Raw genomic sequence first — 50,680 nt, 5'->3', positions numbered from 1 at the left:
GATTCTACCCATACCCATTCATACTGACCTGTCGCTTCATTTAGGACACGATCTCTTTCACGTTTTACTTTTGTTCTCATACACTTTTGTTTTAGGCATCCAAAAGTGTCAAGTTTTTTTAGGGTAAGTCACCTACTTCAGGAGAGGCAAACACGGAACGATTTGCTTCAGTTGCCAAGGATGATCGCATAGCGCACATGCTCGGCATCTGAAGCAAGTCCATCCGTTTAGATGTCTGCCATTTATATGGCTTTATACATTTCATCTTGACCTCTTATATTCCAAGACAACCTAGATGTTCCATCTCATCTAAACTTCTACATTGTGTCTTAATGCTTCGCCCACCCCGGCATGAAGCTAAGTTCTGTCCCTTTAACAGAGACTTTATTTTCAGTCAGCAGAGCATGACATGAAAGAAAAGACACTGTTATAGGGAGTGGCAATCACGAAAAGGCGGCCAGTCTTCTTCAAACAGGGTCGGTGAGATCGCAAGGCGAAACTACACTGACGCTGTTCTTGCTGGCTGTTCGTCACTTCGTCGAGAAGATTGCCCTTGCAGAACTTTTGCTTCATTCCCAACCCATACCAGTTTTAATCTGACGAAATTCTTTATCCTACCCTAACGTACAGTCCACTTATAATCTACGCCCTCACCATTGCCTAAACAGCATTCTCAGTTTGTCATAGAGGGAAAACTCTTGTGGTCAAGCGAGTTGATCATAAGAGTTTCCTCACTCTGCCAAAGGTATGTCAAGGAGACTCTATCAAGCCTTGCCAGAAGGTATTTGGCAAAACTAAACACTTTGCCAGATACGTTCTGTCTTTTCGGCTGTGATGGAGACTCCTCTTATTGACATACTGGCTGAGGATGCCTGTTTGGACAAGCCCGCCCCACCTTTTATTGTTATACATGACATTTTCTGTCATATCCTTTATAGCCCGTGAAAAAGAATTCTTCTGCAAAGGTAGTTTCGCCATTCAAACCGTCAAGAATAGCAGGGCTTCGCTTTCAACAATCTTCCTTTTCGCTGAAAAGAGTATTCTTGAAACTTTTCTTGCCTTATTGTCTTGCTATCACCTTGAAAAGCAGAAAAATTCCCGATCACAGGCTGAAATGCTTGAAAGAAAGGGAAAATAAAAATTCAAGAGTATGGCAACAACAAATTTCAACAACCGACTGATAACGCCAGAGCTGACCGAGGCACTGAGCAGTTATCCCCTGTATTCTCAGGACGCGAAGAAGAAGGATGCACTTTGCATCGCAGTGTTTTACCTTGGCAATATCCGCTGGTACATCATGGAAGGACAGCAGGAAGGCAATGACTTCACACTCTATGGCATTGTTACTGGACTGCAAGAAACGGAGTACGGCTACCAGTCCGCAACCGAAATGGCAGGTATCACCTATGATGCAAGTGAGTATGGACTTGGCACATTGAGGATTGAGCAAGACAAGGATTTCAAGCCTTGCACCCTTGCAGAGATTGAGGACGCAGAACTGCAAGCGTTTCTCTCACGGCTCTATGACAAAGACTAATGCATAACCCTATAAACGCATCAGATTATGAAGATTATCGTTATGGACAGCGCAAACGTGCGCATCGAGGTTTTGAATGTTCCCGACCACATGATTGAAGAGGACATCGAGCAGTTCTTGGCAGAGCATGACTATTCGCTCAACAACATTTCTTGGATGGCAGCACCCATCGACTTCGTGCCGGTGCAGTTCCATGAATACGGCATTTGTCATTCGGATGGCGAAGAGTTGCACTTTGAACGTCAAGGGAAACTCAAAGACTTTTCCATCTATGACAGTGTGCAGGAGGTCAAGCACCGTGAGCAGGAGGAACTTGCCGCAAAGCTCAGACTTCGTGGCGAAAAGGTGGATGATGGCTATGAATGGCACTTCGAGGGTGAATGTCCTATCGTAGCAGCATACGACTATGACGAGCCTTGCGATGTGGTCATCCTTTCGGTCAGAGTGGACAAAGACGGTTATTTCACCATCATTGGTGATGAGAAGAACGACCGAGGCAACGAGCATGAGATTGAGGTGGATGATGTCTTCGCTGGACATCTTGACTACATAATCAGTGAGATAGGAAAATAATCAATAAACATGGGATAGGTGGCAACTCCGCTGCCTATCCCTACAACTCCAGAGTATTATGAGACAGATATTTGTCGTGTACGAAACTGACGCATGGCACAGCACAAACCATCGGGATTGTGCCGGAGTATTCACCAGCAAATGGGCTGCCGTGAATGCCATCGTGAAGAACCACCGCATAGAACTGGACGAGTTCTTCAGCGAGGAAGAGATAGAAAAGACCTCAAAGCGTGTACTGGAAGCCGAGGCAAGGCGCAGACTCCGCAAGGAGTTGGAGTTTGCTTACCAGACGCAAGGCTATGAGACCAACTATGACATCGAGGTCTGGAATATCAATGAATGGTATCTAACTAAATATTGAGCGATATGACCAACAAGCAGAGAAAAACCATGATTGAGCAATGGGTCACTCAGATGAACCCTAAAGCCATCCTCCGTGCTGCCGATGCCCGTTGTGGGGCAAGGTATGCTGTCTATGTAGTTCCGTCTCCTGGAGAGTTCGGGACAAGATGCACTGACTATCTGCCTTTGGAGCAGCTGGAGCAATACCTTTTGGGAGTGTTCTATGCCAATGAGTTCAACGAACGGATAGGAAGAAAGGCATGATGCCTTCTCTGGCGGCTTCGCCCTTCGGGTTCACGGATCCGAAGGGCGAAACGGCTTCTTTTAATCTCCTTGACAGGTCAATACCCTTGTATTATACATGAACCGAAGTTCATCAGATGGTTTCACCTATCTCCATGTCGGACAAGTGACAGCGGAAAGTTTTTTCTGCGAAGTTAATGCGTCCACGTCAAATAGCAAGTCGTGCTTCGTGAACAATCTTCCTTTTTGCTGAAAAGAGTATTCTTCACGGCAGACTTGCCTCATTGCCGCTCCCGCACTTCTGGGTGCAGAAAAAATCTTCCCTGGTCACAGTCCGAAAGGATTTAATGAAAGGGAAATAAAAAATTCGAGCGACAATGAACATGGTCAAGGTTTTCATCAAGGGTCAAGAGGACAAGGAACTCAGCAGTTTCCTCCGTTACTATCCAACTCGCATCAAGAATGTGGGCATAGATGCTTTGTTCGACAGGCAGACCATCTTTGATTTCAAGGACGGATGCAACCAGCCCCAAGTAGCTCAGTTCGTGGCAAAGGAACTTGTAAGGAAGTTCGGGCGCAAGATTGGAAAGGTGGTTTTCTCATGCGTCCCTGCCAGCAGCCAAGAGCGTAACGAGGAACGGAACAAGGCATTTTCCGCACTTGTATGTAAGTTGTCGGGTGCCATCGATGGCTTTTCTCATGTCAAGGTGTCTGGAGAGCGGTCTGCCGTTCATGGAACCAAGATGAAGAAAGAGGTCAGAGCCAAGCGACTTGAAGAAAGCAACACCATTGAGGTTGATGCAAGTTTCTTTCGCAACAAGATAGTGTGTGTATGGGATGATGTGGTTACTACAGGAACATCTTTCTGTGCCTATACAGCGCAGTTGGAGAGAGTCGGAGCACATGTGACCAATGGCATCTTCCTCGGAAAGACTTCATATAGATATGTACCAACTTATTGATGATTATATGGAACAGAGAAAATTTAGCCGGGCGGCAACAGCCGCCTTTACGGGGCATCGCTTCGTCGATGCTTCATTGAGAGAGCACGTCAAGAAGAGGTTGACAAGAGCTGTTCTTGATGCTTATGGGAATGGCATCCGAAACTTCATATCCGGCTTTGCCATTGGATTTGACATGATGGCGGCTGAGGTGGTAGTGTCATTGAAGCAGATCTATCCAGACATCATATTGACAGCTGCTGTCCCCTTCAAGGGACAAGCCGCTCGTTTCGGCTTCTATGACCGAAAACGATATGACAGGTTGCTGGAGGTGGCTGATGAGGTGATTGTGCTCAGTGAGAGATATTATCCAAGGTGTTTCCTGGACAGGGATGAGTTCATGGTGAACAATTCCTCACTGCTCATAGGCTATTATGATGGCCGTGAGAAAGGAGGAACATTCTACACCATCCGTAAGGCAATGGCTCAGAACATCCCTATAGTGAATGTGTTTTGATAACTAAATGTATGATTTATGAGTGATATTGGAAGCATTATCATCATCGTCATAGTCTTCCGCATCATCTTCCTCGTGCTTGGCGCATGGTGGAGAGGTGATAGCCGGAATGACTTTAGACGTGACAGATAGCAGTCTGGCTAAGAGCCACACTACTCTTCTTTGATGTCATCAGGCCACCAGAACTGTTGCAGTTCGTGGGTGATGTCATCCCAATCCTTCATGGTGAACGTACCTTCGCCCATCATCATAATGGTCATGGTGATGTCGTCGTAGGTACGATAGACATTTGTGTCCCTAAACCCGTTACGCAGGTAGAAAGCATGGCGACGTTTACGCTGCTCTATGTTCTCACAGACTTGCATAGGACTTTCCATATCCAAGAAACAAGTCAGATTTTTTTCAATCAGTATTCTTCTAACTTTATTACATTAAAATAATCCCAAATGCACGGAATGTCTTTTGAAAGAAAGTTTAAAAACGATTCTATTTCATCAGGATCTTTACAGGGTATGTTAAAACCTTGTTGATGGATAAAATCACATAGTTTTCCATTTATATATCTAGTCTGCATTTGATGGTGACCTGCCAAGTTGTAATCGAGCATTAGATCTTTCATGGCAACTTCCAACATTATACTACTGACATTGAAAGCTGTCACATGTTTTCCTGTCTTTGGATGCTTAGTATATTCCTCCTCCAACACGACAAAAAATTTAATACGTCTTTCCGCAAGGTCTTCGTCATTGACTTTTTGACGCATTATCTCTCTGAAAGGATGACCATCGCCCCATAGAGCTTTGGTTAGTAGTGAAGAGGTTTCATTAATGGCTTCTTCCATTGACGGAGCCTGCCAATTGTCAAACACAGATTTTGTCATTACTATTCTTTTTATCATAGCTCTTTTAACTTTTATTTTTCTTGATGTAAATGGCCTGATAGCTTGTCTTATAACTTGCAATCTTCATGAAACCTATGCCATGAATGGTTTTACACTGATGTCAAGTAATTTCCAATGATCCCAACAGAACCGGGGAGTGCTAGTTCAAGATAGTATCTACAAATGTTAAATTATCAATTTCCTCAACTTCGTCAGCTATGTAAAAACATGATGGGCAGAAGGAATTCGGTACATAAAGAAGTTTCTTCCAGTCTTTGCTATAACGCACATGATGTTCATCTTCAAAAAGTTCATCCTCATCCTTGTCTGTCTCTTGGGTCCCATCATAACGAGTTTCCCACACCTTGTACTTTAAAGGATAGTTGTATGTATTAAGAAGATCATGATGATTAATCATGCTACAAGGTATATCTAAATATCTAAGTCGGTAGCAGTTTTTGAAAGCGCCAGGTGCAATCCACAAAGTATCTTCTTTTATTTAATATCGAGGAACATCAGGGATTTGTATGATCGTACTACCTGATGGGGTATATATGGCATCTTTAGAGGTTAATTTCGCATCAATAGCACACATTATGCTTTCTAAACTAACAGACATAATATCAAGAGCATGAATTAGAGATGCCATTTCAAACATATCGGTGGCAAAATAATATACATGTGGATCTTTCTGGTCAAGAGCATCGACAATGAAATGATTCAGGGCAAAGAAATTATCGCAATGTTCCCGAAACCATTCAAGTCTAATAGAAGTCGGATTGTCAATTGTGTAATCAAGTACTATTTGGGTAATTTCGCCAGCAATTACATTATATGAAAGGTTGAATGATGTATGAACAGCTTCTCCATAATTTTGAAAAAAAGAATGCTCCAAGCGGTTATTGATACGCTCTGATATCGCGATACTCAAAGATTTTTCGCGAAATTCGCCATAAGTGAGCCCTTGTGTACTTACAATTTTCTTCATCTTAAACAGTTATAATATGACTAAGCCGATTCTTTATTTATAGAATTAGGATTCAGTATAAATATTTTCTTCCATTACTATATAGTATTCATGAACAAGACTTCTATAACCTAAGTCCTTTATCATATCATATTTAAAACTGTATCTTTTGTTTGTTCTTTTCTCTGTCGCAATGTACCTTATGCATTCTTGCATATAATGGTCAAGCATACTAATTGTTTCGGTCGTATTTATTATTGGGAAAAACCATCGTGTCCAAGTTAGTTCAGAGGTTATGGGGTTATCATACAATTTTTTATTAAATGCTTTAACAAAAGCTTTTGCAGCATAAATATTTTCTATATGTTTCCGGTTCTTCCATCTTAGTAATGCCCTGCTTTTGCGCCACATCTTTTTCTTCAGCTTCTTGGCTGAGATAGGAGAAATGTCAAATATCCCATCATGATATGATACACCAAGGAAGTCCCACTGCTCATGAGGATTTGAAAAAGACTCTTTTTCACAGTTAACAGACAAATGCATATCCGCAAGGTAGGAATGAATATATGTAACGTAATTTTGCCTTTCTAAATCACTATTTGCAAAAACAATCATATCATCTGAATAACGTGCATACCGATTCCCATTATTATAGAAATACCAGTCTAACTGACATAAATAGACATTGGCCAGAAATGAGGAGAGTGGAACTCCAGCCATAATGCCTTTTTTTTCATATATGATATCGCCATTAGGCGTCACTGCTCGCGAATCTGTTAATAATCTTTCAATAAAAGAATAAGCATCAATATCATCTTTCATAATCTCCTTCAGATTAGGCAGCAAGATATTTATGTCTACAGAATTAAAGTAGTCGTGAATATCTACTTTATAGACATATTTATTAGAGAGATGACGATCTCTTCTTAAATAATCAATTGCTTTCTTGACTCCATGTTTAGCACGAAAAGAATAAAGATTCTTTGCAAAAATGTAGTCATATTGCCTTATCAATAGGTATGTTAATAGCTTTAGTACATAGTTCTCTTCTCTAGAAAAAGAATAAACAATTCTCTTTTTTGAACTATATTGCTTACTGACCATCTTTTTTACCGGTGGCTGAAAATTTTCTTTATTTTTAATTATATCAATTACTCCAAGATATTCCCTATTATGGATAAAGGAAGACAAATCCTCAATTTGTCCTTTATCCATATTCTTCGTTGACATCTTCTCATCGAGAAAAGATATCCATATTTCATGACTAGATAACTTATCAATAACACTCATATCTGAAGAAAAACCCGGCACCTCAAAGTGAGAGGCACATGAGGTGCCGGGAAACTCAAGGAATTATTAAATCCCGATCGTTCGGGATACGAGACCGTACATGAAGAGTTCACCTGCAAGAACATTCTTTTCTACATGCTGGGCCCATCGCAGGTACCATAGGTATCCTTAAGCTTTTATTATAAGTATTCACTTATTCTATCAACCAACCAACCTTTGCAGAAATCAATAGTTTCTTGAGATACTGGTTCCTTGACAAACCAAGGCGACTTGGATAAAGACTTCAATTTCCATCCTTGAATCCAATCAGCGTAATAGCCGTCAGCAAACACTCTCACGTATCCTATTCCATTTTTTTTACATGCATCAGCAGTTTCTATAACATGAGTAGCGTTGTATCCATTTGACGTAACCGCTACAACTGCTACAACGGGAGTTCCATCTTTCTTAAAAAGGAAATGAATAGGCAATGCTTCTTTATTGACGCTGGAGTCAAACTCTGATGGATGAACCATATAAGACACATCTGCATTTGGAAGTCTCTCTTCAATTACTTCTGCAATCTTCAGTGTCGCAACAGCAAGAGACTTCAATGACTCTTTCGGATATGATGCATTTGCCGCTTTTTTAATTTCATTCAAGGGAAGTTTGGCTATTTCACTTTGTTCTCTTTTTTGGGGGGGAGTAGTTGTAACTATAGAAAATGTCTTCTTGGGAACTGTCACCAACCTTTTTTTTGACTTCGGACTAAGTAACGTAAAATCCCACTCATTGGAACGGAACGTATGTGTAGTGCATGAGATAGAAAATGGAATTTCTTCACACGCGAGCAACTCAGGTTTCTTATTAGTTTGATCCCACGCTATTAAGACCAATGTCTCTTCCCATTTGGCCTTATGGTTTAATATGTCAGCGTAAGGAATAAAGAATTTATAATCAGCCCATACTGTTGAAGATAAGCGAGGCTTACAGATTTCAGAATAGAGACAATTTTGTGGAGACCTAGTCACTTCTTTTGTAGCAGGATTCATATATTTCCTACCTCCAGGTGTTTTTAAACAACTGGTATCTCCATTTTTAGGAATACAATACGCAGAAAGGTTCAGTTTACGTCCTATCATTCTACTTGCCACCATTTTTAATACTACTTCAAAGCCTAAGACACTTTTTTCTTTTACGTTCTTATTAATTTGAATATTAGATAATTCAACAGAAGGAACTGTCATCAATGCCAAATGATTAACTTCTTCCGGATCAGCTCCCAATGACAAAGCTTTACTAAGGCATTCTTTTGCTTTTTCGGCATCATATTGGAGGCTTTTGCCCCTATAGTCCCATCCAAGATATGCTTCTGCCAATCGCAAACACGCCCATTCATTATCTTGATTGGCGGATTTTTCAAGCCAGACAATTCCTTCTTTTAGATTTTGTTTTACACCCCATGCATTTAATAAACAATTACCATAATTGCCTTGAGCGCGTGCATTACCTTTTTTTGCAAGTTCTTTATATATTGCGACCGCTTCTTTCTGTTTTCCTTCGTCAAGAAGAGAATTTGCCATGTTTATATCTTCGTCTTCTTGAGAAGAAATCATGTCTTCTTTTATGTCAATTGCATCCTCAATGCCAAGTTCTGAAGCTTTTGAAAATAGTTCCTCCGCTTTCTTTAAGTTTTTCTTAACTCCATTTCCTTCGCGATAGCAAATTCCAAGATTTCGATATGCCCATGGATTATCCTGCTCCATGGCTTTCTTATACCATTTGATTGCCTCTTTGTAGTCATTCTCTATATCGGCATAAAGTACTCCTAATTTGTTTTGTGCTTCAGCATTACCTAATTCAGCAGCTTTAAGATACCACATTTTTGCCTTGTTAAAATCAACTAGGTTTTCTTGGTAATATTCGCCCAAATCGCACATGGCATCTACATAGCCCTGTTCTGCAGCTTTTTTGAACCATTCAGCAGCTTGCTCTATATCGGTCTCTGTCCCGTAACCATTCTTGTAGCAATAGCCCAGGTTATACATACCAACAGCAGAATTCTTCTTAGATGCCTCATTGAACCAATAGAATGACTGTTCTGGGTTCTCATCAATTCCCTCATTGCCCATGTAGATAATACCGATTTGATTCATGGCCGTTTCATCTCCGAGAGCAGCTGCCATTTTATAGTTTTCAAGTGCTTTGTTGACATCCTTTTCAATTCCCCACCCATTTAAATATAATGATCCTAAAACAAGGTAGCCACCACATTCATCATCTTCAGCCGCTATAGTTGCATAATCAAAAGCTTTCTTGTAATCACATTTCTCTGTGCTAAATGCATACAGCTCCGCAAGTAGTTGTGCTGCGTCACCATTTTCATATTCTTTGTAATACTCTAGCATACGCTTCTCTGCTTCGCTATGGTCCTGTTCAAGTAGAGGTTCTGCACCCATATAATAAAAATATCCTATTAGATAGTAGGCAAATTTATCTCCTGCTTCTTCGGCTTCTTTTAATAAATTGAATGCTTTGAAAGCAGTATCCTCATTCTTGGCATTACTCATGAGGATATATCCCAAAAGCATCTTTGCTTCTGCAATATCCTGATTGGCAAATAACGTTAGTTCCTCTATTGTCACATTACGTTCTTCTTGTGGAATAGTACGAGGGAAACCTTTCTTGTCGTAATATTTAGCAAAACGAGGATCTTTTTCATTAAAAGTGTGTTCTACTGATTTCGGATTTGATGTTTCCTCCACTGTAGCTATTTGTTCTGTAAGTTTAGTCCCGCATTCTGGACAAAACTTACCAGATTTTGCTTTGTATCCACAAGACGGACACACTAGTTCCGGAGTAACTTCTTTAAGTTTACCTCCACACTCTAGGCAAAATTTGCCAGATTCATACTGTCTTCCGCAGTCTGGACATACTAATTTCATAATTATATCTGATTATAATTTGTTTATTTAAACTTCTTTAATTTCGATTTCCATACATCAGCCAACATGGCATTGCCTTTTTGGACATATAAATCAACCATCATCTGCACAAAAATTGGATTCTTTTTGAAATCGTCATCAATTTTAATGCGACGTTCTGCCTCGTCTAAGTCCTGGGGGACAACTTTACCATAGAGGTAAAAGTAAGCCATAAATGCTCCTGCTTCGTAGATACCATGCTCTGAGGCTGATTTTATTGCATCATATGCCAACCTGAGATTTGAAGCGCTTGTATTTTCCTGTATATAGAGTTGTCCTAGAAGAAATTTCGCTTGATAGTTGTTTTTGGGTACGGTTAATAAGACAGATTTCAATTCGGCTAATCCTGAAGCGTCAAGTTTACGCAAATATCCAAATTCGTCGATATAAGGCAGCATTAACTGTGTGTCAAATTTCGTTACAGCAGAAGCTTTTTTAGTGCTTTCTTCTGCAATACGTTCTGCTTCTGCCTTCCGATTCTTCTCTTCAGCAACACGTAGGGCTTCTGCTTCTTCTTGCTTTTTCTTTTCCTTAGCTAATCGTTCAGTTTCTTCTTGTAACTTTTTCTCTTTTGCAACACGTTTGGCTTCGGCTTCTGCCTCTAAACGTTTCTTCTCAGAGTGATATTCGTTAATTTCAGCAAATAGATTTTTTGTATAGAATACGCTGTCTTTTTTCATTTGCTTCAATTCCTCAGGAGATAACATGTCCCCATATATTAATGTATACAAGCATGTTGCAAGATTCGAAAGATATGGTGAATGTTCACCGCCAATGTTGTCAAAAAGAGATTTTGCAGTATCCATATCCTTGTCTATGAGAGCATTTACGGTCGCAAGTACAAAGACATTCTCTTGGGGAATTGTATCCGTCCATTTGTCACCGACATCAGCAACTAAAAGTTCTGACTTTTCTATGTTACCCAATCGGCGATAAGCTATGGAAGACCAGAATGTCTGCCAGTATTTGTCTTCATAATGGCTTTCATATTCTTCTGTGCATTCCTTCGGATGAAGGACAGCCTGGAGCATATAATACGTAAACTGTATCTCCTCTGCGGAATAGCGTTGAACCATTGCTTTCAGTTGAGCCATCAAACGATCAACCAAATCAAGACGGTTTGCAATGATGGCAGTCTTAATATTGTAATAAGTAATCTGATGAACAGGTGACAAAGAGGAAGACTTGCGCTCTGACCGTTTTGTAACCTCGGACAGAATCTTATTGGCAGTGTTCTCGTCTAGACCTAATCGGTATCGCAAGTCATCCAACTTGCGCTTTCCCTCGGAGGTCATTATGCCATTGCTATATACTTTGAGACATTCTTCACGGAAAGCAAGCTCTTTTTCATGTTTCAATTCTTCAGCAGTCTTTTCACGCTCAACCTGTGTGATGTTATTCGTAATAACATTATGTGAGTCAACATTACTTGTGGTAGTATTGACTGTGTTATTACTTACTGAGTGGTTATCAGACATGTTGACACCACCAGAGATGGCGTTGGCATCACCCAGATTTAGACTAAAACCTGCAGGTTGCTGTGGTTTAGTAATCAAGGCTGTTCCATCTAATGGACAAGCCATGAACTCATCAGGCCACTCTTTGTTACATTTAGGACATATTTTCATTGTTGACTAATAATTCTATGTTATCTTCTGATAAAATGTTCAAATGGGCAGGATGTCCCTCGTAAGAGCCAAAATATCCTTCATATGTGCCGAGAGTATCCTTGATTTTACAATCACCAATTATGTATTCTTTACCACTTGAGTCCATGACTTTAAAGCATAAAGAATCGCCTTCTATTCCTTTGTTAATGATTTTTACTTTCATTGAAATATATGATTTACCTAGATTCTAATACTTCTATAATATTACCATTTTTATCCGTCTGAACAATATAGAACTCAGGATACATTTGATTCTTTTTTGAATATGTCAAGTTGTACGATTGCTGACCATTATACTCAACGGATTCTATTCGAGTAAGATTATCTTCATCAAGCCCAAGCTTGTCATAAAGCAGAGTGCGAACCTTTTCATCTAACAACTTTAAATTATTATCTACGAGTAATCTTGCTCGATTGAGCACGCCATCAATTCCCTGCTCAAATCTATCAAACTCCGTTTTATAGTTCACATCAGGAAGTTCTTTAGGTTCTACTGAGAATGACTTAAACGACTCCTTTAATTGACGAGTAACATCCTGAGGGGAAAGGAAAAGTGTCGGACATCCAAATAGATTGAACTGGTTAAGTGTAAGAAACACTAAATCCTTGTTCTCGTATTTAGCACGATAATTCAGGTAATCAATCTTAGCATGCAAAAGAGCATAACCAGCTGGCTCTCCTTGAATAAGATAGCAAGCATAAAGTTTTAACATTGCTTCAGCATATCCCGCTGGCATCAAGAGGTCAACGGCACTAACACTTTCGTTGATATGATCTGTTGCAGAGCCACTTCCTATTACATTGCTGCACATGCTGCAAGTGCATGAGCCTGTAAATAGAAGAACATTACTTTCGTAGAAAGCAGTAAGGAGCATAGAATCTTCGCGGTCATACACTTCATAATCAGATACGGAACCATCATTGTTGTCAAAATAATATTGGCCATATCGAGCACCATAGCATGGGAATGCATTTATTATGGGAACTTGTAATAGTTTCATAAGTTCTGTTGTCATTCCCCAGTATGCAGTTTGATTCTCCGCTCCAAGATAACCAGACATGCTCTTGTTAGGTGAACCATGCAAGTTTATAAAGAGCATATCTGTTTTTTCGAGATGATGTTTGTATTGCTCTACATTTTCATTGCTGAGATATTCTTCACCCAGCACATCTAATGTGGGACAAAGAAACATATTGTCCTTAGTGAGTACACCATCATTCTCTAATTGCTGTTGTGGCAACTTAGCCATTACATCAGCGGATGTCCAGGTCCAGTCATTTCTATCCGTTTTCCCTGAATTAGAGGTCATCATGGCATAGGTAAACGGGATTCCGTATTCTAATGAATCAAGTGCACGTTGGAAATATGCGCCCAGATCTTGCTCAATTGTAGAATCAAGAGTTCCTTTACCAACATAATCAAGTGGAAGACGTGCGACATTGAAAATGGCATCTTTTATTGATACCCTCTTCCATGCGTAATCTATAGGGAAACAATATAGCAAATCGGAGTCTTCAATGGTTTTAATATCATGTCCGATAGAAGCATAAAAGTCAGGCATCGGAATGACATCACTACCTCCAATTATAAATAGAGGTGTGTTTGCAGATTTTTCCATGCCAACTCCATCTGCATAGTCTGAAAGTAATTGGGCATAATCTATCCACGACGCATCTTGCTCTAATGCTCCATCCATGTCCTTTGCTCCCAAGTCGATTAATTCCCATTGAAAGCCTTGAATGTCAAAAGACTTAGCTGCAAACTCTTGAATTAAACCGAGTACATCTTGGGACGTGGTATTCTTGTATTTGTTGGCAATTAGGCGGGTATTAGTCAAGATGATACCATCAGCTACTTTGTTTGAAGAACGGTGCGGAGAAAACTCATCGTGATTAACTAGGACTCCTATTGATGCTTTTTCTTCTGTAGGGCTTATTGGTGTTTGTTTCTGACCACGGGCACGCAAAAGATACTCGTCAAGTTTGCTGGTAGGACGAGAATTATCAACATCAGAACGAATTCCATGTTGTAAATGTAGCCAGCCTGTTTGACACTGGCTACATTTACTACCACCCATGTTATAACCATTGCCAGGCCCAGAATGACTGCCAAAGCAATTCATACAGATACGATATCCACATGTATCACAGACATACCAGGTCCAATCCTCGACGTATTGATGCCCACATTTCTGGCATGGAATAAACATTGACATAATTATCTCTTTTTATGAACCACCATATTTTTTCTCCAAGAATGGAAGGAGTTCGTCAACTTCTGCAACTGTTAGTGACTCTCCGTTAACTTCCAATTCTGTTTCTGGATCAATAGTGCCATTAAGTATAAGGTTTCCTATTTCCTTTAAAGTGTAATCTGCCCCAAAGTCTGGTAAATAGTAAGGAGCTTTTTCTTTGGATTCTTTTTCCACCTTCCCCGTTTTTGCAGCTGCTTTTATTTCTTCTTGGGTTATCTTGGTGGTGTAGTTAAGCGCCTTGTCCTGAGCAGTATCTGTACGCTTTTGCTCATGTTCCATTTGCTTGTGATACTCATCCTTCATAGCTTCTGTTTGAGCAAGACGTGCTCCTGCAACATTCTGAAGTGCATCAAGACTTGCTTGCTGCTGGGCTGCTTGACCTGCTGCCATGTTAGTTGCCATAGTTGCATTGGTCTGCATAGCTCCTTGCATCATTTCCATCATCTGCTTCATCATTGCAGCTTGCTGAGCCTGATTAGAAGAACTGCTTTCTGCTTGCATCTGAAGCATACGCTCATACATCTCGCGTTCTTTTTCAGTACCTTTACCTGCAGCTAAGGATTCTGCAAATGCCTTTTGAGCTGCAGCGTCCATGCCAGATATACCAGTAGCCATCAGTTGTTCTGCAGTCATATTTTGCTGAGCTGCAATACGAGCCATCTCCTCTTGGTGCTTTTTCTCAGCCATTTCTTGCTCATGCTGTTGCATTGATTGCATATTTTGACGAGCAATCTCTGCTTTTTGGCGTAAGATATCCATCTCGATCTGGCTTCGCTCCTTCTCTATACCAAGACCATCTTTTGCCGCTCTATGTGTACGTTCATATTCTGCATCCTTCTGACGCTGTTCGAAGTCAAAATCTTTTTCGCGACGAGTGTCTGAAAAATCTGCATCTTTCTCACGACGAACATCTTGGTATTCGTCCTGTCGACGTGCCGATGCCAAATCATGTTCTTGTTCTGCGTCTTCAAGTTGGAATTGACGAGCTTGGTCTTTACGTAGTTCGTCAAACCGAACGTCATTCAACTCTGCTTCTGCAAGAAGTTTACTCTTGTGTAACTGTAAATCAAGTTGAACACGAGACATTTCTGTTCGATTAGCAGCTCTTAACTGGAACTCAGCAGACACTTGGTCTCGATCGAACTTTTTGTCACGAATGCTTGTTTCAAGAGCGTCTAATTCATCTTCACTAATAAGCCGATTGCCTTTAAGTTTCAGAAGTGCAGCAAGTTCTTCATTTTCGGTCTGAGCTTCACGAATGCGTTTCTGGCTTTGAAGAAGTTCAACAAAGGCTTCCATCTCATCCTCATGGATAAGTTGATCATTATTGATCTTATCAAGCTCTTTGCGAAGATCAAGTTCATTCTTTGCTTCTGTGATTCTCTGTTGATTTTCGACTGATTGCAGGCGATTCTTAAATTCATTGGTTCGGCTCAGATAGTCTATTTCCTTATCAGTGCAAAACAGTTTCTCCTCAATAGCGCGAAAACGTTCAAATGCTTCGTTCTGAGTAGTTATATCCAGGACATTACTAATTGCAATGCCGTGAAGCAAATCCTTACTTTGTGCAATCAACTCATAGCTAATGGATGCCATCAACTCCTGAGGAAGCAAATCTCCATCTGCGTTATAATTCTGCATTAAACGCTGGAGAGTTGTTCGCATAAACGTATTGAGGGCAATCCTCAAGTCGTTTACTGAATACGAATTACGATCCATCAGGTAGGTTGTACGGAACTCATGGAAATCATAAATACGAGCTTCCATAGCCACTGCCACATCAACAGTCAACGATTGCGTACGAATTTTAAAAGGAGCAAACTCCATGGTGTTGCTTCCATCTTCAGCGGCTACGGGGCGTATGCCCATGGTGAAATTAACAACACCATCTCGCTTAAGTACTACAGAAACTACAGAAGTTGAAGTGATACGGCGAATATGTTCCCGCATTCGTTCTTTGTCTTTCTTCCGCTCCTCTCGAATCGCGTCATGACTATGATAGAAGAAATGAGCTACGCTTCTGCCGATGCGGCCAAGTTTCTGAACAAGTCCTTCTTTCGCACGGATATCTGCATCTTCTTCAATTTTTTCTTTATGAGCACTATTATGTACTTTTTCTGTTGCAAACGTATAAACGCCACCTTCCATTTCGGCAGCTTGAACGCCATCAATGAACAAGACAGCTGTTACGCCTTCCTGTACGTATACACCGTCCGCATCAGACATCTCAATAAATTCTTGAGCTGGGATGTTACGGGCAATCTGACCGGGAGCAATAGTCCATGAAACATAGTGTTTCTTATGATCCTTACCAACTGACAAAACATTCACATCTGCTTTTCCTTTTGTCGAAACAGATGCTTGAGTCGAGGTTGCAGAAGGCGTTGTTGCTTGTGAAGGCTTTTCTTGTTGGTGTGAAGAAGTTGGAATAGCAACGTGCGATGAAGTATTCATAGGATGAGCATCGGCTAATATACTGACATCGTTCCCTTGCTCTCTCCACTTGTTAATCAAACGAGCACTATCATTCGGATTCTTTTTGGCGTATTCTTTAAACTTTTCCGGGTCTTTCATCGCTTTAGGATAAGACCAGAAAATACCCGTAAACAACTTGGTGTCTGGAGTCTGCTGTGGTTCATCACTTTTTGATGTTTCTGCGGTGGAAACATTCAATGGTTGTTTGCACTTCGGACAAACTTTGTACATTGGAAGGATTCTGTCGAATCCGCACTTCGGACATTTCATATTATAGATAATTTAATATTATTTTTGATTAGTAGGTAATAGAAGATCTTGAATATTCATTTCTAAAGCATTGGCAATATCCAACAATGTATCCATACTAGGTTGAATAGTGTTAGTACACCATTTGGACACTGTTGCAGGATTTTTGCCAATTTGTTCTGCCAACCATTTTGAAGTACGTTTTTTCTCTGCCAATACTACTTTTATTCGATTAACTTCTTTCATTCTTAAGTAAATTTAATTGCTTTTTGTGCAAAGATACAACATCTATTTGAATAAACAAAATATTGGGCTGGAAAATAATAAATTTTTATATTTATCTTTAAAACGAGATGTGTTTTAATTAATCACTTTCAAACAAGATCAATAATCACGTAAACATTACTATGCAAATCTGTTTTGGGATTTGTCATTTCACTTGCTTATCGAATATACTTATCGAATATAGTTGTATAAGCGTAGTCGGGTATATCTCCATTTGCCAAACAGCTTTTTTCATTGTTCAGGTTCCATAACTCAGTAGCATATTGGTAATTGTTTTCGAAACGAGGACTTCTGCATGGTTCTGCCATAAAACATGCCAACTGCTGTAGCTCCGTATCAGATAAAACCTTACAGTCCTTATGAGAATGGAGACAATAATGGTTCGACTGTAACAGAATCGGGGTGTCCGTCTCTGTATAAATGTTCCTTATATGGAAATGGGGAACTTGGCATTCGTCATCAGTCCTGATATATGCTTCGTACATCCTTCCCTTTCCGAAGAATCCAATGCGAGCCATATCACGGCGTTCACATAGTGGCAAATATGTAGCTTGTTCTTGTGACATGTTCTTCCCTTATCCTTTTTTACCGAAATATTTCTCAATCATATTGAAGTTGATGTCTTTCTCGTCAGGGAAAGTGTCTTGTATTTTCTCATGTGTGTAACGACTGATTTGGAAAAACAAGTCGCTGATACGCTTTTTCAGCGGTGTCAGTTGCCGCTGGTATGAGACGTTGTCTATGCGCCCACGCTTCAAGTTTGCCTTCAGTTCTTTTTTTTGCGCTTTCAGTGCGTCAATTTTCTTGGTGACATTGGCTTCAAAAGCCTCGCAGTCGGCATACACTTGACGCATTTCCTCCTCATTGTACCTTGTCAGTGCGTCTTCGTACTTGTCGTGCCACCTGTTGCATTCTTCTTTTATCGCCTCTATACGTTGGTTGAGGCGTTCAATCTCGTGTTTCATGAACTGCACGTCAATCATGACCGAGAAGTCAGCCTTGCTGTTGTCGTCTTCTTGATGCAAGATGTCGAGCACTTCCTGAAGCGTGTAGGCTTGATAGAGTTGTTTGGCCTCGGTATAACGTTGGTTGAGTTGCATAAACGGGCCCCAATGGCGGCCGAACGACGACAGACTTACGGTTTCAGTCTTTCCGTCCTCACGCACGGCACTGCAACAGTTGCGCCCGCTCAGCGGACTTCCTGCCAATTGATAGACAAGGCTTCGACAACCTTTCTTGTCTGTGCGCATGGCTTCTTTTACCAGTCCCCACCATTCAAGATATACGCCTAAAGTGGGTTTGCGGAATCCCGATGTGCCCGTATAGGCAATGCCGTTCTGAATGGCCACGGGACAAAGGAACATACGGCTGTCGCTCAGGATGCGCTCTTTGTGTGCCAACAGATAGAAGGCATTGCTGACGAAGAGTTGCCTTTGCTCCACGACAGTCGCCGAGGGTTTCGGTACAGGGGTAGGCTTATGTCTGCCAATGATGAGATATTGCCCCGTTCGGTCCAACTCAAGAGAGTCGGATTCTATCTTCTCAGGTTTCTGTTCCGCAAGCGGATAACAGTCGAGCACGCGACCGTCGGTAAGGATGATTTTGCCTTCAGGGAATAGTCCCTTAACTTCTTTGAAAGGTTCTGCTACTATACTCATAACTATTATATATTTCTCTGCTTCAACAGCAGACTTAAAAGTTTCTCCATCAGTTCATTCACACTCCTTTTATGTCTTTTGTCACGACTCAGCTGTAGGGTGCCTGCTTTCATATAAGCCTTCTTGTTGACCTCCAGCATCATCGACTGATACAGGAACGGGCTCGCTGGCGTCTCAGAGTTGCTATACGGCTCATTGATGCCTACTCGATAGCCACTGTCCTCGAATAGGTTGACAGCCAATTCTATCGTAGTCTTGTCGGCCTTAGACCAGTCTTCGTTAAAACCGATGCATATATCCACATCGCTCATTTCGTGGGGAAATGAATGGCAATCCAATAATAAGGCTCCCTCGCAGAGATGCCCACTTAGGCGTTGCTGGTGCCAATGCCATAAGTCAAGAAGCTGGGCTTCGGCTTCTTCGGGAACAAGGCGGGTGTAACCGCCAAAACATTTATATACGATGCCTTGACCACTCTGCTCCAATGGGTCATTCCATAGTCGCTCGGCATCCACGATGAACCTGGAATACGGAAACCTGACGGTTCTGACATTCTCGTCCCTAAAACCATGAAAGAGATAATCGGTGTGCCAGTCAGTCCACTTCAGCACAATGTCATTGATAAAACGGTCGTCAATATTCCAGAAACTCAGTCGTTCGTCGTAAAGCCCCTCGACAGAGGCGTGGGGCTCGTTAAGTACAATTCGTTCGTATTGCATGTCGTTTGCGTTTTTATTGTTTGAATCCTTTTTTATGCTGATGGCTGTGCTATCATTGCAAGAGCGTCAGCCTGTTCCCCCTTTGCTATAAGGGGAGGGCTCTTATCGTTATTCTTCGACTAATTTCAGATTGTCCAACCTGTTGTTTTGCTTGTCGCCGTCGATATGGCACACTCGATGGCCCTGTGGGATTTCGCCCTGAAAAGCCTCCCACACCAATTCGCATACTCGACGCTCGGTGTTGTAGACAATGGTGTACACCTCACCGTCAGCCTTTACATAGAGCTCTCCTTCCTCGTGTCTGTTCTGTTGTTTGTTACGTTTCTTGGGACTCATTACTTTATAGTGAGGTATATGACTGTTGTCAAGTGTCTCGTCCAACGCCAATATGCCGTTATCAAATACCGGGTTCTTGTCGAGCCAAGGAGTCAGCCATGCATAGGTCTTTTCTATCAAGTGATGAATCTGTACAATGCGTTCTATGCCGCATAATGATTTCTTTATCTCAAGATAGTCTCCATTGTCTTCTCCTTGGATATGAACTCGTCTGATGTCCATGATGTCGTTTTTCAAGAGGTTCTTTAACTCGCTGAATCGCTCTTCGCGTGGACGTTCCATATAGTCGCAGTCATAGATGTCAATGACTAAATCATAGCAATTCTTCCTTTTGTAGAAAATCCAATAATCGTTTGTCATATTTGCTGTTTGAATATATTTAAAAAGTTAATCGTTCACCAAGCAGGTAGATATTCGACCGATTCAGCAGGTCGTAGTCGATAGGAGGTTTGTTACCCCCTATAAGGCAATCACGGCAAATCATAAGAATCTTACCCATATTGTTCTGCCCCCTCCACTCGCCGACATTTTTCAGCAGCTCACGTTCACGCTTCAGTTTTTGCCTCCATTCTTTCGGGTCTTGCCCTTCACGACGGCGGATAAAGTCTTCCCGAAGTTTCTTTTCTCGGTTACATCGCTCTACATTTAGACACCCCCAAAAAGTGGCATTTTGGTAATCGTCTCCTGTCTTGTCCCGGACCAGTGTAACACATTGTGGAACGCTGCACAGCATACGGCGGAAGTCGGCGTTACACATGCATTTCTGCCACGTCACAAACAACATCCACTGAAGCTGGAAAGCTGGGAAGTCGTTCCGTATTTTTCTGCAATTCAATGCGGTGACGAACCTATAACAAGCCCAACTGCTTCGCTCTTGCAGAATGGAGTTTTGAATGCGAAGGTGATCTTCAGTGTTGTTTGACCATTCGCCACACATAAAAAGACGTATGCTTTCGGTAAAGGTATGCCCGTTGAAGTCGAAAGGGAATCCCTCTGCAGTGTTGCAGAAATTAAGATGAATGCCATTTACAATGGTTCGCAGGATATCATACGTCCAAATTTGTGGAGAGATTCCATACTTCTCCTCACGACCTAATACAATATTATTCATGCTGCTATAATGTATTGGTTAAAAGAAAGTTCCTTACCTAAGACGTTGATGTGCTTACTGTTCAACAAGGCATAGTCGATGCTTGGTTCACGGCCATATTCAAAAGCCTCCTTGCAAGCCATGAGTTTTTTCCACATGAAATCCAGCATAGAAACATTGTAAGTCTCTACGCCACTAAAAGCCGAAATGTAATTTTGAATGTTCATATTCTATTTTAATTAAGTATAAATAACCATGTTAATTCACATCATTTTCCCACCGTGGCGAATATGTTGCTCGGTTGGGGCAGCTCAAAGGCTGTCTCTTGATGCTGTCAAATTCTCAAAGAGCTAATGCTAATCTCCCGAAAAGCGTTGCAAAGGTATATAAAATATTTGAGATATCAAAATAATCGGCGTTAACAATTGTTTATTCGGCAAAAGTTTTTAGATACAGCCCTATATCTCAAATTGGTTATTTTTGAACATAATGGCTACATCATATAGTATAATTTGAAGAACTTATCTAAGTGTCCATGTTGGTAAACATCTATCCGTATAATATTCCCTTTGTTTTCGTCTTTATCTGAGTTACCACGTTTGTTGTCATAAATATAACTAAATGTATAATATCTCTTTTCTACTAAATGTTTTGAGTGACAACTGACCCATTCCGTCAACAATACGAAGTCATTGATGTCTCTTAAACTTTCATCAATAAGGGCCAAATTAAGGTTTGTGTCGTTCAAAAGTTCATCGTAATACTTAAACGCATTCCATTCTATCGGCAAATTGCTTTCTTTTTGACCTCTTTTCCATTGGTATGAATCTAAATTTGATTTGAACATATTATCATTGGAGTCCCAACCATAATAAGTCTTATCACGGTCGGATAACTCTACAAATTTTCCATTCCGCTCCTTGAAAAAAGTTCGTTCATAAATCATGGACAACTTAGTGCCTTTTGCATCATAGTGGTATTCATATAAGTGTCTTAGAACACTTCCATCTATGCCTAAATCATCTATGGTTTTGGTATGGATATATCCATCAGGAGTGAGGGCGTAGGTGTACTTGGAGGGCTTGTATATAGTTTGATAGTCCCATACTACCTTTTGTGTTAAGGCATTCCCTTGTTTCTTCCAATATACAGTCTGTTTGCTTGCAGGTGCTTGTTGAACGACTTCTTGTAACTCAAGGTTTGAATTATATTTAAAGTCAATGATAATATAAGGTTTGTCTCCCCTTTGTGAATATGCTTCAATCTTGCTTATTATCTTTTGGCCCTTACTATTTCTTTGCTGACCAATTGCAGGAAAAGTTAAAAGGGAAAAGAAAAATATGCAACAGATTTTTTTCATGTATTTATTTTTTCTCATTATAGTCAATAATAATATGTAAAAATTGTTTTATTTATTGTAAGAGAGCATAATTATGTCGTTTTATATCTCAAATTGCCTTATCCAATTTTTGGCGTAAATATGTTTGTTCGCTTTGCTTGGAAAGCAATACCTATCATCTTTCCACAGTAGTATATTCTATCTTTGCGTCCTCATCCGTTGCCTCCAACTTCATAATAACTGGTCGGAGACCATCATTGCAACTGACGATGGTCACCCCAGGTTCCTTGATCCAGTCACCATAATAGAAAAGTCCTTTGTCTGCACCGTGTGCCAGGGCAAACACATACTGGTAGAGGGCTTTCCACGCCTCGTCACAAAAGCCTTTCGGCTTAGCGTAGTCAGCGTAAAACACATCGCTTTCTTTCATCATGGAACAGGCTTTTAGCCCACAGATACCATATTCTTTAGCCAAGCCCTCATACAGCATCGTTTTGAGGATGGTAATCTTTACTTTCTTCATAGATATATGTTTCTTTTTATTTTTCTTTAGTGAATTTGTAAACAGCCCATGTAGGCAGAATGACCAATAACAGCAGTGACACCTCCACCAATGCGTAGGAGCCGAAATAGTCAACCAATGTATGGATTTTCAAAACTCCATCTACGAGGAATACCAGGAGGGCCAACCAGCAGAGAAAGAAGATGGTTGCGTACTTGATTTTACGTTTCTTAATTTTCATTTTCCACATCTAAATCAATCACATTCAGACAAATACTTTAAGCGAATTGCCTTTGGAAGTTTCGATGCAATGAGTTGGTGTGACTCTTTAATCACCCCCTTTACTATTGCTTCGTCCATTTCTTCGTAATATACATCGCTCCAGTGCGTCTTGTTCCAATGATAGGCTGGTGTCACGGCTGAGAATCGTTCTCTAAGCTCGATATTCCTGTCTGGTGACAGTTTCAAAGCAATTCTTGAAACTCCGTCCTTCATATCATATCTGCCACCGCCTAACCATAGGCAGACGAATATCTTTCCTTCCAAGCGGAAATTAAGGATGTCTTCACCAAACGCCTGGTCTTCGGTCACTCCTGGAAGTGACAACGTGTACTCTCTGACCTCTTCTATATTCATACCCAATCAAAGTTGACTTCTCCAGCACCAATCTCAAAGTGGTATCTGGCAATCCCTAAATCCATCTTGGTATAACCAATCATGGAAAAACCCTTCTTTGCTCTTATTTGATGGCGATTGTTTTTCACTCCAACGTGTTCAAACGAAAATTTCTGTTGGTTTACGGCTGTAGGAGCAAGCAATGCTGCTTCAACGCCTTTCTTAAACCATGATGGAGTGATGTCACTGGCATTGCTGACTTGCTCGACGGTTTTGATTTTGTGAGGGACACCCTGTGTCTCTCCATAGCCAAGGGCAATCATGCAGACGAGCTTTTCGTCTTTGCCGACATTGTAAGCCTCTGGAACCTTGCGGTACGAGAGTCCTACCCAGCAGGTGTTGAGTCCCAATGTCTGGGCAAGAAGGACGATTTGCTCTCCATAGTAGCCCACTCGCTCATCAAGGTCTTTGGCCTTCTTACCAACCATCACAAGATAGTTCTTTACTCCGCTGAAAGAACCATACGACAGCATTCCTGTGAATGCCTTCGTCTCGTTCTGTACCAGCTGAATGCTTAGATTGCCAACCTTGTTGCACTCCGCGATTTTATCTTGGAGAGCAGCAATGATGTCGGCAGGGATTTCCTTGTCAAGATACTTCCGTACACTATGACGGGCAGATATAGCTTCAAGTAGGGTCATTTCTTCTTTTACTGATTGTCTTCAACTTTTTTGTCTTGGCTATTCTTTCTTTCACCTTTCTTTTTGATCGGGCCGGAATGTTTGCCACGGTTCAACTTGATACCATATTTGTTCAATATGCGGAATACCGAGCTTCGGCTATGGAAACCGCTGGCTTTCCAGATGTCATCAATAGGATGCCCGGCTGCATAAAGGTTGATAACCGTCTTTTCCCTGTCCATGCGTCTCTCCTTGGCCGTAGAGACAGGAGGTAGCTGAACAATCATACGTTCCTGAAGTTTGGAAACGTGTTCGGATGCCTTGCGAAGGACAAGTGCTTCGTCCGGCAGGGAGCCTATCATCAGCAGCACATCCGACGGCTTTGTCTCTGGGAACAGCTCATTATTGGAATCTATACGGTCATGAATGCTGATAACCCTTATGACCTTTACTCGGCAAAATTCCAGAAACATTGCCAGTTCCCGTGCGCCACGAAGGGCATTGCTGAATTTGCTGATGACAAGCTCATCGCCGCGTTCAAGGGCAATCATCAGCTGTTTCCACAGCGGACGGCTCTTCTCGTCAGCATCATTCTCTTCGACGATCTTTACACAGCCGTATTCTTGCATCCACTGACGGTCTTCCTCCAGTTTGTCATAGTGGGCGGCTGCCATGATGTAACCTATCTTTGCCATAATCAATATGTTGTTGGTTCTTAGATGTATGGTCAGACGACCATTATTTCTATCTTTCAACTGCAAAGGTATGAAAATTTCTTGGATTGCAAATCATACTAATCATACTATTATACTTTTTTATAAAACCAATGATTACAGGCTAAATCATATAATTAATAAATAATCATACTTTTTTGAGTATGATGTATAAAATACCATAAAGTTTAAATCAGACTGGCACAACTTATGATTTTTATTCGTATCTTTGCACCGCAATTTAATCATATACGCCCATGAAAGAAAGACCGAAAACGGGGTTTACCCTACATTCAACATCAATTTCTGCACAGCACAAGAACGGCTCGAAAATGCAGATGAAAAAAAGTCAAACAAGTGAAAGAAAAAATACTCAAATGAGTTTAATCTTTCACTTGTTTTTTTTGTGTCTTATTCTAAGCATGACCTCATGCACTGGAAAGTCTGATTATCAATTCAAGGATTCTGCTGATGCCCTAAAGCAATACAGAGATTTTCATCACAGTATTGCTGAAGAACATCAGGCTAATGCCGAGAAGCTTTCTGATTTCATCTGCCGTTGGCAGGAACTTTCAGACACCGTTTACAACTACATCAAGAAAGATCCTGCCTTCAACGCCCATGCTTCTCTGTCCATGTCCTTCTTTGGCACATCGGACTCTGTCCGCATAGAACTGCTCCGTCTGGCTTCAGACTGTAGCCTGTCAGATGTAGCCTATATCAAGATGCACACATCTCCCTACAGGAGTGATACTGAACTTGACCCCACCAAGAAGAAGGCAATCACCTTCTTTGCCGCATTAGACAAGCAGCCTCTATCTAATAAAGGTAATGCGCGTGAGAAGATTGCCCTTTATCGAGACTTCCTCGCCACAACCAAAGAACATGGCATCAAGAATCAAAAAGAACTCCTTTCTTTTCTTGAAACGGAAGACCGTCATTTCCGCACCTTCCTCTCAAATATCGGTGACTACACTGATGTTGGACTGCAAGATGTCACGAAAATGACGGAGCAAATCTGCACCAACATATTCCGTGCAGCCTCGGAGAAGCGGTTGACAAGTGAAGATGCGATGGTTTACATGGGTATGCGCACTTGCCGCCGACTGCTTCTCAACGCAAAAGTCTGTGAGGATCTGATAAAGGCAGGGAAAATAAAATCCGAGAGCCAAGCCAATGCTTACCTCTGGATGACGCTGCAGCCCTTCCTCTCAATGGATGCCTTTGCCATCAGTATGCTGACAGAGGCACAGCAAAAGCAAATGACGGAACTTGCCGCTGCATACCCAGTGATTTCAGAACGGCTTGCTGCCAAGGGATATGCAGCCCAAGAGGAGCTTGCACTCATCCCGACACAACTCATGCGGCTCTACATAGCCACACTCTGATAATGGAATCTAAACAATCAAACTTTGCAAACGATGCAAGATACTATGTTAGAAGAAGCAATCTACAAGTTTAAGGTCAGTGGCCCGACCATCATGCCGTCGCTGTTCGACAACTTCTTCCTGAAGGAAACCGAAGCGTATAACGGCTACGCCATACTGACCTACGAGGTTCACCAGCCTTTGCCCATCGACGAGGTGCTGAACATCATGGACAGCGATGCCTACATGCGCATCCTTTACTACACCCACCCCAACCCGAAGGCTATCAAGACAAAATTCGGTCAGCGGGCATGTACCTACTTCATGCCGGAAGAGCAGCGTAATATCAAGATGAACTTCTCTACCGACGAGAAGGGCCTGGTGAACACGATACTCGTCACGGTCTATGGCTCCATCGACATCATGTACCCCGACCTGCTGAATGACCTGCGCCTCAATACCAACGGCTCCATGCTGGTCAAGGAACGCCGTAGCGAAGCTGAGGTGATGAACGATTTCAACAACAATCCATAGACTCGTATTCCTATGCATGGACAAGGCTTTATTCTACCACATTGCAGATGTAATCCAGGAAAACCGCAGTTGGATTGAGGTCATTGACACCCACGACACCATCCAGTGGAACTACTATCTCGATGGGGAGTTCCACCACATCGACTACCAGGTGATAACGCTACGCAATTACAGAAGCCGATACTGCTGGCAGAAGCCGCACATCTGGAAAGTAAACGAGCATGACCTGGCTGATGGTGTGAGAAGGCTCATAGAGCGAGACCCGACTGCGAAGACCCGTGCCGACACGCTCTCGCTGACAACCAGAGACGTGGAATATATCATCCAAAAAGCAACATTTGACATCTTAAAACTCGAACTATATGATTTTGAATACTGACAAACAAAAGACCTCCCTAAAGAGTGTGTACGCATTCTACAGCGTCATCATCGCGCTCAGCATCCTTGCGCTGTTCGTGTTTAACCTCAATATCTACGCCAAGGCGGTGCTTTGCACGTTGGTATTGCTCTGCGTATTGGTCATGCGCAGTCTCAAACATGCGGTGCCGATGCCTCCCGACATCGACACTGAAACGATGACAGAAACCGAGGAAACAGCCTCGGAGGAAACCGTCTCTACCGTAGAACACGGTGGAGCCATTGACACGTATCTTACACTTCTCATTGAGACGGATGAGGAACTGAAAAACGACCCAAGCGTTGACACTTCCTCACCCAGCTACACTAATCTGCTTAACGAGCGCATCGGCAGGAAACTCGATGCCATATCGAAGCGCAATAACCATCCAGATAACGACTGACGTATGATACAGACCATCCAATTAATCAAGTTCTTCTATCCCTTCATTATTCTGGCAGTATTCTTCTGCCTGTATAAGAAGGAATACAGCATCAATAGACGTTTCTGCTGGTGCATGACGATGTACTTCAATGCACGAAGGCTGTTCGCATTCCTTACGGTCGGCCTGCTCATCTTCATGAACTGGTGCTGCTACGTGACAAATCCCAACTATGCGGTCTTATTATCCGCTGTTATCACTTGCTGCCTTTTCTCTTACCGAGTGGCAGATGCCGTTCTTCACCGGCTGCATGAGAGAACGCGCCTTTGGGCTCTAACACTCATGCTCGCCCTGATATGCTACTCCATACCTTACATGTACAGCATATTCCTTGTGCTATACACAGTCGGTGTGGCATCGGTATTCTATCCGTCTGAACGTGTGCTTCGCATCAGAAACGAGGCAAACAGTATCTGCAATCCGCCCGGACTGCTTCAGCGAATCATCCGCAACTACTATTAAGCTGCCACTTGTTTGTGGCATACTGTCTGAACACACTTGCTCGAAAAATTCAGAACGTTAAACTTAAAATCATTCAAATGACTCAGGAATTAAACAACCAGATTACAGGCAGCACGGACACCCAGTCTGCTGACCGCTCCTTGCTGGAGTATCTTAAACCGAAATCGGAAGACCGTTTCAGTAAGCTCGAAGCCTACTGCGACCTGCTCAGCCGTGCGTCATCGGGTGCCTTCGTCGCTGCCAACGGCGAACGTCGTGAGGAACTTGTTCCCGGACAGTTCGTTGCCAGTATCTCTGAACTGGCTCGCAAGTGGAAATGGCAGCGTGCCACGATACGCTCCTTTGTGGAGGGTCTTGTGGCACTCGGACAACTCTCGAACAAGCCTTTCGTGAAGAGCTACATCTTCACTGTCAACCTTCAGCAGCGTCTGTCTCTCTATGTCGATTCGGCAGACGACGTACTTGACTTCTGCTGTATGCAGTTTGCCAGATTCGTCCGTGGACGCAGCTCTGCCAGCGAAGTGGCAGATTCCTACACACGCTACTACACCATGCGAATGGAGGTAGCACGACAGCAGGAACAAGGCGGTGCCCCTGTCCGTCATGTACTGTCTCATCAGGCGTACATGTTCAACGAACTGGCAGCATCCGTCTATCCTCTCCTTAACAGAGAAGATAACGTACCCGAAGAACTATCCGATTCTGTGACTCTGCTCTTTGGCAAAGACCACCTCTGGAACTGGAAGCGAGTCATCGATGTACTTGGCATTCTCACCATGGCACTACGTGACAACGTAAAGCCAAGCTACATGAACTCTGTCAACAAGGATTTCTCCAAGGCAGAGGTCACTCTCCTTGACTGCATCTACGAGCACTATGCGCCCTCCGATGGATCCAACTACTTCGTCAATCCTCCTAAGCCTTCCAGGTACGCTCCTAAGAGCCTTAGAAGCACTGCACCTGATACAGGTGCCGAGAAAGCCCCAGAAACGCCACAGGACGCTTCTGAAACGTCTGAAGGTGCTCTCGCATTCTCCGAAAGTGAAACGCTCCGTGAGGACTCCGCTGAAGGGAACGAGTAAACTGTAGGCGACGTGCTTGCACGTGCCACATTTTTCAAGTATCGGGAAGCCCACTACCCGTTTCGATTTTCATCGAACGGTGGGCTGACCAGATAAACTGCAAGCAGGGTCAGATTTCCTTGGACTGAAATAAGGTATTCTACTATGCTCCCGATACTTGAAAATGGATGTAAAACCATAAAAAGAAAATGTATGGCTAATACAAATTTGAACCGACAGGTAATCGATATCAGGACAAGTTCGGGTGTCGGTGACATTAGCAACGAAGTCTTACGACGATGGACTGACAAGGGCTATGACATGGCGGTCAAGGAAGGGAACTACGACCGAAGCCGCGAACACCTCAATTTCGAAATTGTGAACGGTGGCAAGGTAGTTCCTGTGGATAAGTCAAGACCGCTCGATCAACGTATGGCAGAAATGCTTGCCTCACGTGGCATCAAAGACCCGAACATCGGGCGTAAGAACCCCAATGTCCGTACTGCCGTGCAGTTTGTCTTCAGCGGCTCCCATGACCGCATGACGGAGCTGGCATTTGGCAATCAAGAGGTGGACTTCGAGGCAAAATGTGGCAACGAGGATGTCCAGCGAAAGCCTGAGATAGAGCAATGGGCTAAGGATATCTACAACTTTGTCGCACGTAAGTTCGGTGAGGAGAATATCATCAGCTTTGTAGTGCATCTCGATGAGACCACTGCCCATGCACATTGCGACATCGTGCCAGTCAATGACCAAGGCCGAATCAGCTATAAAGATGTCTTTCACGGACACACCAAACCTGAATACAAAGAGTTCATCTTGCAGCTACATAACGAGCTTGCGGAAGTGAACAGGAAGTGGGGTTTGGCGCGTGGAACAAGTAAAATGCTGACTGGTGCCAGAGGTCACACAAACGAATCGTACCGCCGATGGCTCAACCAGGAGTGTGATTCACTTGAAGAACGCCGTGACAACCTTCAAAAAGCCATCAGTGATCTGAACAAGGAACTGACTACTGCTATGACAAAGCAGAAGAGTTTCACCACCATGATTGAGAACCTGACCGCACAGAAGGAAAGTCTCGAAAAGGAACTGCAACCGCTCCGTGAACTCCAGAAGAATGGCGATGCCATCAGTCAGGAGATTGCCCAGAAGATTCAGGATCTGGAGAACCGCAAGGCTCTTGTGGAAGAAAAACTGGCAGAGAAAGAAGCCAAGCTGTCTTCCACTGCTCAGGAGATTGACAGTCTTCGTCAAGACAAGGAGGCTCTGGAACAAGAGGCTTCAGAGTTGGCAGCAAAGGCTTCAGCATCTGAACAGGACTGGGCACACAGCAAGGGAGCCGTTATGAACGAGCTGCTTGCCGGAACGATGATGCATGAGTTCACATCATGCTACCAGCGTCTGCCAGATGAAGCAAAAGAGGTCTTCAGTGACACACTTCTCGAACAACTGGCAACGGACGGGAACCATGTGGCTACGGTCGCTCTTGCCCTAATGTGCGAGTATGTGGAACAGGCGACTTCCATTGCCCAGACACATGGAGGTGGTGGCGGTGGCCCTGGAGGTGGCTGGCGTAAGAAGGATGACGAGGATGAACGTATGTTTGCACGTCGTTCTCTTGCTATGGCCAGACGCATGTGCCGGACTTCTGGAAGGCGCAAGAAGATGTAGTATTGTATTCACAAACATCCAATTCAGTAATTCAAAAACATCAAAATTATGACAGGAAAAATTCTATTACTTTCCGCTATATGCCTTTCTGCCTTGACAGTTAAGGCAAGCGATGTCATCACGACATCTGACAGTATCAGTAAGCAGGTAAGTGTCACGTCGGAGCATTATCTCCAGACACTGAAACCCACATATCTCACGAATGTAAGCGAAGCAGCCAACTGGGGTAGAAATTGGTTCATTGAAGTAAAGGGCGGGGCTTCTGCTTTTCTGGGATCGCCTATCGGCTGCGGTGATGTGTTCGACCGTCTTTCTCCAGCTCTTCAGGTTGGAATTGGAAAGTGGTTCACACCCGCAGTCGGTGGACGTGTGGCTTATCAGGGACTCTCCTTCAAGAATGGAGAGTTTAAGTCTATGAACTACCATTACGTTCATGCAGACTTTCTCTACAACCTTACCTCTGGCATCAACTGTAATGACCTCGGTTTGTCCCGATGGGACGTTATACCTTTCATTGGTGTAGGCATGATATACAATAAGGACTGGCATTCTGCCTGTACATGTCCGGGCTTTACAAGTGGCAGTCATCCCTTTGCTTTCTCCTATGGCTTGGAGTGCCGTTACCGTCTGAACAACCGAATGCAGCTGGTGGCAGAACTCAGTGGAATGACCACTGCCAAGAACTTCGATGCTGTGGGTACTTCATCAAGATTCGGAGATAACATGCTGACACTTTCTGCAGGTCTATCATTCAGATTAGGAAAGGCTGGCTACAGGCGAATCGTCGATGCCAATCCTTATATGGCTCAGAACGAGTGGCTGCTGGACTATGCTGGTCGTATGACTGACCGCAACCGCCGTCTCACTCTTCAACACAAGGAAGATGAGCGCATCAAAGCCGAGTACCGTAAGATACTGGAGATAGAGGCTCTGCTTGATCTCTATAAGGACCGAATCGGTGACAAAGACAAGGAAACAGAGCATTCTCTCTATCCTCGTAACGACTACTCTGGCTTGAACTCGCTTCGCGCCCGTCTGAACAACAAAGGCTGGGACGGCAAAGCTGAGACCATGCCGAAAGCAATGAAGAAACGTCTTGGCAATGCTGATGACGAAGACCTGGACGCTCTCAATGACCATGCCTTCGACGGCTATCTGGCCGCCATGAAGAACGGTGGTGAGCCTATCGGTGCTTCCATCTATTTCTTCTTCCGTCTGGGTACGGATGAGCTGACAGAGGCCTCTCAGCTGCTGAACATCGATGAGATTGCGCGTATTGCCAAGAAGCATCATCTGAAGGTCAGGATATCAGGTGCTGCTGATTCAGCAACAGGTAATGAACGCATCAACAACAGTCTGTCTCAGAAACGTGCCGAATACATCAAGACACTCATGATACAACGTGGAATAGAAGAGTCGCTTATCAACACTTCCTATGAAGGAGGTATCGATGAGTATTCTCCTGTTCAGGCAAACCGCCAGACTTGTGTAACGCTCTCATTCTAATCATAAAGAGATTCTGGTTCATTAGTCAAAGAGGGGAACCGTCCGTGATGGATAGTTCCCCTCAATCTTTTAGAGTAAACAGAATTGGCTAACGTCCTCGATGGAAATGAACTTCTTCCTGCTGTTCCTCTGGTTGTGGAATAGCTTTAGCGGCCAATCGTTCCTTCGGGTTGTCAGTAGCAGCTTCTTGGCTACGACCATCTTCCTTATCATCTGACACGGTTTCCATGTAGCCCCCAAGACTGAACTTGACGGAAACGGTATCGACAGCAAGGTAAGGTGATTCGCCTCGATCTGTCAGGGCATTCTCGTTCCTTTCTCCGAAAGCCGGATAGCGGTTGAGTTCCTTACCCTCCCCCTCTTCGACTTCAGGGATGAAACCGTCAGGGAAGTTCTTTTCAAGGAACTTGTCAACCAGCTCCTGCTCATGGTCGCTGATACCGCTGGCATCACCATTCATGATGTATGGTAATGCCCACTTGGGAATGTCATAGCTTCCGTAGTTGTCGGAAACCTGATTGGCAGTTTCCTGCTTTACTTCCTTGGCCTTATCCAGCTCCATCTGAACCTTGTCGATGTGCTGGTTAATCATGCCAGAGGCCTTCTTCACATCCTGAAGAACGGTCTTGATGAAGGCCGGTTCTTCTTTGAGTGAATTGAGCCATCCTTTCAGATAAGGCAGACTGTCTTCCTTCAAGGTCTTGCTCATTCCGTAGCGTTGCGAGACAAGTGCGGCAGACATTTCTGCAACCAATTCTTCTCGTGCGTATTCCTTTGAACCAAAAGCACTTGGCTTTAACCTGTTCAACTGATTCTCTGCACCCGTCGAATGCCCCATTTCGTGGGCAAGGTTGCTGTAAAATGACTCTCCGTTCTTGAACTGTTTCTTCTCTGGAATCACGATTTCATTCTTGCTGATGGAATAGTAGGCACTGTCACCATAAGTAGGTTTGATGGGACAAATCCACTTGTTTTCAGCAATCATGTGGTCAATGGCAGGGAAAGAAAACATTTCACCCTCCTGCTGGACAGGACGGTTGACCTCATTCTGTTCCTGGAGCTTCTTGAAGAGTTCGGGACGTGCCTCCTTCAGGTTGGTTTGCCCCTCGACATTAAAGACGTTATAGACAGACAGCTTCGGATAGACATTGTAGCGTTCCCTGTCCTGCTCGGTCATCTGCCTGTAGTCATCATACTTTATTTTCTCCTTTGTCTCTTTGTCAACAACGGTGAACGTGGTGATGAATACAGGAAAGCTTTTGGCTCCCTTGTTGACAGACACCAGAGGCAGGTTGTTGCCTTCACTGTCTTTGGCTTCATGCTTGACTCCCTGCTTGTCCTTCACATAGTTCAAGCCAGTGATACGGTCAAAAGTCGCCCATACAGGCAGTTTGAAGCCCTCCTTTTCGGCATGGAGCATCAACATCATGCTGTTCATTCCGTTGTACTCCCTTCCGCTCAGGTTCTTGGGAAGGGATGCTGTCACCCCTTCCGTGAACCAAGGCTTTTTCCAGTCAGCCTGAATCGTCTCCAGCTTTTCGATGAGCAGTTCAGCGAACTTGTCTAAAGTACGGTCTTCAGCTGACCTGCCGTCACTGTTGTAATTCTTCTTGGCTGCCATAACTACTGAGCATTGTTTTCACCTCCCTGATACGGCTGCTTCTCCCATTGGGTAAGCTTTGCCACACGGCAAGTCATATCGAGGCGGTCATTGTAGATGGACAACTGAAGCTCGCCAGTCGCATCGATGCCACACTTGCCCTGCAGCCATTCAGGCTTACCCTGCCCGAAGTACATGAAGCGCACCCAAGTAAAGGAATAGCCTTCACCATCCTTCTCGCTGCTGAAAGCGGAGAACACAAGATAAGGATTGCCCTTCTTGTCGGTCTTCTCCTCAATCTTGTTTCCAACGGTTCCACGGAACTCGATTTCTCCCTTTACGGAATCGTCGGCAGAGACGTTGGCGGTGCTGACATTTTTCGCGGACATGTTGAGGAAGATGGTATCATCTTTCTTGTGGAAAGTGAGCACACCAGTCATTTCAACACGAGTGCCTGATGCAAGACCGTTAAGCTCGTCCATGCCGCCATCCTTGGCCACGCTGATTTCGAAGGTTTTGTTGATGCCTGACTTGGCAGCAATTACAACACTGACACCAAAGGCAAGAAAAGCCTTGCCGTCTTTGTTGGTACGCATCTGAGCGGAGCGCGTGATGGTACCGCATACTGTTACATTACACTTGATCATAGTTTTACGAATTGATTGTTTGACAAATTATTTTTGAGCAAGAATTATTTACGCTGGACAGCCTCCAGTTGGCTTTGCTGGGTTTCTACGCCCTGCTGGTAGTTCTGGGACATCTGCTGAGACACGACGATGCCATTGATGACAGACGCGATGGTACGCTGCTTCTCTGCATCTGAGAGATTGGCATTGCCCAAGGCTTGCTGGATTCTGGTCATTTCGGCATTGGTCAGCTCATGGGAGAAGTTCACTGTGCCATTGTTGACCTGAAGAATCGGCTTACCATCATTGAGCATGATACGACATTCCTTTAGGTTTGGGAACATGGATGTAAGGTCAACGGTCTTGCTGATTGCCGCATCTGTTGCCGCTTGCATCTTTTGCTCCTCACTCTTGTTGTCTATCTGGACAGCCAGAGCCATGAGACTGGTGAACATCGTAATGGCCATTTCCATGATGGGGTCTGCACTGTTACCAAGACCTACACCGCTGTCTTCGCTTGAAAGGAGTTTCTTCATCCAGTCATCAGGTGACATATTCGTGTCAATCTGCTGCTGGGCAGTGGCTGTTTCCTGAGCAACAGGATTGGCTGCCTTATAGCTGGCCAGCAAATCCTTACCATTATGGAGCAACTGCTGTGAGAGTCCACCTTTCTGGCTTATCTCTGCAATGTATGCTGCAGGGTCGATGTTCCGTTTCGTGCCATCACTGGCAACGGTCTTGACCTCGAAATGCAGATGTGGGCCTGTTGTCCTAGTTCCAGTGTTTCCTGACACGCCAATCTTCTGTCCGGCATTGACGGTATCGCCTACGTTCACGTCGATGCTCGACATGTGCATATAGGTAGTCTGATACTTGCTACCATCCTCACGGTTGTACTCAATCGTCACGGACTTACCGCCGCCAGTATTGGCATTGTGATTCACGCCAACGACCTTACCATTGTTCTCTGTAGCAAGAAGTGTCTCGTTCTTGCAGCTGATGTCGATCCCTTTATGGAACTGAGTCTTGCTGTGGTTCATTGGGTCACGACGGTTGCCGAAAGGCGAAGTCACAAGCATGAACTCTTCTCGTTTCAGCGGCAGAGAATAAAGACCATTGAGAGTTGGCTTTTCCGTAACGGCAGGTGCTGGAGTGGCAGACACGGCTCCGTTTCGGTAGTCTGTAGTGCCAATCTTCTTTCCCTCGCGCTTGGCTTGCTCAATCACCATCTGGTCGTACTTCTGCAGGTTTGCACCTTCAATGACTCCAACGATGGTACCGACATAGTTCTTGGCTGTGGCATAGCCGCCAGCCTTGATACCAGCAGCCCATCCTTTGTAATCATCAGGCGAGAGATTCCTGGTGTATTTCTGATAGCGGTCGCCCATGAGGACTTTGCTATGGTCCTCATAGCTCTGGCCGACATTATCATACTTCTTGAACTTCTCGTTCGGCTTGTCATCGTCCGCACGGACATACTGACCATTGAACTCACCCTTCACACCAAAATGGTTATTGGCAGTACGGGAGAGCATACTCTTTCCCTCGGCAGACTCTATGATTCCTTGGGCAAGAGTGACAGAAGCAGGTATGCCATATCTGCGCATCTGCTCCATGGCATACTCTGCATACTTGTCTATATAAGCTTGTCTGGATGCTGTCACTTTCTACACGTTTTTAAGGTTATCGATGAAAGGATTGCTGTTTATCTGGTTCCGTTTTCTGCTCCTTCTCTGGAGCAGCACTCGGCGTGACCATCTCTGAGATGCCACGCTTTGCGGTCTGTTTGGGTGCTTCAAGCTGGTCACAGATGGCAACTCGCTCACCGGCACGGATGAGCTTGGGCAAATAGCTGTCGAGGGCATGGTACGGAAAACCTGCCATAGCGAGAGGCTTGCCCTGTTCATCCTTTGTCTTGGTGCTCTTGGTGAGCGTAATGCCAAGAATCTTGGATGCTTTCTCTGCATCCTCCTTGTAGGTCTCATAGAAGTCACCAGTACGGAACAGCAGAAGTGCATCGGGATGTTTGCTCTTCAAGTCCAGGAACTGTTTGAGCATCGGACTGAGAGCAACGGCAGCAACAGCCTTGGTCTCTGCTTTGGTGGCTTCCTCCTTGGCTTTCTCTTCCTGCTTCTCCTTTTCCTTCTGCTCTGGAGAATTTCTGCGCTTCTCCTCTTCCTGTTTCTTGTTGGTAGCAGCCTGTTCCTCTTTCTGCTCCTGTTTGGTCTCTTCCTCGTGGTTCTCGACATTCTTTGTCTGCTCCTGAGTATCTGCCTGTGCCTCCTGCTCAGTCTTGTCGGTACCAACGGCTACAGCCTCGGTACGTTCCTTACGCAGCACATCGGCAAAGAGCGAAGCGGCAAGGTGGGTCTTGTAGTCCTGCTTGTCATCAGCAAGCCACATACGTTGCCATTGCTGACCGCTGACCTCACGAGCCTGAACTCTCTTTCCGTCAATAGTTGGGACACACAGGATGACACTGGGTTTGTTCTCAGTGGCTTTGGTCTTGAAGATGTTCACACGCTCAATACGAGCCAGCTCTTCAGCAGAAGCCTGACTCTTGAAGAGATCAACCTTCAACTCTGGCTTTTCACTGGCCATGACATAATACTTGGTGGCCATATCCTGACGCAGACGCTCATTAGCTTCGTCATTGCCTTGCTGAATGGTCGTAAAGAACTTGTTCACGTCTGCCTTGTCGGGATATACAGAAAAAGCCTTTTCGTTCTCTGGTTTGAGATACATAGCCCACTTGCCTTCGTCATCCTTCAGCATAAGGACTTTGTCAAAGTCAATAGCTCCTGAACGCTTCACGGCATCGGTAACGTCAAGCTTGGTAATGTCTTCCAACTCCCATTTGTTGAGCTTGGAAACACTTATTTCCTTACAATCGAAGTAACTGTCATCAGGATGGAAGCCCAACGAGCCATCAGTATTGTAGAACTTGACGGTATCAAAACCCTCTTTCTGAAGGGCATGTTCGATACGTTTCTTGTTCATACCGGGGATTTCATTATCCACAGCCAACGATGCACCGGCAGGAAGTACGACATCAGCTGTCTTGGAGCCAGCATCGCGGACAATGACCATCTCCTTGCTGTCCTTATTGGGTAAGGTCTTGATTTCGTCGGCAACATAGTAATGCTTGGGAATGATGGTCTTGGGTGCTTCTACATCCTGAGCATTGAGCTGACGTTTCTCTACCTTCTCGCCACGCTCTGCCTTGTGGATCATGTCGAGAGTGTTATTCACATCCTTCTCGATGGCATCGATGAGACAAGGGTCTTCCTTGAACTCACGCTTCCAGTACTCGATGTTCTTCATACCTTCCTCAGATAGCTTGGCAGGAAGTCCGAACTCCTGCATCTTGGCAGCAGTGGCTATCTCACGGACAAGCAGCTCTCTCTTCTGGGCATCCTCACTGGGTGCCTTGCCACCACGGTTGTTCATGCCCTCACGGTTCAGACGCTGAGCGTGTCCTGTAGCGGCTACAACCTGTTCCACCAAAGCATTTACATAATCGTTGTAATGCTCATAGTTTTCTCGCTTTGGTACATAGGCGGTGTCCTTCTGTGCATCATAATGAGCAACGCCTGTCGTATCGAGACGGATGGCCACGAGGTTATCACGGGTCTTCAGGATGAAATCATTGATGGAAATCTCAGATGACGTTGCCTTGATTTCTCCACGGTCGGACAGACGGCCACGCTCCTTGACCTCCTTGTCAAAGGCATCCTTGTCAACCATCGGAAGGATTGTCTGCTCGATGTTGAACAGCATACGAACCTCTCGGTTGCGGATTCCCTTGTAGTCGGACTGCTGCTCTGGAGTCAGAGCCTTGTACTCGTCACGGCTAATCTTCACTTCAGGATCAGCCTTGCTCTGGTATTCATTCCAGTTGTACCAATAGAATGGCACACCTTTCTGACCTGACTGCACACTCTCACCACGCTTCTTGGCTTCGGTGAACAGGGTGTACTCGTTGGTCTTGTAATTACTTTGGTCACTATGCAACCCAAGAATAATGGCATTGAATGGTGAGACGGTCACACCTTTCAGGTAGAACTGAGGGGCTTTCTTGCCGTCCTTGTTCAACCACACGCCACCATTCTCCTGTGCTTTGTCGAAGGCCTTTACGAGAAGTTCCACCTGTCTTTCGGCGGCATTCTTCTCCTGCTGATTCTTTTCTGTCATACTGAATATACTTTTGATTTATTCCTTTAATAGAATTACTTATACTCCAGAACACCAAGCACTTTCGTCTCTGCGATTGACTTAATTTCCCAATCAACCTGACTATCATCCATGTGTTCACGGAGCAGCTTATCGGCCTCCTTGGTATCTTCGGCATTGACGTACATGATTTGAGGAGAGAACTTCTTCTGTCCTGTCTCATCATCTTCCGTCACAAGAGCTACGACGGCTTTGTACCAGTGGTTATCCTCGGCTTCCGTACCCTTGATGATGTCGGACACTGCCTCACGAGAGATGGCCGTGATGTCAAAGTCTCGTGTGCCGATAAGGTCTGTTGCTGCCTTGTTGGCACGTTTCTCGGTCTCGGTGAAGCTCTCGGCATCTACCAGATACTCTTCACTGACCTTTTTCTTCTTTCCGTCATCCATCACCTTGGAGTACTTGACGCGGAACTTATACCAGTTTCTTTTCATATTTCACACTGTTTTTAATCGTTACACTATTATCTCTGAGCAAGTGTGCGCGTTTCGGTTCTCTGCTGTGCCTCATAGTTCTCTGAAGCCAACTGACGCATCTGGTCATGCTTGGCAAGAACGGCATTGGCAAGGGTATTCAATGGCAATGCGCCCTGATTAAAGGCATCTACGACATTATCCGTGAGGGCTATGGTGCAAGGCACTTTATCGATGGCAGCTATCAGACAGTTGCCTTTAATCTGGGGCTGTGAGATACGTGGATTGAGCGGTTCATCAGGATAGACCTTGTAGTTGACACGACCCGCTGAAGCATCCTGTGCCTGGCCAATACCTTTGTGATTATCGATGGCTTCGTGACCAGCTTTATTCAGGAGATTGAGACCTCCCATGCCTACAAGCACCATCTTCAGGATGGGATTCCTGACAAACATTCCAGCCACAATACTGGCAAGAGGCATCAGATTGTCTTTCAGTCCCAGGGACTTTGTCTTTCCCGTGAATGCTCCCAAGATCATGTCTGGAAGCATGGCAAGGATATAGCCGAGGTTGTGGCCAATATCGGACATACCATTCAAGCCGAAGGAGCTGAGCAAGCCAGTCCATCCGCTTTGGTTAGTCTGTTGTGGCAGTTCCTGTTCCGTCGCTTGTGTGGATTGGGGTGCTGGAGTCTCAGTTGTAATTTCAGTGGAAGGTGCAGGTCTTACGTCCTCCTCCACTTTTTGACTTGGTTTCGGCTTTTGCTCTGTTGACTGAGCTTGTTCCGTTTTCTTCTTTGCCTGCTCTGCGAGATACTGCTCCCTGTATTCGGGAGCAATAATCAGCGGAACGTCTGGTTTCTTCTTGCCTTCAGGTGTAACCTTAGTTCCTGTTGGCGTATATTCCGTACTCCCTCCGAAATGGTCTAAGGCTGCATTCAGCCCGACATCTACACCCACGAACTTGGCAGCACTTGACCAGCCACCGCCGAAACCACCCATAGAAAGGAAGTCTGCCGTTGCTCCTAAAGCATAGCCGGTTCCTTTCTCCAAAGCAGATGGGTTGTAGCGTTTCTCTGCCTGTTCCGTGATATGGTTCTCCAGTGGCGACTTACTCATGGCCTGTGGGAGATAGAAGATGGTGTTGGTGGCAGCCTTACGCATGATATATTCAATGGATGACTTAGGGACTTCATCCTTGATCATCTTGTCAATCATCATCTTCTCTATCTCTGGTGTGACCGTGACATGCTGTTTTTTCAGCTCAGCCTTTACCATATTGATGTAGTCCTCCGTATGCTTGGAGTTCCACTTCCCCGTATAGCGAAGGGCATCAAGGCTTGCAGCTTGGGCTGACATGCCTCCATCGGGACCGGCTGCTCCAGCCATGATAAAGGACAAGCTGCTGGTATGTCGGCCAATCTCTTCCAACTGCTTATGACGAAGGTCTGCCATCACCTTATCCATGATGGGCAGCACCTTGGTACGGAAGAGCTTTTCGTTTGATGATTCTGCCATAGTTTTTCCTGATTAGTTGTGTGGGAGATTTCCAGCCGCACTCATCATCTGATTGAAGGTGCTGTAGTCCATGTTGCCACTCCAGTATTCACGCTGGATATAGTCGAGTGTACGACCATAAGTACCTTCTGCTCCTGCCCCGAAATGCTCATAGATATTGATAAGCTGGTTGGCAATAGCCATATTGGTTCCTTGCGGAAAGGTAATCCAGTTACCTGTCCTGTCACGGATAGAGGGTATGTCGGTGATAATACCGCTTTGTGAGATACCGCCTTGGTCAGAGGCAAGGAAGCCATCGCCCGTACCGCTTGTTCCTGAACCAGTAGAACTGCCGCCATTTCCAGACATACTGCCGTCAATGCCGAAGAACTGGGGCAAAGCAAGGGAAAGGCAAACGAAAGTAAGCGCACCGCCAACGGTCATCGTCATACGTTTGGCTGTGTTCTGGGGATTGGTTTGCATGGTGTAATACACGGCCAATGCCCCGACAACCGCAATGATAGCAGCAATGACGTAGCATAATGCGCGTACATACGGCATGTAGGTAACAACACCGTCTGCGGCATCACTGATACCAGAGGTTCCGGCATCAGCGAATGCTACAGGGGTGAACAAATTAGATATGGCAAACAAATAAATCTTCTTCATACTTCTCTTGTTCTATAAGTTAAGCTGACTGAGTATCTGCTCCCTGGTCTGCTCGATGGCATTGTGATAGACTTCCATCTGCTTTGGGAAATACTCTTCCAGCCATTCGTCTTTTTCAATATTCTCGTTGATGAACTTGATGGCTAACTGACGGTCAATCTCGATGGCCGCTTCACCAGCCTCGCTGTTGTTGAACCAAGCCTTCGTCCACCATCTGATTCCGCTTCTGTCGGGATAGACACTGACCAGCCTCGGTATATCAAAGCTCTGAATGTCTATTTCCAGTTCGGCAAGGGGATCGACAAGCCCACTGCTGGCTACGGCTTCGTCATAGGCTTTTTTTTTACCGCCTGACTCATGGTGCTCAGAAATATCTGATGACGGAGTGCCATATAGTTGAGGAAGTCCGCAATCAGGAGGTTCTGTACCTTCTCTGCCAACGGGATGCTACGCATTCCCATACCTAAAGGATTGGCCATGCTTGGAAGCGTCTCGAAGAAATAGTTCTTCATGGCAGACATGGTGAAGATGTTGCGTAGAGCAAGTTCCGTATGCTCTGGCAAGGCATAGATTCCTGCCGAGAGGTCTTGCATGTAGTCCGGGAACCACCGCATCATCAGGTCTTCAATCTCTTTCTGGTCTTTGTCGTACATCGTATGCACATCCATGTCGATAGTCACGAACTGTGGCACAGCACCAGGAGTACCGTTCTGCTCCAAGGCTTTCATGTTGCCGTAAATCATCGTCAGGAACTCCAGCGGATTCAACTCCTCCCCGTTGTACTTGACTTCAATGTGTAACATGTCGGCAGAGACAGCGACAACCTGACCAGCTTTGACTTCGGTCGCATAGTTGGCAAAGACATTACTGAGGTGTGCGTATGTCACCTCGTACTTGCCATATCGGATAACCTGATAGATACCGTGAACGGCATCATTGCCAAGTCCTGAGACCTTGCCTGTGGCAATGGCAGAAAGCAGATAATGCTTTACTGGAAAGTCCACCCCATGATGGAAGAACGTCTCTCCTGTCTTGGGGTGTTTCTGCTTTCCGTAGCCTAATGACATCTCTACGTCTTTTCCTTTCTCCTCGAACGGCATACAGTAGCCACTGTCCGACTGGAGCATCATTTCCTGAGTATATTTCATTGCGAATTTGTTTTTTTAATCGATTGATTTCTTCTGACTATCGGGAACGGTGAATGACTTCACGCTCTTCCTCTGGTGCATAGACAACTTGGGGCTGTGGCTGAAGCATCTGCCCCTTCGCCACGTTTCGCTGTGGGTCATTGGGAGTCTGCGGTTTCTGCTGTGCCAGACCACCTCCAAGTGCCTGATGCAGACTGGAGTTATTGCCAATCATCATCATGCCAAGCAAAACACCAGCAATCTTACCCATCCATCCGAAACGTCCGAAGATGAGAAAAGCCGACGCAACAAGGCCAAGTATACTCATACCTGAGACATTTCCGCTGAAGAGGTTACTGAAGAAGTTGCTGAACATGTTCCCGCCGTTGCCTCCAGTCATATTCCCAAGAAAATTGCTGATACCACTCAGGTTGCTGTTGGCTCCATTGACGGCATCGCTGACACCGTTCATGGCATTGCTTGCCGTTTCGGTCAGTCCGCTGACGGCATTACCGACTCCTTCCACCTTCTCCCCCACGCTGTCGATGGTATCTGAACCTACGACGGCATCACCGACAATCCTGGCCACACTCTTGTCTGTGGTCAGTTTCTCCCATGCGACATAGCCAGCAGCTGTGCCGACGGCGGCTGTCTTGGTGGCCGTACCCAGTCCCTTGATGGTCTGTTGGGGATGAAGAGCACTATGGCCGACGGTCTTTACCGTTGCCTGTGCGCCACGTCCCATGAATTTCAATCCGGCTTTTAATACTGTTGCCCAACTCATATTCTTATCTGTTAGAGGTTACTTTTATGAATCCTATACACCTTAGTGCTTTGCAGCCCGTTTCCAGCGCAACATGCTTTCCTCGACGATGCTTTTCTTGTCGGCTCCAGTCCGAGCGTTATAGTCTATCTCTGCCCAGACATCGCCCAATGAGGTGTATTTCACCGCCTTGGTCAGTCTCTGCAGCTTCTTATTCATCAGCTTCAGCTTGGGTCTGATACCGAAAATGACTTCCATGCGTTCCTTCTCAGTCATCTTGGTATCTGAGAGGCATACCTGTCTCACGTCATTGCATATATCCACGCTATTGAGGATAATCTCACGGTAGATCTTGTTGCGGTTTGACGAGAGGGCTACGGCAAGGGCGTTACTCGGATGGGCACTCAGCTGTTTGCTGAAAGCATCGAGGTTTCCTATCAGGTGGTCTATCTCGTGATAAAAGCCATAAATTTGGGCTGCATACATGATGATGCCATGAAAGTTGTCGAGGTAGTTGTTGAACTCCTTCTGTAGGTCGGTAGTGGCATTCACCTCCTCTGTAATCCAGATATGGCCAGTAGATTCTAACAGCATCATCTCTTCCTGCTGCTTCAGCTCTTTCTTGGCTTTGTCTGTATATAGGAGAATCATGGCTGCCAAAGTCGGGTCTTGCCCTTGCGCATGAATGTGGCTCCCACCAACTCCCCATAAAGGGAGGGCGAGAGTCACTATCAACAATATGAAGAACTTATGAAAAAACCTTTTCATCCTACTTTCTTTCCTGCATTAGGGGGTCACTATTCTTGAACATCTTTTCCACCGCCTGAGAGAGGCTTCTGCGATTTCTCCATTAGTGCGGTCAAGCATCCCCTCTGTGGCATTCTCCCAGACATCCATCATCGTGTAATAGCGGATGGAAAGACTGAGCTGACATAGTTTCTTATTGAAAGCAGCCAGTCTGTCATTGAGTGCCCAGAGTGTCTTGCTCCGTTCTGCTCCTGTGAGCATGTTCTCTGTGCCGCCTTTGGCTATGGCATCCTTCAATGTCGTATAGACGCTGACAAGCTCTGTAGCCGTCTCGATGTAGAGGTTGTTCATCGACATAGTGGCCACGATGCCCTGGGGATTATTGCTGATGGCTTTCCTCAGATTACAGAGATTGATGAAAACCCTCACGCCATCGTCATAGAGCGTGGTACAGGCTTTCAGCGTACTGGCATAGCCATCGACGGTTTTGAGGTACTTGTTATACTTCTTCTCCCAAGAATGGATCATCGTAAACTCTGTCGCGATGGTGTTCTGAAGGAGTGCCGTCTTTTGCTCGTCCTCAATCTGAGCCTTAATCTGGGCATTGATGAGTTCATTGCCCTCCGCAAGGGCAACATACTCCAAGGGATTACTGGATGCAATCTGAGCACCAGCCCTGTTGTAGCCAAACCACAAGAGGGCAAATGCCAGGAGTGCTACGATATTCCATCGGTTGTCATTCATCTGCTCGCCAAAGCCCTGTATTTTGTTATCTGTTGGTGATTTCATATACTCCTCTGCGTTGTTTGTTGTATTCTACTCGCTCTCTGATAATTCCTACTACGTCCAATTTCTCACGTACACCGTAGATGTCAAGCTTGGGATTGGTTCTGTCACCACTGTAGATGCTGATAGTCTTCAATCCGAACAGTTGCTCCATGATGCAACGTTGCTCACAGAAGTCCACGATTCGGTACAGTTCGATGTAGTCACTGGTACGATGGAAGATGCCATGCTGGATGATGAGCTGTTCTGAGGAAACGATGAACTGGAGTTTGCTCAGGTACAGACAGCCATAGAGCATCATCAATGTTGTCACACTACCCAATATCAGGAAGGGCATCTTGAAAGTAATGGCCTCGTGACCTGCTACAAGGAACAGCACAAGACTCACAAGGAACATGAAACCTTGTGAGATAATGTACTGTCCCCAATGAGGACGTAACGTGATGATGTGGAATCGTCTTACTGTCTGCTGCATATCATTCATCTGCGCATACCATGATGCTTGGTTTCTTCACTCTCGTTGATCTCTACATTGCCGTCTGCATCCAAATCGACACCGGCAGAGACTTTCTTTTCTTCATCTTCCGCTTCTGCCTCTTCCTTGACTCCAAGGGCATCTGCCAATTCTTTTCTGAATGTCTCACCTGCCTCTATAGCTTTAGCCTTAATACCCTCCTTATCCTCTGGTGCCACCATCCGCGAGTGCTGCATAGTGTAGGCATCTTCATAAAGGGTCTCGTAATGGGCGTAGAGCTGCCACAAGGACTTGGGAAGAAGGTCTATCTGACTGTCATTGGGATGAAGCACATCCTTGACACTTGGTATGTCATCAGGATGCTTGCGGAAGGATTCGACATACTCCCTGAGTTCTTCCTTCACATTCTCCTTGGCAAGAGGATTGTCCCGTCTGGCTATATTGGCTAACAACTCTTCATTGAAGTCTTTGTAGCCGTCAGATGGTTCCTCTCGCACAATACGGTTGCTTGGGATGTTAGCCTTTTCAGCCAATTCCTTGAACTGCTCAACGAACTTCTTTCCAGCATCGTCCATATCGAAGCCGACGTGGAAAGTGGCATCCTTGGCGGTTTGTATCAGTCCTTCCAGTTGTCTGGAAGAAGGATTGCCTCCAGTCGAAGCAAAGACTCCGTGTGAAAGTTCCTTCTTGGCTTGGGCATCGAGGTTACTGTCTTTTCCCATTAGGAGCTGGTGGAAGGCCATAGCATCATAGGCACTCTCAAAGATGAAGACACGCTTGGCATCCTGTAGTTTTGTGGCTTCAGGACTGGATAGCCAAAGCCCCTCACTGGCATTGGAACCCTTTGCTATGCCTTTGTACGATGTGCCATCAGGCTTCTTGCGTCCTCTTTCCTCCAGACCGACAATCGTTTCATCCTTGCCGGGGATGGTCATCGGGAAAGCGAGATTCCTATATACCTTGCCATCCGTACCCTGACGTTCTGCAATAAAGAAGTCCCTTCTGAATGCAAATTGAGTGGCGAGATTCAAGCCTCTTGACTTGAAGTATGGGTAAAATGGCTTATGAGTGTTTTTGTCACCGCCCTCGAATTTGTGAAGCGTATAATCTTCCAAGTTAAAATCTGCCTGTTGCTGTCGCTCAGTCACAATTTTTGTTTCCCTATCTTCAATAGGGTTATTGAGTAAGCGGTTACAGACAAGATTGACGAGACGGTCTTTATCCATACCAGGAGTGTAATCAGAGAACATTTCTGGATGCTCTTTGATGAACCCGATGATGTTGTAGTTCTTGTGCGTAGGTGGTTGGAAGCAGCACTGGCCATTGGCAGTAACGATGAACTTGTCACCGTGTATGCGTCTGCCAGTACTGTCCAAACGTACATACGACGGGTAGCGCAAGCCATCCCGCCTATTGAGCGTATAACCAGCATCTACCAGTACTTCCTGAATATTCAGGCGTTGTTTGAAGTCGTCGTAAGTGAGTTTTGCCATGTTATCCTAAATCTTTTTACCTTATATTTCTATCGTCCAAGTCCGACACCGTGCATACCGGCATTGACTCCTGCATCAAAGGCTCGTGAGGCGATGTCCTGTGGAGAATCGACTCCAGGCTTAAAATAGATGTGTGGTCGTGGATCATGGTCGTGATGATGCTCCACAAATACAGCAGGGCCGCTGTGGTGCATGTGACCCAGCTCACCCATAACGGCAAGACCAGCAAGCAAGGCTCCACCGATCTGTGCGCCAATGCCAGCATGAGAACCAGGCACATTCTTCATATCCACCTCATTGAAGATATGACTGAAGAGTTTCATGCGATGGTAGTCATCGATGGCCATGAACTTGTCGTACTGCTTCTGGGTAATCTCATGGGAGATAGACTCTCCGTTGATGACTGCTGTCATGCGATAGAGGTTGTTTCCCTTTGCGTCCTTCTGCTGCTCACCCTGCTCATTACGGACTGGCTCAACCTTGATGTCATCCACCGTGACCTCACGACCATGCTTGCCCTCACGATACCATCCTTTTCCTTCGTTGATGTCATAGAGACTCTGGCCATCTACATGGGCAACAGTCTTATCCTCTGGCTCTCGCTGTACTGAGAGTGACGGGTCGAGAGGCTGATGAACGCCTTGAACATTGGTCTGCTCCAGCAAGAGGCTTTGTCTCTGGTCGAGTTCTGCTGCCACTTCTGGCTTCAACGTGATACCTATATGTTCCTTGCTGTTGAGCATATCCATCGTTATCTTGTCGTTGAAGTCAGCCTTGATTACATCATTGATGATGTCAAGACGTGCCTGAACAGAAACTTCCTTTACGCTGTTGCTGTTGAGCTTCTTCAGCTCTTCCTCAGTCAGGTCATATACAAAGTCCTGCTTGGCTCCAGTTGACTGGATGGTCAGGGTCTTCTTCTCTGGATCAATAAGGATTCCGTGACTGTCTAAGCATTCACGGAACTTCTCATTGGTGAAATAGACCTTGCTCGTGATGAGTTCATTGTATGGCTTGGCTGGTTCAACAGGTCTCGGCTTCACCTCTACAGGCTGGATGACCGTCTGAAGATTGGCCAACACATCCTGCGATGGCTGTACCACCTGTGTTTGCTGTCCTTTGTAATAGAAGCCGTATGCACCGCTCTGGAGTTCGCCTGGTTTCATTCGTCCATCAGGACGGTCTGGAACCATCGGAGCACCTTGCATGAACAAGGCTCCTCCAACTCTGCGCATGTGCCAGCCTTCCTGCTGACGTGGTGTCCAGCCAAGGAATCTGCCATGGTAAGGATCCATCATCGGATGGAGTCCTCGTCTGTCCCAAGGCAAACGTCCGTATTCGCCAACACCGATACGATAGCCATGAAGTCCCATAGCCACTCGACCATTGGCATTACGTGCATGAACAAAGCTTCTGGGCAGATAGAAGTCATTGGAGAGTAATCCTGCTAAGGTGTTATATGCCTTCTTGTTGGCAGAATTAGTTCCCCAATCCACCATGGCTCGCATCTGCTGCTGGTTGATGGGGTATGTGAGCAAAGGACTGTCATGTCCCTGCACGGCAAGGGCAAAGCCATCCCCCTGACGAACGATGTGCGCTTGCATACCGTTACGTCGGAGGATGTCCTGTAGCTCTGGTGCCAAGTCATGCCCCATAGGTAATGTGTTTGATCTGATAGACATACTATTTGCGGTTTAGTCTTCTTGTTCGTTCTCTAACTGATCTCCCTTCCACTCGACAAACTGCTCTGCGCTTTCCTCATTGATGGTGAGACCGCGCTCCCTGCAGAATGCAGTGTATTCCTCCTGCCATTCAGGGGAATGATGGTTGACATAATCAATCCAACCATATTCGCCGCTCTGGAATTTCTCCACAAGCTCGTCCTCTGGGTAATACTTTGTTGCTGCCATTGTTCTTGTTTTTATTGAGGTTTTACTTGCATTCGATGGATTAGCGTTGCATCACACGCATACCCATCTTCTTCTGTTCCTGCCACAATTCTTCACTGTAATCTTCCTCGTGAACATAGTTCAGGTCGCCATTGTCATCTGCCACCCAGCAGCCAAAGGCACCAAAATTGTAATTGTCCCACTCACGCTTGGCCTCACGTCGCCATGTCTGTTCGTCACCAGCTGCGAAACGGATGCCTGTCTTGCTGTTGAGATCAATACCGACGGAAATCTCCTCGTCATCCTCATTGAGAATGGACAGAACATCACCGTTCTGGAGTTTCTGCATCTCTGCTCCTGTGAGGTGGTAACGGTCTGACACATACTGCATGTTGCGACCGATGACGGGCATAGGAACACAGAGAACCTGCTTGCTTTCAGGGTCTATCTGAAAGAATCTCTTGCCACCAGCTTCCTTGTTCTCCTCATTACTCTCCAGATAACCGATGATGGCCTTACCTTCAAGAAGTCTCTGCTTTTGCTGTTCGTTAAACAGATTAAGGTTGCACTCATCGAGTTTGGGATAGAAAAGCACATCGACACCTCCTTCTGGAGTGCGTACCAGACTGAACCTTGTACGGGCAGTCTCAGTTTCACCATCCTCGGTGGTAACAGTAATAGGTAACACGGGAGAGCGACGACCGTTGTAGATGTTCTGGAGGACATCATAAGGAAGGTCTTCTACCATCTCCTGCGTGAGTCCGAAACGTTCGAGTGTGCCGTAAGGCATCTCGCTTTCTTCAAAATGATTAATCATACTTTGTTGATGTTACATTATTATACTTAATTTCTATGCGGACAATTTTGCGATGCAAATTTATAGCATGTTTTTATAATAGGTTGTAAAAGCCATGTCTGCAAGGATTCGATTTAAGAAGGTTTAATTTAATAGTATGAAAATTCCGCAATAATCATACTATAAACACAAATAAAGTTAGAGTGTAATCGTTATACGAGTTGCTATTCTTTCTATTCAAGAATAGTATCGTACCTTTGCAGCATGAAAACAAGCAAACTCATCCTATCATCGGTCTGCGCCATGTTCCTGGCCATGCCGACACATGCCCAGTTCAATACCATTGGCACGACCAACAGTAAGCGTATAAAAACAACAAATCCGCCAAAGTCAAACGAGACTCTGACGGACAGTGTAGTATTAAACAATCCAGAGAAAACAAGCCGAGAGACAGTCGAGAACAATGAAGCATCAAATTCTTCAAATGTGGTGACGCTCGTTTCCCTACCCCTCAAGAATATCCGCATCAACTCAGGCTTCGGAATGCGTAGGCATCCCATCTACCACAAACAGATGATGCACAATGGTATTGACCTACATGCCAGACATGAAGATGTGCTTTCGATGCTGCCAGGCACTGTGCTAAAAGTCGGCTATGACAATCGCTCAGGCAAATATGTGACCGTTAAGACGGCAAACTACACCGTCAGTTACTGCCATCTGTCTGAACAATACGTAAAGCCCAATGACTTCCTTTCAGCTGGAGAACCATTGGGATTGACAGGTAACACTGGTGCATCTACTGGTGAACACCTGCATCTGACAACAAAAAAGGATGGCAAGGCATTTGACCCGACCATCCTTATTGACTATATTCGTTCTGTAAAGAACTCGTCGATGAATAACCTGAATTTCTGACTTCTTTATCAGAATCCTTCAAGAACCTGTTGGCGGAATTAATTTAGTGCATACTTAATTCTGCCAATGGGCTTGTCGTTAATGAAGTTTACGTATTGCAGAATGGTAAGTGCACTAATTTTGCCAATGATTCTGGCAAACAAGCCATTCGTTATTTTCGCGTAGTTCCTGATGACCAGGAACTGGTCTGTAAGTTGTGAGAATATTGTCTCAATCCTCTTTCTTGCCTTTGCAAACGGAATGAATGTCGGTTTCCAGTCCTTTTGGTTGAGCCGATACGGACACTCCAGTCTTATGTGTGCGGTTTCGAACAAGTCAAGCTGTACGTCAGCTCCAATATACCCTTTGTCACCATAGATGCTACAGT

Annotated in this window: 54 protein-coding genes and 1 riboswitch; of the genes, 15 read left to right on the top strand and 39 right to left on the bottom strand. The window is 44.8% G+C overall.

Annotated elements, in window-relative coordinates:
- The first annotated feature begins 1,150 nt into the window (after nt 1-1,150).
- From ST42_RS02035 to ST42_RS02010, 6 genes are all read left to right on the top strand, one after another.
- Nucleotides 1,151-1,537, top strand: coding sequence for a hypothetical protein (locus tag ST42_RS02035; RefSeq protein ID WP_042519414.1), 387 nt, complete (start codon nt 1,151-1,153; stop codon nt 1,535-1,537).
- A 27-nt stretch (nt 1,538-1,564) separates the two neighbouring features.
- Complete coding sequence (locus tag ST42_RS02030; RefSeq protein WP_042519415.1) at nt 1,565-2,110, top strand: hypothetical protein; 546 nt, start codon at nt 1,565-1,567, stop codon at nt 2,108-2,110.
- Nucleotides 2,111-2,168: 58 nt separating this feature from the next.
- Entirely contained in the window at nt 2,169-2,471 is a 303-nt protein-coding gene (locus ST42_RS02025) for a hypothetical protein (RefSeq protein WP_042519416.1), read from the top strand.
- A 5-nt stretch (nt 2,472-2,476) separates the two neighbouring features.
- Complete coding sequence (locus ST42_RS02020; RefSeq protein WP_042519417.1) at nt 2,477-2,716, top strand: hypothetical protein; 240 nt, start codon at nt 2,477-2,479, stop codon at nt 2,714-2,716.
- Nucleotides 2,717-3,072: 356 nt separating this feature from the next.
- A complete protein-coding gene (locus tag ST42_RS02015) occupies nt 3,073-3,657 on the top strand; it encodes a type I phosphoribosyltransferase (RefSeq protein ID WP_042519418.1) in 585 nt (194 codons plus the stop codon).
- A gap of 7 nt (nt 3,658-3,664) precedes the next feature.
- Nucleotides 3,665-4,153 carry an SLOG family protein gene (locus ST42_RS02010; RefSeq protein WP_042519426.1) on the top strand — a complete coding sequence of 163 codons (489 nt, stop codon included), beginning with the start codon at nt 3,665-3,667 and terminating at the stop codon, nt 4,151-4,153.
- A gap of 152 nt (nt 4,154-4,305) precedes the next feature.
- Here the strand turns inward: ST42_RS02010 and ST42_RS02005 are convergent, their stop codons facing one another.
- From ST42_RS02005 to ST42_RS01895, 21 genes are all read right to left on the bottom strand, one after another.
- The gene (locus ST42_RS02005) at nt 4,306-4,530 is read right to left on the bottom strand and encodes a hypothetical protein (RefSeq protein ID WP_052485504.1); all 225 of its coding nucleotides are present in this window, start codon (nt 4,528-4,530) and stop codon (nt 4,306-4,308) included.
- A 29-nt stretch (nt 4,531-4,559) separates the two neighbouring features.
- Nucleotides 4,560-5,051 (bottom strand): hypothetical protein, encoded by a 492-nt coding sequence (locus tag ST42_RS02000; protein ID WP_042519420.1) that lies wholly within the window; start codon nt 5,049-5,051, stop codon nt 4,560-4,562.
- Between the two features lie 481 nt (nt 5,052-5,532).
- Nucleotides 5,533-6,021: a hypothetical protein gene (locus ST42_RS01990; RefSeq protein WP_042519422.1), complete on the bottom strand. Its 489-nt coding sequence runs from the start codon at nt 6,019-6,021 to the stop codon at nt 5,533-5,535.
- 45 nt (nt 6,022-6,066) lie between these two features.
- Complete coding sequence (locus ST42_RS01985; RefSeq protein ID WP_197068898.1) at nt 6,067-7,215, bottom strand: reverse transcriptase domain-containing protein; 1,149 nt, start codon at nt 7,213-7,215, stop codon at nt 6,067-6,069.
- Nucleotides 7,216-7,469: 254 nt separating this feature from the next.
- Nucleotides 7,470-10,214: a double zinc ribbon domain-containing protein gene (locus ST42_RS01980; protein ID WP_044072075.1), complete on the bottom strand. Its 2,745-nt coding sequence runs from the start codon at nt 10,212-10,214 to the stop codon at nt 7,470-7,472.
- 23 nt (nt 10,215-10,237) lie between these two features.
- Nucleotides 10,238-11,881 (bottom strand): SEL1-like repeat protein, encoded by a 1,644-nt coding sequence (locus ST42_RS01975; protein ID WP_042519425.1) that lies wholly within the window; start codon nt 11,879-11,881, stop codon nt 10,238-10,240.
- Nucleotides 11,865-12,086 carry a hypothetical protein gene (locus ST42_RS01970; protein WP_044072073.1) on the bottom strand — a complete coding sequence of 74 codons (222 nt, stop codon included), beginning with the start codon at nt 12,084-12,086 and terminating at the stop codon, nt 11,865-11,867. Before ST42_RS01970 ends, ST42_RS01975 begins: the two co-directional genes overlap by 17 nt.
- A 13-nt stretch (nt 12,087-12,099) precedes the next feature.
- Nucleotides 12,100-14,001, bottom strand: a complete 1,902-nt coding sequence (locus ST42_RS01965) for a hypothetical protein (protein WP_044072071.1) — start codon at nt 13,999-14,001, stop codon at nt 12,100-12,102.
- A 150-nt stretch (nt 14,002-14,151) separates the two neighbouring features.
- Nucleotides 14,152-16,884, bottom strand: coding sequence for a hypothetical protein (locus ST42_RS01960; protein ID WP_042519860.1), 2,733 nt, complete (start codon nt 16,882-16,884; stop codon nt 14,152-14,154).
- Between the two features lie 57 nt (nt 16,885-16,941).
- Nucleotides 16,942-17,148, bottom strand: coding sequence for a helix-turn-helix transcriptional regulator (locus ST42_RS01955; protein ID WP_042519859.1), 207 nt, complete (start codon nt 17,146-17,148; stop codon nt 16,942-16,944).
- Between the two features lie 614 nt (nt 17,149-17,762).
- Complete coding sequence (locus tag ST42_RS01945) at nt 17,763-18,845, bottom strand: hypothetical protein (RefSeq protein ID WP_052485550.1); 1,083 nt, start codon at nt 18,843-18,845, stop codon at nt 17,763-17,765.
- Nucleotides 18,846-18,850: 5 nt separating this feature from the next.
- The gene (locus ST42_RS01940) at nt 18,851-19,564 is read right to left on the bottom strand and encodes an N-formylglutamate amidohydrolase (RefSeq protein WP_042519857.1); all 714 of its coding nucleotides are present in this window, start codon (nt 19,562-19,564) and stop codon (nt 18,851-18,853) included.
- Nucleotides 19,565-19,672: 108 nt separating this feature from the next.
- The gene (locus ST42_RS01935; RefSeq protein WP_042519856.1) at nt 19,673-20,260 is read right to left on the bottom strand and encodes an HNH endonuclease signature motif containing protein; all 588 of its coding nucleotides are present in this window, start codon (nt 20,258-20,260) and stop codon (nt 19,673-19,675) included.
- Nucleotides 20,261-20,279: 19 nt separating this feature from the next.
- Nucleotides 20,280-21,011 (bottom strand): NADAR family protein, encoded by a 732-nt coding sequence (locus ST42_RS01930; RefSeq protein WP_042519855.1) that lies wholly within the window; start codon nt 21,009-21,011, stop codon nt 20,280-20,282.
- The gene (locus ST42_RS01925) at nt 21,008-21,217 is read right to left on the bottom strand and encodes a hypothetical protein (RefSeq protein WP_042519854.1); all 210 of its coding nucleotides are present in this window, start codon (nt 21,215-21,217) and stop codon (nt 21,008-21,010) included. Before ST42_RS01925 ends, ST42_RS01930 begins: the two co-directional genes overlap by 4 nt.
- Nucleotides 21,212-21,327: riboswitch (SAM-I-IV-variant riboswitch) on the bottom strand. It overlaps the preceding gene by 6 nt.
- 156 nt (nt 21,328-21,483) lie before the next feature.
- Entirely contained in the window at nt 21,484-22,368 is an 885-nt protein-coding gene (locus ST42_RS01920) for a hypothetical protein (RefSeq protein WP_042519853.1), read from the bottom strand.
- Nucleotides 22,369-22,504: 136 nt separating this feature from the next.
- Nucleotides 22,505-22,852, bottom strand: a complete 348-nt coding sequence (locus ST42_RS01915; protein ID WP_044072068.1) for a TIGR04076 family protein — start codon at nt 22,850-22,852, stop codon at nt 22,505-22,507.
- 16 nt (nt 22,853-22,868) lie between these two features.
- Nucleotides 22,869-23,072, bottom strand: coding sequence for a hypothetical protein (locus ST42_RS14205; RefSeq protein WP_231556869.1), 204 nt, complete (start codon nt 23,070-23,072; stop codon nt 22,869-22,871).
- Nucleotides 23,073-23,086: 14 nt separating this feature from the next.
- A complete protein-coding gene (locus ST42_RS01905; protein ID WP_042519849.1) occupies nt 23,087-23,467 on the bottom strand; it encodes an MmcQ/YjbR family DNA-binding protein in 381 nt (126 codons plus the stop codon).
- Nucleotides 23,464-24,147 carry a nitroreductase family protein gene (locus ST42_RS01900; RefSeq protein ID WP_042519848.1) on the bottom strand — a complete coding sequence of 228 codons (684 nt, stop codon included), beginning with the start codon at nt 24,145-24,147 and terminating at the stop codon, nt 23,464-23,466. Before ST42_RS01900 ends, ST42_RS01905 begins: the two co-directional genes overlap by 4 nt.
- An 8-nt stretch (nt 24,148-24,155) precedes the next feature.
- The gene (locus ST42_RS01895) at nt 24,156-24,821 is read right to left on the bottom strand and encodes a recombinase family protein (RefSeq protein WP_042519847.1); all 666 of its coding nucleotides are present in this window, start codon (nt 24,819-24,821) and stop codon (nt 24,156-24,158) included.
- Nucleotides 24,822-25,261: 440 nt separating this feature from the next.
- Between ST42_RS01895 and ST42_RS01890 the strand changes: the two genes are divergently transcribed.
- The 8 genes from ST42_RS01890 to ST42_RS01855 all read left to right on the top strand — a co-directional run bounded on the left by ST42_RS01890 (nt 25,262) and on the right by ST42_RS01855 (nt 32,282).
- On the top strand, nt 25,262-26,227 hold the full coding sequence (locus ST42_RS01890) for a hypothetical protein (RefSeq protein ID WP_156132555.1): 966 nt from the start codon (nt 25,262-25,264) through the stop codon (nt 26,225-26,227).
- Nucleotides 26,228-26,272: 45 nt separating this feature from the next.
- Nucleotides 26,273-26,740, top strand: a complete 468-nt coding sequence (locus tag ST42_RS01885; protein WP_042519845.1) for a hypothetical protein — start codon at nt 26,273-26,275, stop codon at nt 26,738-26,740.
- A gap of 16 nt (nt 26,741-26,756) precedes the next feature.
- Nucleotides 26,757-27,119: a hypothetical protein gene (locus ST42_RS01880; RefSeq protein WP_042519844.1), complete on the top strand. Its 363-nt coding sequence runs from the start codon at nt 26,757-26,759 to the stop codon at nt 27,117-27,119.
- Nucleotides 27,103-27,540 carry a hypothetical protein gene (locus tag ST42_RS01875; RefSeq protein WP_052485548.1) on the top strand — a complete coding sequence of 146 codons (438 nt, stop codon included), beginning with the start codon at nt 27,103-27,105 and terminating at the stop codon, nt 27,538-27,540. The genes ST42_RS01880 and ST42_RS01875 overlap by 17 nt, the downstream gene beginning before the upstream one ends.
- Before the next feature lie 3 nt (nt 27,541-27,543).
- Complete coding sequence (locus ST42_RS01870) at nt 27,544-28,041, top strand: hypothetical protein (protein ID WP_042519843.1); 498 nt, start codon at nt 27,544-27,546, stop codon at nt 28,039-28,041.
- A 77-nt stretch (nt 28,042-28,118) separates the two neighbouring features.
- Nucleotides 28,119-29,123, top strand: a complete 1,005-nt coding sequence (locus ST42_RS01865) for a hypothetical protein (RefSeq protein WP_052488190.1) — start codon at nt 28,119-28,121, stop codon at nt 29,121-29,123.
- A 192-nt stretch (nt 29,124-29,315) separates the two neighbouring features.
- Nucleotides 29,316-30,776, top strand: a complete 1,461-nt coding sequence (gene mobV / locus ST42_RS01860) for a MobV family relaxase (RefSeq protein WP_042519841.1) — start codon at nt 29,316-29,318, stop codon at nt 30,774-30,776.
- A 48-nt stretch (nt 30,777-30,824) separates the two neighbouring features.
- A complete protein-coding gene (locus tag ST42_RS01855) occupies nt 30,825-32,282 on the top strand; it encodes an OmpA family protein (protein ID WP_044072066.1) in 1,458 nt (485 codons plus the stop codon).
- Between the two features lie 88 nt (nt 32,283-32,370).
- On the opposite strand, the gene ST42_RS01850 is transcribed toward ST42_RS01855, so the two are convergent.
- The 17 genes from ST42_RS01850 to ST42_RS01775 all read right to left on the bottom strand — a co-directional run bounded on the left by ST42_RS01850 (nt 32,371) and on the right by ST42_RS01775 (nt 49,416).
- The gene (locus ST42_RS01850) at nt 32,371-33,903 is read right to left on the bottom strand and encodes a zincin-like metallopeptidase domain-containing protein (protein ID WP_044072064.1); all 1,533 of its coding nucleotides are present in this window, start codon (nt 33,901-33,903) and stop codon (nt 32,371-32,373) included.
- 2 nt (nt 33,904-33,905) lie between these two features.
- Complete coding sequence (locus ST42_RS01845; protein WP_042519837.1) at nt 33,906-34,529, bottom strand: hypothetical protein; 624 nt, start codon at nt 34,527-34,529, stop codon at nt 33,906-33,908.
- Nucleotides 34,530-34,573: 44 nt separating this feature from the next.
- Nucleotides 34,574-36,124, bottom strand: coding sequence for a glucosaminidase domain-containing protein (locus ST42_RS01840; RefSeq protein ID WP_042519881.1), 1,551 nt, complete (start codon nt 36,122-36,124; stop codon nt 34,574-34,576).
- Nucleotides 36,125-36,191: 67 nt separating this feature from the next.
- Nucleotides 36,192-38,702, bottom strand: coding sequence for a MutS N-terminal domain-containing protein (locus ST42_RS01835; RefSeq protein ID WP_042519836.1), 2,511 nt, complete (start codon nt 38,700-38,702; stop codon nt 36,192-36,194).
- A gap of 35 nt (nt 38,703-38,737) precedes the next feature.
- Entirely contained in the window at nt 38,738-39,175 is a 438-nt protein-coding gene (locus tag ST42_RS01830) for a DUF4494 domain-containing protein (RefSeq protein WP_042519835.1), read from the bottom strand.
- A 29-nt stretch (nt 39,176-39,204) separates the two neighbouring features.
- Nucleotides 39,205-40,671 carry a hypothetical protein gene (locus tag ST42_RS01825; protein ID WP_042519834.1) on the bottom strand — a complete coding sequence of 489 codons (1,467 nt, stop codon included), beginning with the start codon at nt 40,669-40,671 and terminating at the stop codon, nt 39,205-39,207.
- A 12-nt stretch (nt 40,672-40,683) separates the two neighbouring features.
- On the bottom strand, nt 40,684-41,319 hold the full coding sequence (locus ST42_RS13075) for a DUF4134 family protein (protein ID WP_052485545.1): 636 nt from the start codon (nt 41,317-41,319) through the stop codon (nt 40,684-40,686).
- A 12-nt stretch (nt 41,320-41,331) separates the two neighbouring features.
- A complete protein-coding gene (locus tag ST42_RS14200) occupies nt 41,332-41,604 on the bottom strand; it encodes a hypothetical protein (protein WP_082027986.1) in 273 nt (90 codons plus the stop codon).
- A 32-nt stretch (nt 41,605-41,636) separates the two neighbouring features.
- A complete protein-coding gene (locus tag ST42_RS01815; RefSeq protein ID WP_042519833.1) occupies nt 41,637-42,467 on the bottom strand; it encodes a M23 family metallopeptidase in 831 nt (276 codons plus the stop codon).
- Nucleotides 42,468-42,504: 37 nt separating this feature from the next.
- Nucleotides 42,505-43,230, bottom strand: coding sequence for a hypothetical protein (locus ST42_RS01810; RefSeq protein ID WP_042519832.1), 726 nt, complete (start codon nt 43,228-43,230; stop codon nt 42,505-42,507).
- A 42-nt stretch (nt 43,231-43,272) separates the two neighbouring features.
- Nucleotides 43,273-43,977 carry a hypothetical protein gene (locus ST42_RS01805; protein ID WP_042519831.1) on the bottom strand — a complete coding sequence of 235 codons (705 nt, stop codon included), beginning with the start codon at nt 43,975-43,977 and terminating at the stop codon, nt 43,273-43,275.
- A gap of 18 nt (nt 43,978-43,995) precedes the next feature.
- Nucleotides 43,996-44,745, bottom strand: a complete 750-nt coding sequence (locus tag ST42_RS01800) for a hypothetical protein (protein WP_156132554.1) — start codon at nt 44,743-44,745, stop codon at nt 43,996-43,998.
- On the bottom strand, nt 44,726-45,217 hold the full coding sequence (locus tag ST42_RS01795; RefSeq protein WP_042519877.1) for a PH domain-containing protein: 492 nt from the start codon (nt 45,215-45,217) through the stop codon (nt 44,726-44,728). Before ST42_RS01795 ends, ST42_RS01800 begins: the two co-directional genes overlap by 20 nt.
- 5 nt (nt 45,218-45,222) lie before the next feature.
- Nucleotides 45,223-46,710, bottom strand: coding sequence for a toprim domain-containing protein (locus tag ST42_RS01790; protein ID WP_052485544.1), 1,488 nt, complete (start codon nt 46,708-46,710; stop codon nt 45,223-45,225).
- A gap of 29 nt (nt 46,711-46,739) precedes the next feature.
- Nucleotides 46,740-48,392: a hypothetical protein gene (locus tag ST42_RS01785; RefSeq protein ID WP_042519830.1), complete on the bottom strand. Its 1,653-nt coding sequence runs from the start codon at nt 48,390-48,392 to the stop codon at nt 46,740-46,742.
- 12 nt (nt 48,393-48,404) lie between these two features.
- Nucleotides 48,405-48,620 carry a hypothetical protein gene (locus ST42_RS01780; protein WP_042519829.1) on the bottom strand — a complete coding sequence of 72 codons (216 nt, stop codon included), beginning with the start codon at nt 48,618-48,620 and terminating at the stop codon, nt 48,405-48,407.
- Between the two features lie 40 nt (nt 48,621-48,660).
- Nucleotides 48,661-49,416 carry a DUF4099 domain-containing protein gene (locus ST42_RS01775; RefSeq protein WP_042519828.1) on the bottom strand — a complete coding sequence of 252 codons (756 nt, stop codon included), beginning with the start codon at nt 49,414-49,416 and terminating at the stop codon, nt 48,661-48,663.
- 243 nt (nt 49,417-49,659) lie between these two features.
- Here ST42_RS01775 and ST42_RS01770 point away from each other — a divergent pair, with 243 nt between their 5' ends.
- A complete protein-coding gene (locus ST42_RS01770; RefSeq protein ID WP_042519826.1) occupies nt 49,660-50,313 on the top strand; it encodes a M23 family metallopeptidase in 654 nt (217 codons plus the stop codon).
- A gap of 38 nt (nt 50,314-50,351) precedes the next feature.
- On the opposite strand, the gene ST42_RS01765 is transcribed toward ST42_RS01770, so the two are convergent.
- On the bottom strand, nt 50,352-50,680 hold a 329-nt coding region (locus ST42_RS01765), incomplete at its 5' end, for a transposase (protein ID WP_044064441.1).

Origin of the sequence: Prevotella pectinovora (assembly GCF_000834015.1) — a bacterium.
GTDB lineage: Bacteria > Bacteroidota > Bacteroidia > Bacteroidales > Bacteroidaceae > Prevotella > Prevotella pectinovora.
This window is presented reverse-complemented; position numbering and strand designations above follow the sequence as displayed.

Excerpts from the sequence above, each read along its gene's own strand:
- ST42_RS01900 (WP_042519848.1), bottom strand. The coding sequence starts at position 24,147 with ATGACCCTACTTGAAGCTATATCTGCCCGTCATAGTGTACGGAAGTAT.
- ST42_RS01925 (WP_042519854.1), bottom strand. The coding sequence starts at position 21,217 with ATGAACATTCAAAATTACATTTCGGCTTTTAGTGGCGTAGAGACTTAC.
- ST42_RS02020 (WP_042519417.1), top strand. The coding sequence starts at position 2,477 with ATGACCAACAAGCAGAGAAAAACCATGATTGAGCAATGGGTCACTCAG.
- ST42_RS01890 (WP_156132555.1), top strand. The coding sequence starts at position 25,262 with ATGACCTCATGCACTGGAAAGTCTGATTATCAATTCAAGGATTCTGCT.
- ST42_RS01845 (WP_042519837.1), bottom strand. The coding sequence starts at position 34,529 with ATGATCAAGTGTAATGTAACAGTATGCGGTACCATCACGCGCTCCGCT.
- ST42_RS01940 (WP_042519857.1), bottom strand. The coding sequence starts at position 19,564 with ATGCAATACGAACGAATTGTACTTAACGAGCCCCACGCCTCTGTCGAG.
- ST42_RS01985 (WP_197068898.1), bottom strand. The coding sequence starts at position 7,215 with ATGGATAAAGGACAAATTGAGGATTTGTCTTCCTTTATCCATAATAGG.
- ST42_RS14205 (WP_231556869.1), bottom strand. The coding sequence starts at position 23,072 with ATGAAAATTAAGAAACGTAAAATCAAGTACGCAACCATCTTCTTTCTC.
- ST42_RS01980 (WP_044072075.1), bottom strand. The coding sequence starts at position 10,214 with ATGAAATTAGTATGTCCAGACTGCGGAAGACAGTATGAATCTGGCAAA.
- ST42_RS01885 (WP_042519845.1), top strand. The coding sequence starts at position 26,273 with ATGTTAGAAGAAGCAATCTACAAGTTTAAGGTCAGTGGCCCGACCATC.
- ST42_RS02030 (WP_042519415.1), top strand. The coding sequence starts at position 1,565 with ATGAAGATTATCGTTATGGACAGCGCAAACGTGCGCATCGAGGTTTTG.
- mobV (WP_042519841.1), top strand. The coding sequence starts at position 29,316 with ATGGCTAATACAAATTTGAACCGACAGGTAATCGATATCAGGACAAGT.
- ST42_RS02035 (WP_042519414.1), top strand. The coding sequence starts at position 1,151 with ATGGCAACAACAAATTTCAACAACCGACTGATAACGCCAGAGCTGACC.
- ST42_RS01905 (WP_042519849.1), bottom strand. The coding sequence starts at position 23,467 with ATGAATATAGAAGAGGTCAGAGAGTACACGTTGTCACTTCCAGGAGTG.
- ST42_RS02010 (WP_042519426.1), top strand. The coding sequence starts at position 3,665 with ATGGAACAGAGAAAATTTAGCCGGGCGGCAACAGCCGCCTTTACGGGG.
- ST42_RS01840 (WP_042519881.1), bottom strand. The coding sequence starts at position 36,124 with ATGGAGCAGATGCGCAGATATGGCATACCTGCTTCTGTCACTCTTGCC.
- ST42_RS02000 (WP_042519420.1), bottom strand. The coding sequence starts at position 5,051 with ATGATAAAAAGAATAGTAATGACAAAATCTGTGTTTGACAATTGGCAG.
- ST42_RS02015 (WP_042519418.1), top strand. The coding sequence starts at position 3,073 with ATGAACATGGTCAAGGTTTTCATCAAGGGTCAAGAGGACAAGGAACTC.
- ST42_RS01800 (WP_156132554.1), bottom strand. The coding sequence starts at position 44,745 with ATGAAATCACCAACAGATAACAAAATACAGGGCTTTGGCGAGCAGATG.
- ST42_RS01835 (WP_042519836.1), bottom strand. The coding sequence starts at position 38,702 with ATGACAGAAAAGAATCAGCAGGAGAAGAATGCCGCCGAAAGACAGGTG.
- ST42_RS01880 (WP_042519844.1), top strand. The coding sequence starts at position 26,757 with ATGGACAAGGCTTTATTCTACCACATTGCAGATGTAATCCAGGAAAAC.
- ST42_RS02005 (WP_052485504.1), bottom strand. The coding sequence starts at position 4,530 with ATGGAAAGTCCTATGCAAGTCTGTGAGAACATAGAGCAGCGTAAACGT.
- ST42_RS01870 (WP_042519843.1), top strand. The coding sequence starts at position 27,544 with ATGATACAGACCATCCAATTAATCAAGTTCTTCTATCCCTTCATTATT.
- ST42_RS02025 (WP_042519416.1), top strand. The coding sequence starts at position 2,169 with ATGAGACAGATATTTGTCGTGTACGAAACTGACGCATGGCACAGCACA.
- ST42_RS01960 (WP_042519860.1), bottom strand. The coding sequence starts at position 16,884 with ATGTACAAAGTTTGTCCGAAGTGCAAACAACCATTGAATGTTTCCACC.
- ST42_RS01825 (WP_042519834.1), bottom strand. The coding sequence starts at position 40,671 with ATGGCAGAATCATCAAACGAAAAGCTCTTCCGTACCAAGGTGCTGCCC.
- ST42_RS01865 (WP_052488190.1), top strand. The coding sequence starts at position 28,119 with ATGACTCAGGAATTAAACAACCAGATTACAGGCAGCACGGACACCCAG.
- ST42_RS01990 (WP_042519422.1), bottom strand. The coding sequence starts at position 6,021 with ATGAAGAAAATTGTAAGTACACAAGGGCTCACTTATGGCGAATTTCGC.
- ST42_RS01830 (WP_042519835.1), bottom strand. The coding sequence starts at position 39,175 with ATGAAAAGAAACTGGTATAAGTTCCGCGTCAAGTACTCCAAGGTGATG.
- ST42_RS01780 (WP_042519829.1), bottom strand. The coding sequence starts at position 48,620 with ATGGCAGCAACAAAGTATTACCCAGAGGACGAGCTTGTGGAGAAATTC.
- ST42_RS01930 (WP_042519855.1), bottom strand. The coding sequence starts at position 21,011 with ATGAATAATATTGTATTAGGTCGTGAGGAGAAGTATGGAATCTCTCCA.
- ST42_RS01895 (WP_042519847.1), bottom strand. The coding sequence starts at position 24,821 with ATGGCAAAGATAGGTTACATCATGGCAGCCGCCCACTATGACAAACTG.
- ST42_RS01855 (WP_044072066.1), top strand. The coding sequence starts at position 30,825 with ATGACAGGAAAAATTCTATTACTTTCCGCTATATGCCTTTCTGCCTTG.
- ST42_RS01935 (WP_042519856.1), bottom strand. The coding sequence starts at position 20,260 with ATGACAAACGATTATTGGATTTTCTACAAAAGGAAGAATTGCTATGAT.
- ST42_RS01850 (WP_044072064.1), bottom strand. The coding sequence starts at position 33,903 with ATGGCAGCCAAGAAGAATTACAACAGTGACGGCAGGTCAGCTGAAGAC.
- ST42_RS01945 (WP_052485550.1), bottom strand. The coding sequence starts at position 18,845 with ATGAGTATAGTAGCAGAACCTTTCAAAGAAGTTAAGGGACTATTCCCT.
- ST42_RS01810 (WP_042519832.1), bottom strand. The coding sequence starts at position 43,230 with ATGAGTTGGGCAACAGTATTAAAAGCCGGATTGAAATTCATGGGACGT.
- ST42_RS01795 (WP_042519877.1), bottom strand. The coding sequence starts at position 45,217 with ATGCAGCAGACAGTAAGACGATTCCACATCATCACGTTACGTCCTCAT.
- ST42_RS13075 (WP_052485545.1), bottom strand. The coding sequence starts at position 41,319 with ATGAAGAAGATTTATTTGTTTGCCATATCTAATTTGTTCACCCCTGTA.
- ST42_RS01790 (WP_052485544.1), bottom strand. The coding sequence starts at position 46,710 with ATGGCAAAACTCACTTACGACGACTTCAAACAACGCCTGAATATTCAG.
- ST42_RS01920 (WP_042519853.1), bottom strand. The coding sequence starts at position 22,368 with ATGAGAAAAAATAAATACATGAAAAAAATCTGTTGCATATTTTTCTTT.
- ST42_RS01785 (WP_042519830.1), bottom strand. The coding sequence starts at position 48,392 with ATGTCTATCAGATCAAACACATTACCTATGGGGCATGACTTGGCACCA.
- ST42_RS01775 (WP_042519828.1), bottom strand. The coding sequence starts at position 49,416 with ATGATTAATCATTTTGAAGAAAGCGAGATGCCTTACGGCACACTCGAA.
- ST42_RS01955 (WP_042519859.1), bottom strand. The coding sequence starts at position 17,148 with ATGAAAGAAGTTAATCGAATAAAAGTAGTATTGGCAGAGAAAAAACGT.
- ST42_RS01875 (WP_052485548.1), top strand. The coding sequence starts at position 27,103 with ATGATTTTGAATACTGACAAACAAAAGACCTCCCTAAAGAGTGTGTAC.
- ST42_RS01770 (WP_042519826.1), top strand. The coding sequence starts at position 49,660 with ATGAAAACAAGCAAACTCATCCTATCATCGGTCTGCGCCATGTTCCTG.
- ST42_RS01970 (WP_044072073.1), bottom strand. The coding sequence starts at position 12,086 with ATGAAAGTAAAAATCATTAACAAAGGAATAGAAGGCGATTCTTTATGC.
- ST42_RS01915 (WP_044072068.1), bottom strand. The coding sequence starts at position 22,852 with ATGAAGAAAGTAAAGATTACCATCCTCAAAACGATGCTGTATGAGGGC.
- ST42_RS01965 (WP_044072071.1), bottom strand. The coding sequence starts at position 14,001 with ATGGGTGGTAGTAAATGTAGCCAGTGTCAAACAGGCTGGCTACATTTA.
- ST42_RS01815 (WP_042519833.1), bottom strand. The coding sequence starts at position 42,467 with ATGAAATATACTCAGGAAATGATGCTCCAGTCGGACAGTGGCTACTGT.
- ST42_RS01805 (WP_042519831.1), bottom strand. The coding sequence starts at position 43,977 with ATGAAAAGGTTTTTTCATAAGTTCTTCATATTGTTGATAGTGACTCTC.
- ST42_RS01975 (WP_042519425.1), bottom strand. The coding sequence starts at position 11,881 with ATGAAAATATGTCCTAAATGTAACAAAGAGTGGCCTGATGAGTTCATG.